Raw genomic sequence first — 57,671 nt, forward strand, 5'->3', positions numbered from 1 at the left:
ATGAATCCATATCCTGTTGTGAACCTACCTTTTTCTTCACCAGGCTGGCCGCCCGGTTATAGGCGATACGGCTGAGATTTACCCGTGCTTTACTTTCCTGTAGCTGAGCTTTGTATAGTGATGCGTCTAATACCACCAGTGTTTCACCCGATTTAACCGTGGAGCCTTCGGTGAACAATACTTTCTCAACGCTGCCGCTCTGTTCCGGGCGCAGAATGATCGATTCGTTAGCGCTCAGACCGCCAACTGCCTCGATCATCTGAGTGAGGGATTTGCTTTGTACATGTATCACTTCTGCAGGCAAACCTGCAGCCTGAGTCATGGATGAGCAGATTAGCGTCAGGCTGAGTAACGCAGGGGGCAAGAACTGATTAAATTTCATTATTATCTCCATCCTTAGTCTCAGGATTTTCCAATGGTGCAAATAGTATATATATAGTGTCGGCTACTTCACGCAGCGGGGTGGTTGACGCTTCAACTTTGGTACGTAACAGTGCGCCCTGCCAGCTATCCCAAAAAAGTTGGGCCAGAGCCCGGGCAGGAAGGTCAGCGCGAAAACTCCCCTGCAACTGTCCGCCTTTAAAACTTTCTTCAATACAATCGATTACCCGGTTGCAGGAGAGTCTGATGATCTCGCGAAAGGAGTCGCTGGCATTGCCGACCTCTCCCATCATATTCGTTAATAAGCAGCCAGTTGAATCGGGGTCATTCTCATAATCTTCAATGAATTGATTGATCGCAAGCAGAAATCGCTTCAGTAAATTACCTTCGTTATCACTGGTGCGTTTATCCCACTTTTCATCTTCAAGTTGATGACTGTATTCCAGTACTTCAACGGCAAACTGCTCTTTACTCTCGAAATAGTTATAAAAAGAGCCTTTAGGCACCTGGCAGGTGTCGAGGATCTCCTTCAGGCCGGTGCCGTGATAACCCTTGCGGTTAAAGAGATCCATGCCCGTTTGCAGGATCTTCTCCCGGTTGTGTTCGTTTCTTTTGGGGCGAGTCATATTAATTAGACCGGTCGTCTTAAAAAAGAAAATATTATAGTGAGACTTTGCTGAAATGCCAATGCTGTTTAGATTAAAGTTTTCTGAACAGTTAAGCCTGATCCGGCTTGCTCAAAAGAGGTGCGGATATGAGAGGGGGGTGGCAATGATGAGACAAAAAAGCCGGGCTTAGCCCGGCTTACAGAGTACTGAAAAATTACTTTTCCAGCGCAGCTTTAATGCGGCTGATCGCATCTTCGAGAATGTCCAGCGAGGTTGCGAAGGATAAACGCATGTTACCCGGGGCGCCAAAGGCAGAGCCCGGCACCAGTGCTACGCCTGCTTCCAGGAGCAGGAACTCAGCCAGGTCGAGATCATTCTCAAAGCGCTCATCTTTGTCGATGATCTGCTGAAAACTCGGGAACGCGTAGAAGGTGCCATCAGCGGGGATGCAGTCAACGCCTTCGATTTCGTTGAGTTTTTCGACCACAAAGTCATGGCGCTGTTTGAACGCCTTAACCATCTCTTTAACACACTCCTGATCACCATCCAGAGCAACCTGTGCGGCAACCTGAGAGATGGAGGTTGGGTTGGAGGTGCTTTGAGACTGGATCTTCTTCATCGCGCCAATCAGTTTCGCCGGGCCCGCAGCATAACCAATACGCCAGCCGGTCATTGAGTAAGCTTTAGACACGCCATTCAAGACGATGGTGCGGTCATACAGCTCAGGGCAGACGTTAAGAATATTGATGAATGGCGTATCGGTGAACAGGATATGCTCATACATGTCATCCGTTGCGATCAGTACATCAGGATACCTGGCCAGTACCTCACCCAGAGCTTTCAGTTCTGCTTCTGTGTAGGCAACGCCAGTCGGGTTAGACGGGCTGTTCAGTACTAACAGTCGGGTCTTGTCAGTGATCGCGTCTTCCAGTTGTGCCGGAGTGATTTTGAAGCGCGCTTCTTGGGTGGTGGTGACAATCACCGGTACACCTTCGCCCATCAGCACCATATCCGGATACGATACCCAGTAAGGCGCAGGAATAATCACTTCATCGCCCGCATTCAATAGCGCCAGTGACAGGTTAAAGAAGCTTTGCTTGCCGCCGCAAGACACCAGAATCTGATTGGCTTCGTAGTCAAAGCCGTTATCCCGTTTGAATTTGGCAATAATGGCTTTTTTCAGAGCGGGCGTACCGTCAACAGCTGTATATTTCGTGAAGCCGTTATTCAGCGCTTCAATAGCAGCGTTTTTAATGTGATCCGGGGTGTCGAAATCGGGTTCACCGGCACCCAGGCCAATAATATTTTTACCCGCTGCACGCAGTTCAGCAGCACGGTTAGTCACTGCCAGTGTCGGAGAAGGTTTAATGCTGTTAACGCGATCGGAGAGTTGCATTGTCCTAGCCATATCCTCTGAAAAAAAGTGGTCCTATACCACGGTGTGTTCAACCGACAAATAATACCGGAATCCGGGTTGCGGAAAAATCATTTTCATCGTTCATTCCGCTTAAAAGTCGTATTTATTTCAACAAAGTGACAACTATCTCTGAAATAGTGATTTACTTTTTAGCAGATGATCGTTCAGCAGAAAATTTTTCATACAGGTATAATAGTCGGCTTCCGTTTTTGTGCCGTATAGATCAGTTATGAAACAACTATTATGAAGCAACGTTTTCAGATTCAGTCAAAGTTTCAACCTGCCGGAGATCAGCCCGCTGCGATTAAGGGGCTGGTCGATGGCATTCATGCCGGTCTTGCGGCACAAACCCTGCTGGGGGTTACCGGATCGGGTAAAACCTTCACCATCGCGAATGTGATCGCAGAGCTACAGCGGCCAACGATTATCATGGCGCACAACAAAACCCTGGCGGCGCAGCTATATGGCGAGTTTCGTGAGTTTTTTCCGAATAACGCCGTTGAGTACTTCGTTTCCTATTACGACTATTATCAGCCAGAAGCCTATGTGCCTTCATCGGATACCTTTATTGAGAAGGACGCTTCGATCAACGAGCATATCGAGCAGATGCGTTTATCGGCCACTAAGGCGCTTCTGGAGCGGGATGATGCGATCATCGTTGCCACCGTTTCAGCGATTTACGGTCTGGGTGATCCCAAGTCTTATCTGGGGATGATGCTGCACCTTGATCGCGGGGATGCGGCGGATCAGCGAACCATTTTGCGCCGTCTGGCAGAGCTGCAGTACACCCGCAATGATGTGGAGCTGCACCGGGGAACCTACCGGGTGCGGGGTGACGTGATTGATGTTTTTCCGGCGGAATCAGAGAAAGAAGCGGTACGGATTGAGCTGTTTGACGATGAAGTAGAGAACATCAGTTATTTTGATCCGCTGACCGGCGAAGTGTTGCGCCGTGTTCCCAGAGCAACCATCTATCCTAAATCCCACTACGTTACGCCGCGGGAGAAACTGTTGGAAGCGGTCGATAACATTCTTGAAGAGCTGCATCCCCGGCTGGAGCAGTTGCGCAGTAACGATAAACTGGTTGAAGTGCAGCGGCTTGAACAGCGGGTAATGTATGACGTGGAGATGATCAAGGAGCTGGGTTATTGCTCTGGCATTGAAAACTACTCCCGTTATTTGTCAGGGCGGGCACCGGGCGAACCCCCACCAACACTGTTTGATTATCTGCCAGCGGATGCTTTGCTGGTGATGGATGAATCCCATGTCACCATCCCGCAGCTGGGGGCGATGTATAAAGGTGACCGTTCCCGTAAAGAAACCCTGGTGGAATATGGTTTCCGGCTACCCTCAGCGCTGGATAACCGGCCGATGAAGTTTGAAGAGTGGGAGCGCCAGGCACCACAGATGATTATGGTGTCGGCCACGCCGAGTAAGTATGAAGCTGCTAATGCTGGTCAGGTGGTTGAGCAGGTGGTACGGCCAACCGGGTTGCTTGATCCTCTGGTTGAGGTGCGTCCTGCCCGTACTCAGGTGGATGACTTGCTGGGTGAAATTAACCAGGTGGCTGCGAAAGGCGAACGGGTTGTGGTCACTGTTCTGACAAAGCGTATGGCCGAGGATCTGACTGAATATCTGGATGAGCATGGGGTGCGGGTGCGCTATCTGCACTCTGATATTGATACGGTTGAGCGGGTTGAAATAATTCGTGACCTGCGCATCGGTGAGTTTGATGTGCTGGTGGGTATCAACCTGCTACGGGAAGGGATTGATATGCCGGAAGTGTCACTGGTGGCCATTCTGGATGCCGATAAGGAGGGCTTCCTGCGCTCCGAAACCTCAATGATTCAGACTATCGGTCGTGCTGCACGGAATATCAATGGTCGGGCCATCCTCTATGCCGACCGGATTACTGGTTCAATGCAGCGGGCCATTGATGAAACCGAACGGCGGCGGAATAAGCAGATCTCCTATAATGAGCAGCATGGTATTACCCCGGTCGGTATTCAAAAATCGGTTGCTGATATTATGGAAGGTGCGTCTTCAATACCTGGGCGTAAAACCAAATCGGGACGTAAGGTGGCTGAGCCGGTGACAGAGTATCAGCTGGATGCGAAGAAGCTCAGTTCTGCTGAACTGGCTAAAACGATGAGCCGGTTGGAAGATCAGATGTATGAAGCAGCCAAAAATCTGGAATTTGAGAAAGCGGCGCATTACCGCGATCAGCTGGAGAAACTCAAACACAGCGGTCTGTAACTCATCGTTGCGTTCAGCCCTTAGTTGCAGTTATAACATCGCTGCTGTTTAGCAGAAAACATCTGTTCAGTTACTCAATCTGAGTGGCAATCATACTCTTTTGTCGCTGGGGTTCTCTATATTATATCTGACATCTTTTCGTGACAGAGGGGTTAGTCTCAGGACACCCTCTGTGTCGAGTTGTATCCCCTACGAATGGTGAAGCTGATATGCGATCCCGAAATATCCTGTTGATTCTCACGTTCACCTGCGGACTTACCGCCGTGCTGGGTGTCATAGTGAACTATCTGGTGTTAGGGGCATACACGCAACAGGATACCCGGCGTAATGTTGGGGATGTTGTTGCCCATATTAATCATGATCTGAAACTGTTTATCGATGGTTTTCGTGTGCAGGTGGCAATTCAATCGACGCTGCCTGAGATCAGAGAGTATCTGATAACGCAGAGGGAAGATGTAACGCCGGTGTTGAACAGTATTTGTTCCCTGAGTGATTCCTCTCTTTGTTACCTTCTGAATCTGCAGGGCGATATCATTGCTGTTAATGATGTGCCCGAAAAAGCGAAGTTGCTGACGGACAATTTTTCATATCGCCCCTATTTTAAAGAGGCCTTATCTCAAGGCTCGGCCGTTCAGTTGGCGGTAGGGGCGACAACACTGCGAAGAGGTATCTATTTTTCCCATAGTATCGAGGATGATGATGGTGAATTGCTGGGTGTTGTGGTGAATAAATTTCCGCCGGAGACATTAGAGCAAAAGTTTGATGAGCTGCCGGGTATTGCATTGTTGGTCGATAATGACGGTCTGATCTTTGCTTCGAGCCGTAAGGAGTGGTTGTTACAGCGCCTGCCGGTGTCGAATTTAATATCCGGGCCTGAGGATGGTCAGGCACTCGCTGATCTGGCTGTGACGTTTGAACGGATAAATAGGGATACCGTGCAGGGCCCGGCGGGCAATCAGTATAAGGTGTATACACAGCCCTCCTCATTATTACCCGGATGGAACCTGGTCTATCTCAATGCGCATAACTCTTCCTGGGGCGGAGAGTTTGGCCATAGAGTTTTATATCTGATGTTTGCTATTACGCTGTTAGTCTTTTCGCTGATCATTTTTCTCTATCGGGAGGGAAGAAGGCAGATTGATTATCGGGTTCAGGTTGAAGCTGAACTGCGAAGGAGTGAAGCCCGATTATTACAGCTATCAGGGGTTGCAACTGAAGCCGTCATCATGCATCGGGGAGACCTTATTCTTGATTTTAACCTGGCAGCGGAAAGACTGTTCAGGTGTCAGGGAGATCAGTTAAGACGTCTTTCACTGCTTGAGTTGTTTCATACCCCATCCCGTACGGAGATTAAAAAACTATATAGCCATAGTGAGTCCAGTTTTGAGTGTGATGGGGTACGTCCTGATGGCAGTCGTTTCAATGCCATTGTTAACTATCAACAGACTAAGATTGATGATGAAACCGTTGGAATAAGCTGTATTCGGGATATTTCTGAGCTCAAAGAGCATGAACAGAAAGTGCTTTACCAGGCTCAGTTTGATGCCCTTACCAATCTGCCTAACCGTTCCCTGATGCTTGAGAAACTGCTCAGTGCAATTGCTGCAGCAGAGGCAGGCGATAAGCTGCTTACATTGATGTTTATTGATCTTGATGATTTCAAGTGGGTGAATGACTCGATGGGGCATGAGGAGGGGGATGAGTTGCTGATTAAGGTCGCTAACAGGCTGCGAGCGATCCTTGGTGGGGAGCATACTTTGTCTCGCTATGGTGGTGATGAGTTTATCCTGGTGATTGAGGGCCAGAAAGACCTCTACCTGACGGAAGAGATAGCACTGAATATTTTATCTGCGTTAGCCCGTGAATTCCGGGTAAAAGACCGGAGTTACTATATCAGTGCAAGTATTGGTATCGCGGTGGCTCCTACCGATGGCACTGTGCCGGATGAAATCCTGCGCAAAGCCGATACGGCGATGTACCGGGTGAAAGCGTCGGGGCGTAATGGCTACAGTTTTTATACTCCGGATATGAATAAAGATGTTATCAGAAACCTGGAGATTGGCCGTCAGCTTCGCAATGCGCTGGAACGTCATGAGTTAAGCCTGCACTTTCAACCTGTCTTCAATATCAAGCAGCAACGGGTGTCTGCCACTGAAGCGTTATTACGCTGGAATAATCCAGTGTTGGGCCCGATCGGCCCCGATGAGTTTATTCCGGTCGCAGAGCAGACCGGATTGATCGTGCCCATTGGTGACTGGATTATCGAAGAGGCTTGTCGGTGCGGTCAATCCTGGCGGGAAACGTTGGGATCAGAGTTAAGGGTGGCTATCAATGTTTCACCGGTGCAGTTCAGGGATAGCCATATTCTTTCAGCCCTGCGAAGTGGTTTAAATAAAACCGGTTTTCCACCCTATCAGCTTGTGATCGAGATTACCGAAGGGCTTCTGATTCGTAATGATGAGGAAACCGCTCAGACTCTGGACCAGATAAAAGCGATGGGTATCAGAATTGCGATGGATGACTTTGGTACAGGTCACTCCTCTCTGGGGTATCTCAAGCAGTTTCCCTTTGATAGTGTCAAGGTGGACAGAAGCTTTATTCGGGATCTGGAAGAGGACCAGGGTGACCAGCAACTGGTAACCGCAGCAATTACCATGGCAAAAGGGTTGGGACTCAGAGTCGTTGCTGAGGGAGTAGAGAACGAGTTTCAGTATGAGTTTCTTGCCCAGGCTGACTGTGATGCGATACAGGGGTATTTTTTCGGTAAACCGGTTCCTGCGAATGAGTTTGTCGACTTAGTGAAAGCCTGTAATGAGCGCTATCAATACGACCTGATCGGTTCCTATCTGACACCCGATTAATTGTTCCTCTTTATCTGAGTCATTCTGTTGCCGATAACAGGGGCTGTTCTGGGGTAGGCTGAGCCGGTTGCTCACTTTCTGCTGGAACAGATTATGAGTACATTAGTTTAGTTGGGTATGGCACCAGCGCTAGCATATCTGTCCCGTGGTGCTTCGATATTATGACAAGCTTGTTTGCAGTTGACTGCTGCTCAATATGAGTAGAGTTGTTACAGGGAGATCGGGTAAATCGTTCATGGTACGTGTAGATTAAGCCTGATATTTAAAGGATGTTTGTTATGCTTAGTTTTATTATCAATTTGGGCTGCGGTTTGATGGCGTACATAGTTACCATTGTCAGGTATGGGCGATGAAAGCCAGAGCCGTTTTGTTTGCGATTACGCTGTTGTGCTGTCTAGTTGCCGCGACGGGTGTGATTGCTAATTATCTCAATTTGTTGAGTTTTTCAGAGCGTGATGCACAGCGCAGCGCGGTTAATATCATTGACTTGCTGCAGCGCGAGATGGATGCCCTGTTTGAGGGGCATTCCAGTCAGGTTGCTATTCAGGCAGTCTTACCGGATATCCGGCGTTACCTGTTAGGTGAAGTGCTGGATATCAGCCCGATGCTGAATAACGTCTGCACTTTGTCAGGGGCTTCGTTGTGCTTCATTCTTGATAAGAATGGCGTCTTTGTCGCGGCCAATGACTTTGAATTTAAAGATCAGGCGATCAATAAGGACTTCTCTTTTCGTCCCTACTTCCGTGAAGCGGCTGCTTCAGGTTCCTCTGTCTATCCGGCGTTAGGCGCTAGTACTCATGAACGGGGTATCTATTTTTCTCACCGGGTGGTGGATACTGAGGGGAAGTTTATCGGGATAGTGGTCAATAAATATCCTCTGGAACCGTTAGAAACGCGTTCATGGCATCACTCAGGTCATGTTGTGTTAGTGGACCGCAACGGCATCATTTTCGCCTCCAATATACAGGAGTGGATTTTCAGTAGTCTGATGCCGCTGGACCCAATGCAGCAGGCGGCTATTCGCCAGAGCGGCCAGTATGGCGGACAGGTAAAGAGTGCTGAGCAGTTTAAATGGTTAGAGGATAGCTTGGTTGAGGATGCTTCGGGACGACACTACCGGGTTTATTCGACCTCTATCGAATTCCTGCCTGGCTGGTCATTAACCTACCTTGACGATACTGTACACTCGCTGTTTGCCAGTCGACAGTCACTCTGGTTGTGGCTGATGGTTGGCTTTAGTCTTGTAGCGATGGCAATGGTCAGCTTTCTTTATCGCCATGGCAGCCGCCAGATTTTGCTGCGGCAAGAGGCTGAGTCCGATTTAAAACGTAGTCAGGCGCGCTTGCAGCAATTGTCTCAGGTGTCGACTGAAGCGATCATTATGCATCAGGGCGGTCGGATTCTTGATTGTAACCCTGTGGCTGAGGTGATGTTTGGCTATCGGCGACAGGAACTGCTAAACCTGCCAATGCTGCAACTGTTCGATACCGATCAGCAAGGCGATGTCGAACAGTATTACAATCATGATGAACCCGGCTTCGAAACGCGGGCGGTGCGGGCTGATGGCTTGGTATTTCCGGTTGAGGTCTCCTATCAGTTTACTCAGCTAGACGATGACTCAGTGGGGATGAGCTGCCTCAGGGATATATCCGAACGCAAAGAGTATGAACAAAGAGTGCAGTATCAGGCACAGTTTGATGCGCTGACCAATTTGCCGAATCGTAAGCTGATGCGGGCGCGTTTAAACCGTTCGATTATCAATGCCCAGTCAAAGGGCAATCTGGTTATCCTGATGTTTATCGATCTGGATGATTTTAAGAAAATCAATGACACCCTGGGGCACGAGGTTGGAGATGAGTTGCTGGTACTGGTTGCCCGGCGGCTGCAGGATGCTGTTCGTGAGGATGATACTCTGGCGCGTTATGGTGGTGACGAGTTTATTCTGCTGCTGGAGAATCAGGATAATCTTTATAATGCTGAAATCGTTGCACAAAAAATTCTCAAAATGCTGGGAATGGCGTTTCAGATACAGCAGCGTAGTTTTTATATCAGTGGCAGTATCGGTATTGCCGTCTCTCCTGGCGATGGAGTAGACCCGGATGAGTTGCTGAAAAAGGCCGATACTGCGATGTATCGGGTAAAAGAGCAGGGACGTAACGGCTTCAGCTTTTACTCTCCGGAGATGAATGACTATGTGTTGGGACGTCTGGAGGTTGAACAACAGCTCAGGGGAGCCCTTGAACACCAAGAGCTGAGCATGCACTATCAACCGATCTACTGTCTGCACCGGAAGAGGGTGATTGGCGCTGAAGCGCTGATTCGCTGGAATAACCCGACGTTGGGGCAGGTGTCGCCGGAACAGTTTATACCGGTGGCAGAGCAGACCGGGTTGATACTTTCAATCGGAGAGTGGATTATCCGGCAGGTCTGTGAGCAGGGTGTTCGCTGGCAGCGCAGTTTAGGCGAAAGCTACCGTATGGCTTTGAATGTCTCTCCGCGACAGTTTCGCGATGGACAGATTGTACCGGTATTGCTGCGGATACTTGAAGAAACCGGGCTTGATCCATCCTGCTTAGAGATTGAGATCACCGAAGGTCTGCTCGTGAGAAACGATGATTCAACCGCTCAAACACTGGCCCAACTGAAGTCGATGGGGATCTCCTTGTCGATGGATGATTTTGGGACAGGCTACTCATCGTTAAGTTATCTGAAGCAGTTTCCCTTTGACGTGATTAAGATTGATCGTACTTTTGTCCGCGATTTGGCGGAAGATCCCGGGGACCAGCAATTGGTCACGGCAACGTTGGCGATGGCGAAAGGTTTGGGGTTAAAAGTGATTGCCGAAGGGGTTGAAAACCAGTTTCAGATGGATTTTCTTGCTCGTGCCGGGTGTGATGCTTTGCAGGGCTACTATCTGGGACGGCCGGTAACAGCTGAAGCATTTGAGGAAAACATCATTTCTCCGAAAGAGTTTAGTAAAATGCTTGGGGTGTAAGAAAAGCGCTATCGACAGAATAGCGCTTTCGGCTGGCCCATGATAATGACTCAAGGGTATTATCGTTGCGCTAACTAATCGCCTGTTCGGGCCTTACATAGTCATACTCCAGCGCTGTCGCAACCGCCTCATAGGTGATGTTTCCCCGGTGCACATTCAAACCGTTGCGCAGATGTGGATCATCAAGCAGCGCCTGCTTATAACCTTTATTAGCGAGGGCCAGGGCAAACGGCAGGGTGGCATTGGTCAGAGCGAAGGTTGCGGTTCGTGCGACCCCTCCTGGCATATTGGCAACACAGTAATGAATAATACCCTCCACTTCATAGGTAGGGTGTTGATGGGTGGTGGCGTGAGAGGTCTCAAAACAGCCCCCCTGATCAATGGCGACGTCTACCAGAACAGCGCCATTTTTCATTTTCTTCAGCATTTCACGGTTGAGCAGTTTCGGCGCAGCCGCCCCGGGAATCAGCACCGCACCGATCACCAGATCAGATTGGATCACTTCATGCTCGATACTTTCAACACTGGAGTACAGGGTTTTCAATCGTGGGCCATATTGTTCATCCAGCATTTTCAGACGGGGGAGTGAGCGGTCCAGAATAGTTACATCGGCGCCCAGTCCCATCGCCATACGGGCGGCATTGATACCGACAACACCACCGCCGATTACTGTGACTTTGGCGGGCGCTACGCCGGGAACACCCCCTAACAGAACCCCCATGCCTCCCTGGGCCTTTTCCAGTGCATGAGCACCTGCCTGAACAGACATCCGTCCGGCAACCTCACTCATCGGTGCCAGTAGTGGCAAGCCTCCCTGTGCATCGGTGACCGTTTCATAGGCGATAGCGATACAGTTCGACTCAATCAGTAAGCGGGTCTGCTCCGGGTCTGGAGCGAGGTGCAGGTAGGTAAACAACAGCTGTCCAGAGCGCAGCATTTTGCATTCGTTAGGCTGAGGTTCTTTCACCTTAATAATCATCTCCGCAGTGGCAAAGATCTCCTGCGGAGTATCAATCAGAGTAGCTCCTGCCGCTTCATACTGATGGTTCAGCAGGCCGATTGCCGTACCAGCGTCACGCTGCACTATGACGCTGTGTCCATGACTCACCAGTTCACGAACCCCGGCCGGAGTGATACCGACGCGGTATTCGTTGTTTTTGATCTCTTTTGGGATACCAATCAACATACCTGGCCCTCCTTGTGAGCACTTCTTAGAATCGTGATCTGAATCCGATACAACGGTAATCAATAGATAGATTAAAGTTAGCCTAAGTTAGCTCGCCTGAGGCAGGTTATTCGTCTGAATATGGATAAAAATCAGATGATTTGGGAGAATAATATTTAAAATACAGAAAGAAAAAATAGTGCTTTTTGTGGGTTTAATGCTTGTATCAATGCCGGGCCGCTACGCGCCTGCCAGTGTCGCTCACTCAGGCAGATGCAAGAATGATAACTGATTAAATAATGTACTGAACCCATTATTGTCACTCTCGCGTAATTGTTTTCTTGCGGTTTATCCATTAGGCTCACATACCATCTGCTGTTATTCTCTGGAAGGAAAACGGAAAAAGGAAAACGTCTTTGAGTGCACCTGTTCCTGTTATTATCTGTGATGATTCCCGTTTGGCGCGTAAACAGATGGCCGCGGCTTTACATGGCTGGAATGTGGACATCACCTTTGCTGAGCTAGGCCAGCAAGCGCTGGACGCTGTGCGTGCACAAAAAGGTGATGTTCTGTTTCTGGATCTGAATATGCCGATCATGGATGGCTATCAGGTGCTGGAAGAGATCCGTAAACATGATCTGCCTACCCTGGTGATTGTTGTTTCGGGGGATATACAGGCTGAAGCCAGAAACCGGGTACTGGCGTTGGGGGCGCTGGAGTTTATAAAAAAGCCCTGTTCGCCGGAGGCGATTGCCGATGTCTTGCATCGATATGGCTTACTTTCCGAGCTTGAACATCCCGGGGATCAAACACGCAATCAAGAGGTCATAGAGCTTCCTGACTATTATCAGGAGATATCTAATGTGGCGATGGGGCAAGCAGGGGCTATGCTTGCCAGCCTGCTTGATACGTTTGTTGATCTGCCCATCCCTAATGTGAGGCTGGTATCTTCAGGCGAGGTGAATAGATTACTTCTGTCTGCTGTCAGCAGCGGCTTTAATCTTGTCAGTCAGGGGTTTGTTGGCCCTGATCTCGCGGGGGAAGCATTGTTGGTGATTAAACGCAGTAATCTGAATACCATTGCCAGTCTGATGGATATGCAAAGCCAGGAGGAGCAGCTTGAGGCAGAACTGGAAATGTTTCTTTCCAATGTCCTGATTGGCGCCTTCTCATCAAGCTTTTCAAAGCAACTGGACATCTCTCTAAGCAGGGCAACCCCTATCATCTTGCGTAACTTTTCTGGGATGACCGCGCAAAACTCCCAATGGCAGGAGACGTTGATGATCTCGATAGACTATCAGCTGAAAGCACAGAGTTTTCATTGTGAGCTTCTGATTATTTTCACTGCGGACTCACTGCCAAAATTACAGGAAATGGCGAGATACTTTGGATGACAGGAGATATGAATCAGGAAATAGAAGATCTGCACTGGAACCTGGGCTTATTACAGAATCTGGAAGTGGGATTGGTGGTGGTCGATCGTGACAGTTATATCTGCATGTGGAATGGATTTATGGAAAATCACTCTGGCATCTCAGCCAGCAAAGCGGTTAACCAAAATCTCTTTTCGCTCTATCCTGAACTTCCTGCGCGATGGTTGAAGAAAAAAATTGAGGCGGTTTTACTACTCAGCAATACTGCTTATATCTCCTGGGAGCAACGGCCTTACCTGTTTCCGTTTAAGAGCAATCGCCCGATTACGGGAAGTGCATCTTATATGTATCAGAACGTTACTCTCTCCCCTTTAAGCTCCCCTTCCGGGCAGATTGATCATATAGGCATTCTCATCTACGACGTTACGGATAATGCGATCAGCCAGCAGAAACTGGAGGAAGCCAATCAGCAGTTGCAATCCCTTAGCCGCACCGATGGCCTGACCGGACTATATAATCGTGCCTATTGGCAGGAGTGCCTGGAAAAAGAGTTTGATCGTTTTGCCCGGATGAAGGAGACCAGCTCTGTTATTATGTTTGATATCGACCACTTTAAAAAAGTGAACGATACCTACGGTCATCAGGCGGGAGATCTGGTTATTAAGACAATCGCGCAGACACTGCAACAATATGTGCGAAAAACAGATATCACGGGCCGTTATGGTGGTGAAGAGTATGGCGCTATTCTGGTTGGGACCTCCGGTGAAAATGCGCTGGTCTTTGCGGAGCGATTGCGCGCCGCTGTTGAGGCGAGTGTGATGCAGTATGGTGAATATAGCCTGAAGGTTACTATCAGTTTGGGAGTATCCGAGATTGCACTTAGTCAGATGAATGCGTTGGCATGGTTGGAACAGGCTGACCAGGCCCTGTATAAATCGAAACAGAATGGCCGTAACCGGGTGACTCTCTTCGACCCCCGGGCCTGATCAGACCAGGCTGGCGTCGTGGCACTTTTAGTCAGCGTCGGTGTGGCGTTAAAACAGTTTTAAGATGGGCCGAAAAGCCAAAGAGAGCACATTTTACCGGTCATATATGTAATAAAGGTTATAGCGCTGAAATTTTCTTAAATAAAGTATTGAATAGATCAGACGCAACCGTATAATACGCATCACTTCAGGACTATAGCTCAGTTGGTTAGAGCGCTACCTTGACATGGTAGAGGTCGGCGGTTCGAATCCGCCTAGTCCTACCAGATACAAAAAGAAACCGCCTTCTGGCGGTTTTTTTGTATCCGGACTAGCGGATGAGAATCGCAGGTTCGAGCCGAGCGAAGCGAGACAGCATCGGAGCGTGCGACGATGACCCGAAGGTTTTTATTCTGTGAGTAACTCTTTCTGAACTTCATCAAGGGCCAGACGAACCTCGTTTAAAATTAAACGGTCAGCCAGTCTTTCATCTATATCCGGTACATCCCACTCAAAAATAGTGCGATACTTTTCGATTAAATCTTTTACGTCTTTGATGATGTCGCTGCGATGTGCCGATAACTCTAACTCTTCAACGTGGGCCATACTCATTTATCTCCGTAATACATAGGAATCTACTGAAGCGGTTACTTGCCTCCACTCAGTGCGATATGGAACATAATAGATGCTTTCTTCCATTTTAATACAGCTATCAAACAGACAGGCTAAGATCATCATCCTCTCAAACCCCGGTAAACGGTGTTCAGGTTTAAATCAACCGGACGGTTTCATGGTGATTATCAGATGAACCGTTTCATTATCACAGAGGCAAACCAAACAGATAGTAAACCCACGCCCCGCTGAGTCCTGAGCACAGGATAAAGGCAAGGGGATTAACCGGACCTCTTGGTTTTGCGTTCCCTGCGTCTTGTTTCCGACCGGTGAACATGGAGGCAACTAATGACTCTTTTGATACAATGCTGTGAACGATGACTCCCAGAATATGCAGTCCCACGAAACACTGCAGGATCAACTGAACCCTGTGATGAACCTCGGCACCTAAACTGGAAAGCGCCTCACTCGCGCTGGCGTAAAATGGGCCTTCCCATAGCACTTCATCAGAGGTGACCAGGCCCGAGGCGATTTGCAAGATGAGCAACAGCATCAGCAGTATGACCATCATTGCCCCCGCAGGGTTATGGCCATAAAAGTGTTCAGGCTGGCCTTTAACCAGTGATGTCAGATAGCTGAGCGCTTTGCCTGGTGATACCACAAAAGAGCAGAACCGGGCATAGTGTGTACCGACAACGCCCCATAAAATACGAAATAAAATTAAGCCTGAAAGAAGATAACCGCTATAAAAGTGCCATTTCATCAGGCTGTCGTCCCAGCTGCCGCTGTAAATCAGAAATACAACGAGTGAAACCAGTAGCCAGTGAAACATTCGGGTGGGCAGGTCCCAGACCTTAACCATCAACTAGATACTCCTTATGCGATTGACGATTGGGATAAGGGTAGCCTTATCGGCTAACAAGGCTACCGGCAGAGCTATTATTTAGCGCGATACTCTTCGTGGCACCCTTTACATGACTTACCTAGCGGGCCAATGGCTTTACGTAATGCATCAAGCCCCTGACCGGCATTGGCAGCCATTGTTTCAGCGGCGGCGGCAAACTCCTTATTCTTTTGGCCGATCTCAGATCCTTCCTGCCAGATCGCGGCTTTCGCTTTTGTTTTGCCAGATAACCCTTCTGCGTCCATATCAGAGCCTTTTGGCCACATCAGCTGGTTGTTCATTAAAGACGCATTTTTGAGGTTATTGGCCAGCGTTTGAGCTATATCGGCATCGTAGTCACGCTGACCTTTGGCCATTGCACCCAGAACGCCGATATTGAACTTAAGCATCTGGAAATAACCCTGGCGACCTTCAATCTGCTCAGCAAACGGATACTCTTCTGCCATTACGGGTGCAGATACCGTCGCTAATACTGTTGCGCACAATGCTGCTTTAATAACCATTTTCATTATTCGACACTCCTGGTCTGATTTAATATTTTTTTATGGTATCACTCTCTGATATATAAGGAAGGGCTAATGTTGATTGATAATAAGTAAAGTTATGTAAAGTCAGCCGGTTTTTGAGGCCTGCAGAGCGCCATATGTTCGACGGGTGCAAGGCTGATCCGGTCTCTCAGCTGCGATTGGTCGATTCGAAGCTCTTGTCGGCATTACTGGCAATAAAACCATCAAACAGAGCGCCCCCAGCGTGTTTATAGCGCATGGCAAACGCATAAAAACAGGTAGAAACCGTGCGTGTCTGGCCGCAGCTAAAAGTCATCTATTCACTTTCCTCTGACAGGGTATCGTAGTCTGCTGCTGTGATCGGTTGCCACAGCAGTCCCCGGGCAAAAATCGCCGGGCCATTTCAATCAGCATAGAGCCAAACTTATTGGCTGCCTGATATAAGTACAATAGCGCTTTTTGATAGGGTTATACCGTCAACCTATAGACGAGGCTCTTTAAACCTTTTTCAGTGCTGTTTCCAGCAGGGTGACAAACACTTTACGTTTTGCTGAGGTCTCCAGCCGTGATGGGTAGATTGCGTGGATATCAGCTTGCTGACTATAGTCCGGGAGTATGCGGATAAGGTGGCCGCGGTTCAGTTCCTCGCGGATATTCCACACTGATCTGAGCATGATACCCCGGCCATCGAGACACCACTGTTTGGCCACGCTGCCGTTATTAGTGGTTAGCGGCGCGGTTAATTTGATACTTTTTTTGCCGGCTCTGCTCTCCAAACGCCAGTGTCCATAGCTCTGATCCCGTTCCCGGATGCCGATGCAGCGGTGACGGTTCAGCTCGGCCAGCTGTTGCGGTGTGCCATACTCTTCCAGATAGGCTGGCGCGGCGCAGAGAATTCGCTGGTTTTCACAGAGGCGTCTGGCGATCAGCTGTTGAGGCAGTTCACCGCCGACTCGCAGTTCAATATCAAACCCCTCTGAAATCAGATCGACGGGACGGTCGAGCAACTCCAGATCAATCTCCAGTTGCGGATACTGCTGGCTAAAGCGGGACACCACCGGTGCGATAAAGTGGCTGCCAAATCCGCTACTGGTGACAATTCTTAGTTTACCTTTGGGTATCAGCTGTTCGTTGACAATTTCAGCTTCCATCTGCTCCATCGTTTCCAACAGGCGCTCTGACCACTCCAGGGCTATTTTACCTTCGGGGCTCAGTATCACCTGCCGGGCGTTGCGAATAAACAGGCGCACGCCCAGATGCTTCTCCAGCAGGTTGATCCGTTTGCTGATATATGCCGGCGAGACATCCAGGCTGTCGGCCGCACTACTGAAGCCTTGCAATCGGGCAGCGACTACGAACACCTGTATATCGTTAAGGGGAGGAAGTTGATTCACGCTTCGTGATCCTTGTCTTTACGCTATGGCTTTTTAATCTACGTATCATATCGAATAAGATGGTTATTTCCGAATTCGAAAAGATCTCTTTTTCAAGTGAGTACGACGATGAACAAAGTAAAGATTGCGGTGATTCCCGGTGATGGTATCGGTAAAGAGGTTATCCCTATTGGGATGCAGATACTCGAAGCGGCAGGGCGTAAACATGGGGTGGAGTTTAACTGGACAGAGTTTGACTGGTCCTGTGAAACCTATCATCGCACCGGGCGGATGATGCCTGAAGATGGTCTGGAGCAGCTGAAAGGGTTTGATGCGATCTATCTGGGGGCGGTGGGCTTTCCTGGTGTGCCTGATCATATCTCCCTTTGGGGATTGCTGTTGCCGATTCGCCGGGCGTTTGATCAGTACGTTAACCTGCGTCCTGTCCGTTTGTTTGAGGGGGTGCCATGCCCGTTAGCAGGAAAGAAACCCGGCGATATCGATTTCTACGTGGTCAGGGAAAACGTTGAAGGGGAGTACTCCTCTGTGGGTGGCATTCAGTATGAGGGCACCGAACATGAGGTGGTTTCGCAGCAGAGTATTTTTACCCGTCGTGGGACCGATCGCATTCTCAAATATGCGTTTGAACTGGCGCAAAGCCGCCCGGCGAAGCATCTGAGTTCTGCAACAAAATCCAACGGCATCTATCACTCAATGCCTTACTGGGACAGCCGGGTCGAGGCGATGGCGAAAGACTATCCGCAGATAAATGTGGATCAGTACCATATCGATATTCTCACGGCTAACTTTGTACGCATGCCGGAACACTTTGATGTGGTGGTGGGGTCAAATCTGTTTGGCGATATTCTCTCAGATCTGGGACCTGCCTGTACCGGCACCATCGCCATCGCGCCATCGGCGAATATCAACCCGGAAAAAACCTTTCCGTCGATGTTCGAACCGGTGCATGGTTCGGCCCCGGATATTGCCGGGCAGGGGATCGCTAACCCACTTGGCACTATCTGGGCCGGTGCGATGATGATGCAGCATCTGGGCTTTGAGCAGATACACGACACCCTGATACAGGCGATGGCCAGCGTCTTAGCGGAGGGTAAAGCACTGACCCGGGATATGGGTGGCAACGCCAGTATGTTGGAGCTGGGTGCGGCGGTCATGGAGGTTATCGAGCGCTGAGCGGGTGACGTCATTGCTTAACTATTAGCAAGCTAAACAGGCGGATATTTCATATATTCGCCTTTTTTTTCGAAGCTGACCTGACATTTAGTCAACACTCGTAATATCCGCCAGTTAATCTGCCCTGATCAGTTGTGTCGTCCAACTGTCATCTTTCGTTCATCAAAATTCCTTACGCTCTCACCCGTTTATTCATTGAAGTGAGAGCGACTATGAAACGGTTATCTGAACAGCCCACCCTCGCGGCTGATGAATGTTGAGTTTGGACTCTTTAATGAAGCTGGCGAGCGTTGCAAGCCGTCTCTGGCTCACCCATATTAGCCATCGGTTGGATTGCTGGCTGGAGCATTCCGCCGCTACACTGCCTGAAGGGGTGTATATCGCCCGGGATGGAATGCTGTTTGAGATAGAAAGGGGTGTTGAGACAGATAATGACACTTGAGCCGGAAATTGCCGTCGCCCTGTCGGTTATGATGCATGTCACCTGGAACCTGATCGCCCGCTATCAGTCTTCCAACGCATTCCCTTTATGGTGGGTGTTGCTGGCGCATCTGGTGATATTTGCTCCCTGGGGGTTCTGGTCACTGGTGACGCAGGTTGACTGGACACTCTCGTTTGCTCTGTTGCTGTTAATCTCAGCGTCTGCCAATGTGGTTTATTTTATGGGGCTGCGACAGGCCTATCATCACGCTCCGGTGCCGCTGGTTTATCCGCTGGTGAGAAGTTCGCCGCTGTTGATCGCCATCTGGAGTGTGCTGTTACTGGGAGAATCACTGGGGCTGTGGGCATGGGTCGGTATTATTGTCAGTGTCGCCGGGTTGATAATTCTGGCGTTGAGTTCTGGCTCAACCGCTGATAGACGTGCTCTGCCCTGGGCGATGACCGCGATGCTGGCAACCAGCATCTATTCGCTGAGTGATAAATCGGCGGTTGCAAGCCTGCAGAGTTTTGGTGCCATTGTCGGGTTTATCTCTGTGGGGTATCTCGCTTCGTGGCTGGCGCTGACGTTGTTGCTCTATCGTCAAACCGCTGCCTGGCGACCAAAGCGCTGCATCTCTCCATTAGCGCTGTTGGCGGGAGGGTTTTGTATCGGTCTGGCCTACGCGCTGGTGGTGTTTGCGATGAAACAGATGCCTTCGGCGGTGGTGGTGGCGTATTCCAATGCCGGGATCATTCTGGCATCGCTGATCTCAATTATTGTCTTTCGTGAACGGATCGCCTGGCAGCAGCGGGTTCTTGCCGCTGTTACTATTCTGCTCGGTATTGTTATGATCTATCAGGGGTAGCGCGACCTTAGCGGTATTGTTGCGGTTAAAAGTATCTATGAATAAAGCTGATTCTCTGTGGCAGGTCTTTATCATCTTTTTGCGGCTGGGGCTGACCTCTTTCGGTGGGCCTGTCGCCCATCTCGGTTATTTTCGCGAGGAGTTTGTGGTCAGGCAGCGCTGGCTGTCCGAACAGGCTTACGCTGATCTGGTGGCCCTCTGCCAGTTTTTGCCGGGACCTGCGAGTAGTCAGGTTGGCCTGGCCATCGGTTTGTCCCGCGCCGGATACGCAGGCGCGATTCTGGCCTGGGTTGGTTTTACTCTGCCTTCAGCGATAGGCTTGGTGCTGGTGGCGTTTGGCTATCAGGTATTTGGCGATGCTATTCCTCCCGGTTTGCTAGCCGGGTTGAAGCTGGTTGCCCTGGCGGTGGTGGCACAGGCGGTATGGGGAATGGCGGTTGCTCTGTGTCAGGGTAGGGTGAAAATGACACTGATGATGTTATCCGCCTGTGTGGTGCTGATTAGCAGCTCAATCGCTAGTCAGATAGGGGTGATGCTGCTTGCCGCCGTGGCGGGGTTGCTGCTGATCCGTCCGCACAGTTCGGCGTCTGATAATAGTCTGAATATCGGCATCAGTCGCCGGGGCGCAACCCTGTGGTTGGGTGTGTTTATCCTGCTCCTTCTGGGGCTACCGCTCCTGCAGCAGCTATACCCGGCTCAGCTTTTAGCCCTGGTCGATAGTTTTTATCGCACCGGCTCGCTGGTGTTTGGTGGCGGTCATGTGGTGTTGCCGCTGTTGCAAGCGCAAACCGTTGCCTCCGGCTGGGTCAGCCCGGAGGCTTTTCTGGCCGGGTATGGGGTGGCTCAGGCAGTCCCCGGGCCACTGTTTACCTTCAGTGTCTTTTTGGGGGCATCGATGCAGCTGCAACCCTCCGGTATTGTGGGGGCCTTGGTCTGTCTGCTGGCGATATTCTTACCCTCCTTTCTGTTGGTGTTTGCCGCATTGCCTTTCTGGCAACGCCTACGGGATAATTGCCGGGTGCGTTCAGCGCTTGCTGGCGTCAATACCGCGGTGGTTGGTATTTTGCTGGCTGCACTCTATGACCCGGTCTGGAGCAGCAGTATCCACAGGCCCGCAGAGTTTGCCTTTGCACTACTGGCTTATATGGCTCTGGTTTTCTGGAAGTTGAAACCCTGGCTGGTAGTGATGCTTTCAGCAGGCCTGGGAACGATTTTTCTTTGAGATGTGTGTGCGGTTAGCCGTTAGAAGCACAGGCTTGCTTTGGGGGTTCTGTTGTTAGCTATGTCGCATGACGGTATTAAAAAGGTAAGAAAACGTGCCACAAGATATCTGCAATTAACGTGTTTTGTCGTATAGTCCCACTTTTATAAGTTTAAGAAGCATAGTGCACATGGGTAAACACAAACCTAACCCCTATTCTGATGACACCAATGAAAAGGCCGCTGAGAACCTCAGGCTTGCGCTCTCTGTTTTGAGGGAGCATCGCTTGCCGAGCACGCCAGTCAATTATCGTCTTGCGTATGATCTGATTGATGGCCGAAGCCGGTCTCTGAATACAGCGTTTAAAGCAATCCTGTCCTCTGACAGCGATAATCTGAATGAGGATCTGTGGGCTCTGTATCGCACATTCTATGTACAGGATGAGGAGGCTCTGGAACTGATTCGTTCAGAGCTTCAGGGGATTGTGTCTGCTGTGGTGAATGAGTGTGGCTCATCCGGCAATGATTTGTTGGGCTATGCTGACAGACTAAACTCGCTGGCCGACCTGATGAGTAGTGAAGCCGGGTCTGAACTGACACTGGTTGCTGTTATGGATGCGATTAAAGATACCCGGCAGGTTGCTGTATCGCAACAGCAGCTGGGTAGTCAGCTGGCCGAAGTCTTGAAAGAGGTTCGTGAGATACATAAAGCGATCGATGAAGTTCGGGAAGAGTCTCATGTTGACCCCCTGACCGGCGTTTCCAATCGCCGGGCTTTTGATCTTGCTTTAGACAGCATGATTGAGAAGTCGGTAGGACTGGGTGAGCCGCTCAGCCTGCTGTTATGTGATATCGATCATTTTAAACAGTTTAATGATGATTATGGCCATCTGGTCGGGGACAAGGTTCTGCAGTTTGTTGCTAAACAGCTAAAGAAGTCGATCAAAGGCCGGGACTTCGTGTGCCGCTTTGGTGGTGAGGAGTTTGCGATTATTTTGCCGCAAACGCCGCTTGAAAATGCCCTTATTGTTGCTGATCAGCTGAGGCGGGAGATATCAAAAAGCCGGTTAAAAAGAGCCAATTCAGAAGAGGTCTACGGCCATGTTTCCGTTTCATTTGGTGCGGCAGAGCTGCTTGCGGATGAAACCCGCAACCAGCTGATAGAGCGGGCAGACAGAGCGCTTTATCGGGCTAAAGACAATGGCCGTAACCGGGTCGAAGCCAGTGTTGCTGAAGTACAACCCAGGGGGTAATAACGTTTAATTTTTAAACACCAGGCGGTTATTCACGTCGCGGCTCTGCTTAATCCGCTCCCCATGATCTATCTGCAGGTTTTGCTTAGCCATCCGGTCATAGAGCACTACATTGACCGTGGCGGCCAGATTCATGCAGCCAACGGTGGGCACGTAGACAACCGCATCAGCCAGATCAACAAGCGACTGATCAATGGAGCCATCTTCCGGGCCGAAGATATACAGGGCATCCTGCGGATGAACAAAGTCGGGCAGGGGGACAGCGCCTTCGGCCAGTTCAACACAGATCAGCTGGTTATGTTTACCCACCAGTTCCGTAAACGACTCTACCGCGGTTAACGGAATCTGCTTATTGATGTCGCGGGTATCCAGATGATACTTAGCCGCGCGTTCAAAGCGCGTGCCGCTGTAGTAGATAGCTGAAGCACCATAACAACCGGCTGCGCGCATGACGGCACCCACATTGGAGGGGCTTTTCGGGTTACATAATGCGATGGCGGCAGAGCCTTGGTTTTCCACGTAAAATCCTTATCTATGCGTTAAATGGGTTAGCCAAAAATAGACCAGCCGGTGTGCTGTACCAGTTTTTCCAGCGCTTCGGTGCCCAGTTTGCTGTTTCCCACATCATCCAGACCGGGGGACCAGACGGCGATCGACGCTTTACCCGGTGCGATGGCCAGAATTCCGCCGCCGACACCACTCTTACCCGGCAGGCCGACCCTGAAGGCAAATTCGCCAGAACCGTCATAGTGGCCACACATCAGCATCAGCGAGTTAATCCTGCGGGCCCGCAGTGGCGAAACAACCCGGGTTCTGGTTACGGGGTTGCGCCCATCATCGACCAGAAAAAGGCCGGATTTAGCCAGCTGCTGGGTATTCATGGCGATAGAACAGTGGTGAAAATAGGTGCCTAAGACGCAATCAACCGGGTTTTTCATCCGTCCAAATGACGCCATAAAGTGGGCCAGAGAGGCGTTCCGGTCGCCAGTGATCAGTTCTGACTGCGCCACTTTCTCGTCGATGCTGATGCTGTCATCGTCGGCGATAAAACGGACAAAGTGTAAAATCTCAGCCAGTGTTTCTTTTGGCTGGTGCCCCATCAGAATGGCATCGGCGATGGCAATGGCACCGGCATTAATAAAGGGGTTTCTGGGTTTTCCCTGTTCATGCTCCAGCTGCACGATGGAGTTAAACGGGTCGCCTGAGGGTTCACGGCCAACCCGGGACCATACCGCATCACCCAGCTTGCCCAGGGCAATTGTCAGGGTGAATACTTTGGAGATACTCTGAATCGAAAACAGCCGGTCGCTGTGACCGGCACTGAAGACCCGTCCGTCCGCCAGCGCCACCGTAATGGCGAACTGCTCAGGGTCGACACAGGCCAGCTGTGGAATATAATTTGCCACCTTGCCGCGTTCTTCACTCGCGCCGATGGTAGCAACGATCTCATCTAAAATAGCTTGCACCCTTATACTCCTTATCGACGCCGTGAGCGCCCCGCAGGCTTGCCACGGCCACTCCGGTTCTGACCACCCCGGCTATTGCCTCTCTTTTTCGGCTGGGAGAAATCCTGATCAAGATTCGGTTCATATCCGGGTAACCACTGCTGCATCAGTGGGGTGTCGAGAATTTTATGAACTTCATCAAGCAGCCAGGTTTCATCGGCACTTAACAATGTGATTGCCAAACCGGTTTCACCCGCCCGGCCGGTGCGGCCAATACGGTGAATATAATCTTCAGCGTTATGTGGCAGCTCATAATTGATCACATATTTTAGTTGCTGAATATCCAGCCCCCGGGACGCGACATCGGTGGCGACCAGCACCCGGATGGAGCCATTTTTAAACCCTTCAAGCGCTCTTTCCCGGGCGCCCTGAGATTTGTCGCCATGTATCGCCTCGGTTTTCAGGCCGTCCTTACACATCTCTTTCGCCAGGTCATCGGCACCTTGTTTGGTGCGGGTAAACACCAGCACCTGTTGCCAGTTATTGGCGCCGATAAGGTAGGAGGTGATCTCACGTTTACGCGCTTTATCCACCTCGTAGGCGATCTGTTTAACCTGACTGGCGGCGGCATTGCGCTGGTCTACTTCGATCAGTAACGGGTTGTTTAATAGTTGCTGGCTGAGTTTGAAAATAGCGTCGTCAAAGGTTGCTGAAAATAGTAGTGTCTGACGGCTATCCGGTACTGAGCGCAGAATCCGTTTGATATCATCAATAAAGCCCATATCCAGCATCCGGTCGGCTTCATCCAGCACAAAGAACGCCAGTTGGCTGAGATCGATTGCCTCGCGGGAGAGCAGGTCAATCAACCGGCCGGGTGTGGCCACCAGTATATCAGCCCCCTGTTCGATAGCCTCCAGCTGGGGGTTGATGCTGACGCCGCCATAGGCGATCACGGTGTGCAGGGGCAGATGCTGGCCATAGAGTCTGAAGCTTTGCCCCACTTGCTGCGCCAGTTCCCGGGAGGGGGTCAGAATCAGTGCTTTAACCACCGGGGCAGGAGCGTTGATATCTCCTAACGCGTGCAGAATGGGCAGGGCAAACGCGGCGGTTTTCCCGGTGCCGGTCTGTGCTCCCGCCATCACATCCTGATGTTTCAAAACCGCAGGAATCGCTTCCAGTTGAATCGGAGTGGGCTGACTATAGCCTTTATCTTCGATGGCCTGTAGCAGAGCGGGGTGTAAACCAAATGATGCGAAACTCATGACCTGTGCCTTAATGTTTTAACAGGCGCGAGTTTAGCAGATCAGTTATCGATTTGCGGCTGAAAAATAGTTTGGAACAGAAACCGGGCCAGGATGGGGCTATCCTGGCCCGATAAACGATTATAAGTAACTGAGCAGAATACCTATCGTTTGATGTACTTTGTTCACCCAGACTTTGCTTCGTTGTCTCTCCATAATACCCAGATGTTCAACTTCGCTGTCTTTCAGGTTAGCTGCAGCCCAAAAGCTGAGCCCCAGTTTTTCAATTTTTTGCATCGTTGGGGTATGCAACGCGGGAATATAGAACTGATATAGCGGCATGCTTTCCCTATCGGTGTCCTGTAGCTGGGGTAGCGCTTCAATATTGGAGAAGTCGCTGCCGCGGCCCTGATTCTTCGCCACCAGGACGGTAAACTGATCATTGTATTTCGTGAGAAAGTTATCCAGCAGTTTGACCGAATCTGGCCCACTGTCCACGGCATACCAGTATGCCAGCTTGATGCCCATCTCTTCGCACATCTCAATGACCCCGTTTTCCTCAATCCAGCGGTCGAGAAAACGTTCACTTTGTGCCGGCAGGTCGATGAGAATATTGCAATCCTCCTCCAACGCCAGCTCCATGATCTGGTCGATGCTTTCGAAGTGGTCCAGGTTGATGGGGCGGGTGTAATCCAGATAATAACGACTCAGCGTCGGGTGCGACTGGTCTGCATCCAGACCAATATAAGGTATTCTGTTGTCCAGAAAGTATTGTGATAGCACGCGCGATAGTACTGATTTGCCTACACCACCTTTTTCTCCACCGACAAAGTGAATCATACTCATGAATTGTTTACCTGTAATAATCGTTTGTTGAGAACCTGCAGTATAAAATGCGCTAATGAAAAATGTATTTCAACCTATTGTATTGGAAGTTGTTTTTTTTCCATTAAAAACGTTGAAGTTGCACTAAATCAGGGCGTGCTGACCGCTTTTTCCGGTTTCTGGACAATAAAGTACGCATGCAATTCCGGGTGCTGGTCAAACTCCAGGTGGCGACAGATACAGCCTGAAGCGTCAATCACTTTCAGGAAGCCGGGGATGCCTAAGGTGGCGTAATAAACTTCAGGCCCCATAAAACTATCGCTGTTCTCATCAGGCGTATCGGTACCACCGCAGGAAAAGATACACACCCCGCCCGGGTTAAGGCTATTAAAAAGCTTTGTCATCAGCGCTTCCTGCTGTTCAAGGGGGACATGCCAGATGCTGTCCCAGGCGGTGATAAAGTCATAGCTTTGCGGCAATGCCCAGTCACAGATATCCTGATGGTGAAAGCGGATCTGCGGATGGCGTTGTCGGGCCAGCCGGATCATCTCATCTGAGATATCTACCCCTTCAATTGCAAAACCTTTTCCCTGCAACAGATCAATGAACCTGCCGGTACAACCGCAGCCGACATCTAAAGCGGTTTTCTGTTGTCGGGTAAAGGCAATCGCCCGCTCATGTTGGGCAATACCATTGGTGCGGTTGAATTTTTCGCTTTGCCACAGGTGAGTGATGCTGTTGTAAGCCTGGCCGATCTCGTTGGGGGTCATCTCTTCCTCCATGAAAAAACGTTAATGATCGCAGTCTGTCAGATGTTTTACCTGACTCGGACTAAAATGGCTGCTTTCCACCCGGTTCCGGCCATTCATCTTGGCCTGATAAAGCGCCTGGTCGGCGGTTTCGATCAGTGATAGTGGGGTTTCATTACGGCTTGCCAGGGTTGAGCTGACGCCGGCACTGATGGAGATCACATGGCAGGCTTCTGATGACTCATGAGCGATACTCAACTGGTATATTTTCTCCCGACAATCCTCTGCCATTTGCTGTGCTGCTGGCAGAGTTGTATTGGGTAGAAGCAGTACAAACTCTTCGCCACCAAAGCGGGCGCAAAAATCAGATTCTCGTTTTGCTATGCATGATAATGCTTTTGCTATCATTTTAAGACAGTCATCCCCCGCTAAGTGACCGTAGTGATCGTTGTATTGCTTAAAAAAATCAACATCGATCATAATCAGTGAGAGAGGGTGTTTCTCCCGCTGGCACCGGCTCCATTCATCCTCAAGTCGGCTATCGAAGGCGCGCCGGTTTGCAATCCCTGTCATCCCGTCCAGCACGGCTAACTTTTCCAGAGCCTCATTGAGGTGCTTCAGTTTGGTCTCGCTTTCCAGCAGTTGCGCTGTCCGTAGTGCCACTTCCTGCTCTGCGCTTTTCTGCGCACTGATATCGGTAATATAACCGCACCAGATGGTTGCTCCGTGCTTTTTCCGCAGGGTGGGTCTGGAGTTAATCAGAACCCATTTTAACTGACCGGAGGGTAAAATCACCCGCACCTGTGACACAAAAACGTCTTTGCCGCTCACTGATTTCAGGTCTTCAGCTCTGAGCTGATCAATATCGTCTGGATGCACGATGGTCCATAAGCGTTGGGTGTCTGCTATAAAATAGTCGGGAGGGTGGCCTAAGATATCCAGTGAGGTGGGGCTCATATACAGGAGTTCACTGTACTCTTTTGTAAACAGCACATATTCATAGAGTACCGCTGGCATCGTGTTAAGAAAGTCCTGCAGCGTCTCTTGGGTCAGGCTAACAGGCTTTTTTTTCAAGCTATGTCTCCGCTATACAACCCTCAGGGTAAATCCTGGAGAGGGTATTGAAGCACTAGAAAGTTTTTTCATACAGACCATTGTAGTTGCTTAACCCATTAATAGATAAACCAAATCTGTAGTATTGGGAAGATTTTATTGTGGTGCTTGTCTTTGTTGTGATCACCTGGAAATTGACACTGTCAGATGATCTTCAGTAACAAGAAGGTTGTATATCGAAATATTACGATATATATTTCGTTTTATCGCGATTAATAAATATAGTCGCTAATTATGTTAATCATAAAACAGTAACAAGGAATCAGATGAGCACTGCCGAACTTGATGAGATGATCAAGGCCCTGTCACACCCGGTGCGCAGGGATATTCTTAACTGGTTGAAACAGCCAGACATCTTTTTTGCTGACCAGCAGCACTCACTGAATCTGGGGGTGTGCGCCGGTATGATTGATCAGAAAACCGGTCTGTCGCAGTCCACCGTATCAGCTCACCTGGCGACACTGCAACGGGCCGGCTTTATCAGTAGTAAAAAGGTCGGGCAGTGGAGTTTTTTCACCCGCAATGAAGCGGTGATTCAGGATTTCCTGTCGCGTTTGAATGAACAACTTTAAGCCATAGGCTTTTTATCGCAGCCCCATCTTTATTGAACAGCTTTTGTAGGAGATAGATGACCGATGACAACCTTATTTGATCCACTGACTCTGGGTGATCTGACCCTGAAGAACCGTATTGTTATGTCCCCTTTAACCCGTTGCCGTGCCAGTGAAGGGCGGGTGCCAAACGCATTGATGGCTGAGTACTATCAGCAGCGCAGCAGTGCGGGCCTGATTCTCTCGGAAGCGACCTCGGTCACGCCGATGGGGGTTGGTTATCCTAATACGCCGGGAATCTGGTCTGATGAACAGGTGGAGGGCTGGAAGCTGATCACCGACGCAGTGCATCAGGCAGGCGGTCTTATTTTTATGCAGTTGTGGCATGTCGGGCGTATCTCTGACCCGGTTTACCTGGGTGGTGAACTGCCGGTTGCCCCAAGTGCGCTGCGTCCCGCGGGTCATGTGAGCCTGCTGCGTCCAAAGAAGGATTATGAACAGCCCCGAGCATTAGAGTTGAACGAGATTAAAGCGGTCGTTGAAGCTTATCGTCAGGGCGCTGTTAATGCCAGGGCGGCGGGCTTTGACGGTGTACATGTACACGGCGCTAATGGTTATCTGCTGGATCAGTTTCTGCAGGATAAAACTAACCTGCGGGACGATGAATATGGTGGCTCACTGGAAAATCGAGCCCGGCTGATGCTGGAAGTCACCGATGCCTGTATTGATGTCTGGGGTAAAGAGCGGGTTGCTGTGCACCTTTCACCGCGGATGGATGCCCACGATATGGGCGATTCAAATCCCCGGGAGACCTTTGGCTATGTCGCCACGGAGTTGGGTAAACGCGGTATCGCCTTTATTTCAACCCGCGAGCTGGAGGGGGAAGATAGTCTGACACCCTACTTAAAGCAGCTGTTTGGAGGTCCGGTGATCGCCAATGAAAAGTTCACCAAAGCGCAGGCTAATCAGTGGCTTGTGGATGGTAAGGCGGATGCCGTTGCATTCGGTATTGCATTTATTGCCAACCCGGATCTGCCAAAACGACTGCAGCTGAATGCTGAGCTGAATCCGCCGCGTTTTGAACTGTTCCACGCGTCGGGGGCGGAAGGGTATACTGATTATCCCGCGCTCGGCTAACAGGCCATCAGCAACGATAAACGCCTGCTGTGTGCAGGCGTTTTGCTGCCTGAATTATCAGCGAAGTGTCCTATTGAAGCGCATCCTGGGTTATAGTGTGCTTCGTTCGGCGTCGCTTCGCCCAAATATCAAACTGCCACATTCTGTCCTTCGAGAAATATGAAATACCGATATGGAAAATAACCTTCTGGCTACTATTGAGTGGCTGCAGCTGTTTGGCAGCACCCCTCTCGAAATTATTGCAACAATGAGTGCGATTTGTGGTGTTATCCTGATTGCCCGGCAAAACATCCTTGGCTGGCCGCTGGGTATCCTCTGGGCGTCTATCTCCGCCTGGCTGGCAATTACTGAGTGGCAGCTGGTCTCTGATGGTATTCTCTATCTTGCCTATATACCTATTCAGCTGTATTGCTGGATAGTGTGGATTAAACGGGGTTCCGCCGTGGAGCAGGGGCCGTTTGTACCTCAATGGTTGTCACCGAAACAGCAACTGTTCCTGGTTGCCGCCGCTGCACTCTGTATTCTTGGCTGGGGCCTGAGTATCTCGGTGCTGGCAGAAAAAATCAGCTGGATACCGCAGCCTTCGTTGTTATGGCTGGACTCAGTGACCACCGTATTAAGCTTTTTTGCGCAGTTTCTGCAGGCCCGTAAACGGATGGAGAACTGGGTGGGCTGGTGTATCGTCAACGTGCTCGGCATCTATATCTACTGGATTAAAGAAGCCCCTATCTACTCATTTCAGTATGCGATTTTTCTCGGGCTGGGGCTTTACGGCTGGATGCAGTGGCATCAAGCCCAGAGGATTGAATCATCGCGTCTGCAGTCAGTTACTGCAGGAAATCGCTAGTGCGGATTGTGATTACGGGGGCAGAATCGTCCGGCAAAAGTACACTGACTGAATATCTGGGCAGGACGCTGAAACTGCCCTATGCGCTGGAGTATGCCCGCTATTATCTGGAGCAATATGGCCCGGACTATGACCTTGCAGGGTTAACCCGGTTGAGTGTGCTGCATCAGCAATATCAGCAGACAGAAGTGAGTTGTGATGCTGCCCTGGGTATTTTTGATACTGATCTGATCAACTATAAAATCTGGGCTGAAGTGGTTTTTGGCTGCTGCCCTGAGGTAATCAGCGCCGGAATCGGGATGGAATCATCTCATGTGTATCTGTTATGTAAGCCTGATCTTCCCTGGGAGCCGGATCCGTTGCGGCAAAATCCGGATGACCGGGAACAGCTTTACCAGCGTCACTTGCAGGAGATTAAGCGCTTAGGTCGTCCTTTTGAAATAGTTGAGGGGGCAGGTGAGCGGCGTCTGGCAAATGCAAGCGCGGCGGTTAAACGATTGATAGCGAAGGCGACGTCTTTGCATCAGGCATAAAAAAACGCACCGGCCGGTGCGTTTTTAGTATTCAGTCTGCTATCAATCAGAAATCAAACTTAGAGGCAGTGTAAATCTGGAACGCTTTTTCCCAGATTTCACCGACTTCACCGTTACCGATTGGCTTGCCATCCAGTTTGGTCACCGGGGCGATCTCCTTGGAAGAGGAGGTGATCCACAGCTCATCTGCATTACGCACTTCATCCATAGTGACGGTACGCTCTTCAACTTTCAGAGAGCCGTCTGCCTTGATGCTGTCGATGATGATGCGGCGGGTAATACCCGGCAGGATCTGGTTGTCCTGAATAGGGGTGATAATCACGCCATCTTTGACGATGAATGCGTTACAAGAGCTACCTTCGGTCAGTTCGCCTTTGGCGTTGTACAGCAATGCTTCGTCGTTACCGGCAGAGTAGCCTTCCTGGAAGTGGATAACGTTGCCCAGCAGCGCAGTCGATTTGATGTGGCAACGCTTCCAGCGCAGATCTTCAGTGGAGATCATGCTGTACTGGTGTACCTGAGTGCGGTCAACCGGCTCAGGGTCTTTAATGCCAAACGCAAAACAGAAAATTGTAGGCTCTACACCTTCTGGGTAAGCGTGGTAGCGCTTCACGTCAGTACCACGGGAAACGTGCACATAGACACCCAGGTTTTCGCCCAGATCGCTGTTTTTGGCGATCAGGTCGTCCAGCAGGGTTTTCCACTCTTCAGCAGTGTGCTTGTTCTTGATCTCGATTGCAGCCAGGCCGTTGATCATACGGTTGATATGAGGCATCAGACCAACAGATTTACCGTTGTAGTATGGGATAACTTCGTAGATACCGTCACCGAACAGGAAACCCCGATCCAGTGGAGAGATGCGGGCTTCTTCTAGTGGCAGGTATTCGCCATTCAGGTAAGCAATGCTCATATTAACCTTCCTTAAAACGTGTTAGGGACTTTGCCCGACAGATGCCACAGAAAATATATCAACGGCAGTATAGTCGCAGTGCAAGGGTCCGGAATAATTTGACACTGAGTGGCTGCAAAAATTTGATCCTGAACGATCTGGGGCAGCTTCCGGGTCACGTGATTATACAGAGAACTGTGCTGTGCTTTTGGCTGATAGCAAGCGGTTCTCTGTGGTTGTCTGACTTTTTGGGTTGGTCTCAGTCTCTAAGAAAAGAGGAAAAGTTGCAATAGCTGTAGAAAGATAAGAAAAAAAATCTGTATAGTCTTTCGTGGCAGGGTTTATTGTTGTGTATTTATATTATTTAGGTGTAAACCCTGTTGTTGATCTGGTAAAGACGACGTTTTAGTGCTGCTTGCGACTTGTGCTGACAATAACTTCCCGGCCGCTTTTCGCCAGAAGCTGGGGAAGAATCCTGTCATCATCGAGCCTCCAGCAGGCGCAAAATGCCAGCTCAGGGGGCTTCGGGCCCGGGCTGAACTGGGTTAGCCGTCCCTGTTGCAGATGCGTGCGAATGACCGGCTCTGGCAGTAGTGCCATGCCTGCACCTTCCAGCGTCAGTGTCAGCAGGTTAGCCACCGAGCTGCAGGTATGAAATACCGGGGTTTCATCCAGGGGGCGGAACAGTTGCTGCAGATAGTCCCAGGGGCGGGTATCGCGGGGAAAGCTGAGAATGGGGGAGCGAATCAGTTCTTTGACACTGCTGACCGGGTTTCCGGCCAGACGTTCAGGGGTTGCAACCCAATATTGGGGATAGCTGCACAGGGGTTCTGTCACCAGCTCCGGCAGATCACTATGGCCTGCGACCATCAGTGCAAGATCAAGTTCATGCTCCTGCAGCTGCCGGGTGAGTGTCAGGGTAACATCACTGATTAGCTCAAATGACATCAGCGGGTGTTGCTGCTGCCAGTTCCGCAACAGAGGTGCCAGATACAGGTGTGCCAGAGTGTCGGTAATACCTATCCTGAGGGTGCCTTTCTGTGGGTTCTGATCGGTGATCTGCTGCTTCATCTCCTGACTGATCGCAAGTAGTTTCTCCGCGTAGGGCAGCAGCTGGACCCCACGGGAGGAGAGTCGGGTGCCACTTTTATCACGGATAAACAGTTGCGCGCCCAGCTCCTCTTCTAAGGCGTGAATGCGCGCTGAGATGGCCGGTTGGGTTGCATGCAGTTGCTGGGCAGCGGCATGAAAGCTTCCCAGCCGGGCAACTTTAACAAAAGTGTTCAGGTTTCTCAGGCGCATAAGTCAAAGCTCGGCAGATTATGGTGTCACTATATAGAAGCATCGCTCCACTTTGAAGCATAGACACGGCGCAACCCAGGGAATGACAGCGGCGCTTACTGCATCAGCAGTTTGTCAGTGGCAGTCGGGTCGAGAACTTTATCTCCTCCATGGCAAAACTGGAAGTGACATCGGTTAACCCCTCGACTTCACTGATCAGTTTTTTATAGAAGCGGTCAAAGGACTCAATATCTTTGGTGGCCACCCGCAGCAGATAGTCCCACTCACCGGCCATGCGGTAGCATTCCATCACCTCATCAAACGCGGCAATGGATTCGGCAAAGCGAGTCAGCCAGCGCTGTTCATGCTGCTGGGTTTTAATATGCACAAAGACAGAAACACCCGCGCCGACTTTGGCGGCATCCAGCAGGGCAACCCGGGATTTAATTACACCGCGCTCTTCCAGCCGCTTGATCCGCTTCCAGCAGGGGGTGGTTGACAGGTTAACCCGTTCAGCGATATCGGAAACGGGCAGGGTCACATCCTGCTGCAGAAGAGTAAGAATTGTCTTATCGGTAGAGTCCATAGAATAATAATCTTTATATGTGCTTATATAGGTAAAATTATTCTACAAAGTAACGGTTTTAGCCAGCATAAAGCAAAAAATATCTCTCTGTTCCTCTCTATACTGCGGTTGTTGATTCAATGATTTAAGGAGTGGCAGTTATGAGTGTGTGGAGCGAACAGGCGGTCGCCCGGATAAAGGCGGATGCACAGCGTTCAGCGGATACCCATCTGATTAAACTGGAGATTCCTGCACTGGCGGGAATTGACCTGTACCTGAAAGATGAGAGCAGCCATCCCACCGGCAGTCTGAAGCATCGTCTGGCCCGTTCGCTGTTTCTCTATGCGCTGTGTAATGGGCAGATTAATGAAGATACCACTGTGATTGAGGCTTCCTCTGGCAGTACTGCTGTATCGGAGGCCTATTTTGCCCGGATGATCGGCGTTCCCTTTGTCGCAGTGATGCCCCGTAAAACGGCGAAAGCAAAAATCCGGCAGGTTGAGTTTTACGGCGGTCGGTGTCACTTTGTTGATTGCCCGACACAGATGCATGATGCTGCGCAGGCGCTAGCTGGAGAGTGTAACGGTCATTTTATGGATCAGTTTCGATATGCAGAACGGGCGACCGACTGGCGGGGCAATAGCAACATTGCCGAGAGCATCTTCCGGCAGATGAAGCTGGAATCGCACCCGGTGCCTGCTGCCATTGTCATGAGTGCCGGTACCGGCGGTACCACGGCAACTCTGGGACGCTATATTCGCTATAAGGGGTTCAGTACGACACTGATGGCGGTCGACCCGGAAAATTCGGTTTTCTATGATGTCTGGCAGACCGGCGACCGTAATATTGAGCTTAAGCAGGGGAGTCGCATCGAAGGGATCGGTCGCCCCCGGGCGGAAGAGTCGTTTCAGCCGACGGTGATCGACCGGATGCTGAAGGTGCCGGATGTTGCGTCGGTGGCGGCGATGCGCTGGCTGGAACAGCAAACCGGCCGCAGAGCCGGGGCGTCAACCGGAACCAATCTCTGGGGCATGCTGACGCTGGCGGCCGAGATGCATCAGCGGGGAGAACAAGGCTCTCTGGTTACCCTGATCTGTGATGGCGGTGAGCGTTATCTGGACAGTTATTATGATGACGAGTGGGTTGCTGAAAATATTGGTGATATCTCTGAGTATCAGTTACAGCTGAAAAAACTATCGGGTGAATAGAGAATCTTGTCAGAGGGTTGCGTATGGCTGGCAGACGCCCCATCAGAAGCTGACCAGCAGTGAGATTGTCATCTTGCAAAAACCCTCTGGTGGGGTAGATATAAGCTTGGTATCATCAGCCTTTTGGTGAATTAATACTCAATGTGGGTGAACGTATGGACATGGATGTATATCAGGCGCCGAAGGCAAATCTGGTCGATGAGGGGCCGTCACAGGTCCGTTTTTATATTGTTAAACCCAGCAAATATCTGATTCTCAGTATTGCCACGATGGGTTTATACAGTCTTTATTGGTTTTACATGCACTGGCAGCAATACAGAACATCGACAGGTGAAAAGGTCTGGCCCGTTCCCCGTGCGTTGTTTGCGATATTTTTCACTCACTCCCTGTTTAAGAAATTTGATCTCAGTCTGAAGGAAAGGGGGGCTGATTTTCAATGGTCACCGGGGACGCTGGCAACGATCTACGTGATTACCGCGGTGGTCACTCAGGTATTTGATAGCCTGTCTTCCAAAGAGATTGGCTCGCCCTATACTGATCTGCTGTCGTTAGCGCTGTTACCTGTGACTATCTGGGCGCTTTATCGTGCTCAGTGTGCGGCTAATATCGCCAGTGGAGATCCCCAGGGCGAATCTAATGCGACTATCACCGTCTGGAACTTCATCTGGATTCTGTTGGGCATTGGGCTGTGGTCTCTGTTGTTGTTTGGCTTGTTTCTGGTGATCTGAATAAGCTGATTCTGACACAAAAAAAAACCGCCATCGGCGGTTTTTTTAATGATGCATGAAATCAGTTGGTGTAACCGATCAGCGCCCGTAGCCCGGCGATCACACTGTCGCCCTCGGACAGCGGCAGGCCATCTTCGGTGAGCTGGTTAATCCGGGTGACACCGTCAACACTACCCAGCTTAGACAGATATTCGATAATCGCTAATGGATCGATCTCACCCAGCAGGTCGCGGCCGCTCCACAGGCTGAAGAAGGTGATCAGACCGTAAGCACCCCAGTTGGATACGTCGGCGATCAGCAGTTCATCAACACGGGTTGCTGCCGGGGTGATATCCAGCCCTTTAATCGCTTCGGTGATATTACCCATACCGATCTCGTTGCCACCATCGCCGATGCCGATGGTTGGGCATTTAGCATTGTTAACGAAGGTGTCGAAACAGGCAGTGCGTGCGCTGATGCTTTCACCGCGCATATTGTAGTAACCACCATCTTCAGCTTGTCCCGGACGTTCAATCGACAACACTGCATCCGGGTTGTAGTTGTAGAGCGCCTTGAACGCTTCCAGGGTGCGTTCCTGGTGCTCACCCACACGGATCTCATGCACCCGGTATTTGTCCATCAGCGCCTGAGAAACCGGTGGGCCACAGACGATAACGGGGGTCGCTCCCAGTTTTTCCAGAGCGTCATAGAGGGCGATAGCACCCAAAGGGCCATCGGTTTCAAAGGTGTCTACCACCGGAAATCCGGTGCCGATCAGCACATGGCCTCTGCACTTATACAGGGTGCGTGCTGCCCGCAGATAGTAACCGGTAGACAGTGCTGGCTGGACCGTTTTCATGCCGCGCAGGTTGCGGGATACCAACAGGTCTTCTACCTGTTTGCTGAGTACGACTTCATTGATCTGATTCTGTGACATCGAGAGTTCTCTCATCTTTATTCTGTTCGTTAGCCGGAGTGCTACAGTGACCGGCGCTGTTATCTAGCTGTTTCAGAGCCGGGTTATTCAACCGGCTCCGGAAGCGTATTGTTAAACCGGATATGTGCCAGGCAGTGCAGGTTATGGGCATCATCAATGGTTATCTCATCAAAAGAGATGCGTGAGCCGGGCATCATCTGCGCCATACGGGCGGTATCCATCGCGATCATTGAGCCGATCTTAGGGTAGCCACCAATGGTCTGACGATCATTCAACAACACAATCGGCTGACCATCGGCCGGTATCTGAATCGCGCCGTGGCAGATACCTTCTGATAAGATTCCGTCAAATGAGGGCTTCACCTCTGGGCCTTCCAGACGGTAGCCCATGCGGTCTGCCCGGTCGCTGACTTTATATTCGCTGCTGAAAAACAGGCGTTTCTGGTAGTCACTGAACGCGTGCTGTTGATAACCGGTGATAACCCGCAGACTGATATTGTCACGATAGTCCGGCCGGTCTGACTCAGGCAAACGATAGCCCTTATGTTTTACCGGTGGGTTACATTGGAGAAAGTCGCCTTGTTGCAGTTTTTCGCCGCTAAAGCCGCCAATCCCTTCACGGGTGACGGTGGCGCTACTGGAAAAGCTGTGTTCGACCTGAAAGCCTCCGCTCACCGCGAGATAAGCGCGGGCCCCCTGGGCTGAAAAACCGACTTCGATCTTGTCGCCCGCTTTAACCTTATGCGCATGCCAGCGTTCCTGTTCAACGCCGTTAATCTTCAGGGGCATCTCTGCTCCGGCCAGCACGATCTGCGCGTCTGTCTCTGCTTCCAATACCAGACCCCCGAAACTGATTTCCAGCGCGGTGCTGTTCATCGGGTTATCCACTAAACGGTTAGCCCATTTAAACGCCAGCGAGTCCAGCGGACCACCAGTGGTCAGGCCGATACGATGATGGCCAAAGCGGCCAGCATCCTGAATCAGTGTCAGCAGGCCAGGTTGTATTACTTTAAAGCCGTTCATCTGATCTCTCCCAGTTCGCCGCCCTGGGCAAAGAACTCTTCCTGGCTGATCGGATTAAAGCGGATCCGGTCACCTACCTGCACCGGCATGGTCGGAGTCGCCTTAGGATCGAACATCGGTGTTGGACAGAGGCCGATCAGATTCCAGCCGCCGGGTGAGACCGCTGGGTAAACTGCGGTCTGGCGGTCGGCAATCGCGATGGCGCCACGGGGCACTTTAGTTCTTGGGGTGGACAGACGGGGCGCAGCAATGCGCTCATCCACTTCACCCAGATAGGCAAAACCGGGGGCAAAGCCGATGGCGTAAACCCGGTATTCCATCTCGCTGTGTATTTTGATTACCTCTTCAATACTCAGATCTGCCCGTTGCGCCAGTGCTTCAAGGTCTGGTCCTGATTCGGTGCTGTAATAGGCCGGCAGGATTACCAGGTTGCCTTCGCTACTGTCACACTCTCCCAACTGACCCAGCACTTTTCGAATGCAGCTGCGTACGGCCAGATGATCGGTGGCCAGCTGATCGTAGATCACCAGCAGTGACGCATAGGAGGGCACCATATCGATCAGTTTACCGCTTAGTTCGCTCTCGAGAATGGTAACGGCCTGCTGTACCTGGGCAGACACCCGGGGATCGGTTTTATCACCGAAATAGATAATCAGGGCGTTTTCGCCAGCGACTTCGATGCGGACATTATTACAGGCTGTATTCATGAACTGATCAACCCGCGAATTTCCTGGATGGCGTTAACGCCGTCCATATTATCGCCGTGGACGCACAGGGTATCAGCGCGAAGCGTCAGGATTTCGCCGCTAACGGTGGTAACGGTACCCTGTTCTTTCAATTGCTTAACCTGGGCGAGCATCTTCTCTTTGCTGTGCACTGCGCCGGGCTTCGTCCGGGCCAGCAGCTTGCCATCATCGTCATAGCAACGGTCGGCAAAGATTTCAAACCAGAGTTCAAGGCCGATGCTGTCTGCTTCCTGTTGGTGTTGCTCTGCCTGAGGGGTGCTTTGCAACATCAGCACCAGTGGGCGGTGATATTCCGCCACTGCCTGCATAATGGCGGCGCGAATAGTGGTATCGGCCATCATATCGTTGTACATCGCACCATGGGGTTTAACGTACGTCAGTGCCAGCCCCTGGGTTTGCGCCATGCCATCAATTGCGGCAATCTGATAATGCAGCATCGCTTTGAGTTCGGCAGCAGATGCTTTGATGCTGCGACGGCCAAAACCGACCAGGTCAGGGTAGCCGGGGTGCGCACCGATAGTAACGTTGTTAGCTTTTGCCAGCGTCAGTGTTTTTTGTAATACCAGAGGATCACCCGCGTGAAATCCGCAGGCGATATTGGCCTGGTCGATATGCGGCATCACCGCTTCATCGAGACCCATCTTCCAGGAACCAAAGCTTTCACCCAGATCACAGTTAAGTCGTAAAGACATATTCAGTCCTCCTGTTACAGCACAGCCAGGTGGCTGTTAGGCAGATCAGTAATCAGCATGTGGCCAGGGCTGTGGGTGATACAGAGTTCAGGCTTAGCCTGTTCAATGGCCACCTGAGGGGTTACCCCGCAGGCCCAGAATACCGGTAGTTCACCCTCTTTAATGGTAACGGCATCGCCGAAGTCGGGGGTGTTGATATCACGGATACCGATCTGAGACGGATCGCCCAGATGCAGGGGGGCGCCGTGTACTGAGGGGAAGCGGGTGCAGATCTGTACCGCGCGAATCGCATCAGCAGCTTTCATTGGACGCATGCTGACAACCGTGGTGCCACTGAAACGTCCTGCACTTTTGCACTCGATATTGGTGCGATACATCGGTACGTTGACGCCTTCAGTGATGTTGCGCACTTCCAGACCATCGGCAATCAGTGCTTCTTCAAAAGAGAATGAGCAACCCAGCACGAAGGTCACCAGGTCATCACGCCAGTAGGGTTTCAGGTCGGTAACTTCTTGCGTCAGAATGCCGTTCTCGTAAATACGGTATTTAGGAACATCGGTGCGGATATCTATGTCCTGACCGAGATCATCAAGCATGAACTCACCTGGCTGGCTGGACATGCCAACAATCGGACAGGGCTTAGGATTCTTCTGGCAAAACATAAGAAAGTCATTGGCCCACTCTTTCGGCATAATTGCCAGGTTTCCCTGTACGAAACCCTGTCCATAGCCGGAGGTATTGCTGGTAAATTCACCGCTGCGAATCTGCTGGCGGATCTGAAAAGGAGTCATCTCTTTTTTCATCGGTTAAGCCTTAGTCTGCGGGCCGCTCGGCGGCAATAATATAAAGTTTTCTGGCGCTCTGCTTTCAGAGAAAGCAGAGCCGGAAAGGGATAGCCTGACAATTTAACTGTGTACCGTGCTTGTCAGGTGACGTTAAGTTGTTCTGATAAGGTAATAGCTTAGACCCTACTGAGATAAGTGGGCGACAGCGCTCAGGAAAGTATTCAGAAAAGTGTCTGAATCGCAGGGGTAGGGGCGGCTGTCCAGGATCACTGGCCAGCCAGTTAACTGAAACTCTGCAGATGATCAGAACTCAGTTATGAAACCTGTTGTGTGACTACTGCGTAGCCATCCACTGTTCAACCTGCGCTTTGCTGCGACCGAAGAACACCACACGCGCCGTTGAACTCAGAGCCCCGTTATATCCGATAGTACGACGGTAAACCCACCAGCTGTTTGCGGCTTTCTCAATGATCGCGTCAACGTGACGTAGTTGCTGAAATTGGTCCAGCGGCATCATTGTGCTCATGGTATATGTCGTGCTCCTGATAGAATCTTAGCTATTATCGATGTTTAGCGTATTGTTACGTGACCGCTGCTGACTGTCTAATGAATAATCGCTTACCTATCTGATAAACAAACTTTATCAGATAGATTGGTCTTGCTGAGGTGCTATCTACAGTAACGAGTAGCCTGGTTTGTTGAAGAGAGATCATCAGGCGAAGAACGAAACGATTTCGGGTACGTTTAAGCTAATTTTCCCATCGACTCTCTAACCCAGACGATACTGTCCAGATAAGCCTGATTGAGAGTCTTTGCAGAATAGCTTTCTGGAAGTGCGTTCCACTCTCCCATTATATAGCTGTCCACAGTGGTCAGCAGTTCACCATATACACCTTCACCAAACTGAATTGCGGAGACCAGCTGGTCACTGAGAATAACATGTTGCAGGATTTCATCTTTAGGGGTGTCCAGTAGTGAATCAAGGCCTGCAAATATGCCCATCATGAAGGCGCTTGGCTCAGATATTCCAGCGAGAGAGGCGGCCATCAGTTCGCACATTCTGGCGCGGATAAGGGTGTGTCGGGTGAGTTCATCCGGCTTTCCCATCTCACCGGAAAACGCGATCAGCGCGCACCAGCGTTTGATCTCTGTGATGCCCAGTATGACTACGGCTTCTCCAAGACTTTCAATTTTTCTCACCAGGTTAAACAGCGGTGAGTTGACGATGCGAAGGAGTTTATAGGTCAGCTGCGGGTCGCGTTTAACGACCTCCTCAATCGCGGCTGTTGTCACGTTCGGGTCGGCTAACAGGGACAAAAGCTGAACCATTACGACTTCACTGGAACTGAGTTTTCGCCCCTCAATGATTTGAGGCCGGCACAGAAAATATCCCTGAAAGAGTTTAAACCCCAGCGCTTTGCAACGGTCAAACTCTTCGAGGGTTTCAATTTTTTCGGCCAGCAGGGTAACGTTAAAGGGCTTGAGAAGCTCGACATGTCGGACTAGCTCTGCGTCGCTTAACTGCAGTAGATCCAGCTTGACGATGTGAACCATTTGCAGAATCGGGTCGTACTGAGGGCTGTAGATAAAGTCATCCAGTGCCATACGATAACCCGCATCAATATAACGCTGTATGCTTGAGATAAGCATGTCATCAACGTCCATCCCCTCAAGAATTTCAAGCACGATATGTTTACGGGATATCTCTGGAATATGATTTGACTTCAGCATCTCTTCGGTGAGGTTGATGAACACCGGGAGCGTTGACAGTTTGCCAGCCCGACAGATACTGGTGTAATTGTTTAACAGCACCTGAGAGGTAGCACTGTTACCATCAATCATGGGGCAGTAGGACTGACAATCTCTGTCACGGTAGAGCAATTCATACGCAACAACGTTGAGAGTTGCATCAAAAATTGGCTGTCGGGCCATGAGTATATCCTTCGCCATCGGTAACTCCTTAAAAGTGTCCGGTCAACCGTATTTTTTCTCTGCACATTGATGTTCACCCTCAGGTGAATTATAGCTACTTTAAGAGTAATTAAGCTCTTCTCTATCACCAGATTGGGTTTTGCTCATTTTTGATCTTAGGCGATAGCCACAACCTCTGTCGATCATCTTTAATTAGTACCAGACCTGATGTGCCAGAACGTCACAAAAAGCGTGACGTGCCAGTCGTTAGCGCTTGAAAAGAGTCTTCTCAATAGGCTAAATGGAAAGCGTTTAAGTTGAGTACGCTGCAAGGCAGTTGTTTGTTTTTACCGTTTATTTTGTTCAGTCTAGCGGCTATGCTGGCTTTATCGTTAGATAAGGGTATGTTTTGCGGCTTAGGTAGCTCGCAAAATATCAGAAACAAAGGGATAAGTTGAAACGCTAGTGGGGTGCTACGCCAGGTTAAGAATGCAACTCTCGTTTTTGTCTTAAGGGAGATCGCGATGTTCAGTACTTCCTTTTTACTATCTGATAGTTATCGTGCCTTTTGTAAATATTGCCTGGCATGCATATACGCTTAACTGCCTTTGAAGTTTTAAACCTAAGGGGATATGAAAATCAATGACTCTGACCCTTTTGATTCTGACTCAAGACGGACTATTGTGTGTCGGATGGTTGTACTAAAAATAACTTTTATCTTTTTAAAAAGTTAATAGATGTACGTTATTTGATGCCAGAGAGTGGCATCCAAGAAATAACTTGTATGGTATCTAGTCATGTTTTTATACCACAATTAATATTGTTAGTTCGCAGACAGGAAATAAATATGACTCAAACTACAGTCCACAATCCTGATCGATATATGGCAGATTTACGCCAAATTCTTTCACAAGGCCGGAAACGGATAGGTTTGTTTATTGGGGCTGGAGCCCCTGTTGCCCTTAGGGTAAATGCCCAAGGGAAATTAGATTCTTCTGGTGACCCCATAATTCCTGATGTAGCTAGACTAACAACGTATGTTATAGAGTCATTGGAAACCCCTGATAAGTCGATTGTTAATACGCTGCTTCCTGAGCTTGGACCATCGCCGAATATTGAAACTATACTTACTCGTGTACGGAGACTTGCTCAAGCTATTGGGCTATCAGAGATTCATGGTTTAAATGCTGCCGGATACGAAGGGCTTGCAGAACGAATTTGTAATTTAATAGGAGCTAGGGTAAACCCTAGTTTACCAGTAGAATCTAATCCTTATACGGAGCTAGTATCCTGGATTGGTGGCACCCATCGTGAACACCCAGTAGAAATTTTCTCTCCTAACTATGATCTTCTGACTGAAGAAGCATTTGAGAGAGCAGAGTTGCCTTACTTTGATGGTTTCAGTGGTTCACATAAGCCATTCTTTGATCCAACTTCAATGTCAAATGATACGCTGCCAACAAGATGGTCCCGGTTATGGAAAATTCATGGATCTTTGGGCTGGGACGTTATCAATGGCAAAGTAATTAGGACCGGTAGTCGAGACGCCACCAAACTGATTTATCCTGATCATCTTAAGTACGATCAAATCACTCGGCAACCATATTCAGCCATGTTTGAAAGACTAAAAGAATTTCTCAGCACTCCAGATAGCATTTTACTTTGCACTGGCTTTTCATTTTTTGATTCACATATCACAGCTCTCCTTGATGAAGCACTTGAAGCTAACAAGCATACAGCGATATTTGCTTTTCAATTTAAGTCACTAGAAGAAGAAAAGAATGCGGTTGAACTTGCTAAAAGACGTCCAAATATGAGCGTCTATGCAAATGACGGGGCAGTTATTCATGGAGTTGGGGGGAAATGGTTGCCCGGCCAAAATCCAAATGATGATTGGCTAAACATACGTAAGACTTTCTGGGATCAATCGTCTATTCAAAAATTTATACTGGGGGATTTTGCTAAATTAGCTCGTTTTTTCGCACTATCTAAATCAACTGATTTTACACCAAGTATACAAAGTGACAATCAAGCATTAGTCGATTCTGCTGCTGGTCCTGAAGCTTCAATAGGAGAGATTAATGCTCAGCAATGACCCCACTTTTTTAGGTACTGTCGGCTCTGTATCTGGTTCATCAGTAAGTGTTCAGCTTGCACAATCAATAGCCTCAGGGCTCTCCATTATTGAAGGCAGGGCATATAGGGTCGGTCAAGTTGGAAGTTTTATTCGAATACCTCAGGGATATCAGGATTTATTCGGCGTTGTTTCCGAGGTTGGAGCTAAAGAAATTCTTAACTCCGAAGGAGAGCTTTCAGGCGAAACAGGTAGGTGGATGAAGATTCAATTGGTAGGTGAATCCATTGGCGGCTCTTTCGAAAGAGGAATCAGCCAATATCCTAATATAGGTGATAGTGTTCACACAACGACAGTTAGTAACCTTGCCAAAATCTATGGCTCTGATAGCTACGGGCAAGTATCTATCGGTAATCTTTCTAGTGCGGAAAGCATTTCCGCAAAAATTTCTGTTAATGAACTAGTGACTAGGCATTCAGCTATTCTCGGTTCTACTGGCTCGGGCAAGTCAACTACAGTTGCAAGCCTATTACGTTCTATTACTTGCCCTTCAGACGAGAGCAATAAATACCCAAGTGCCAGAATATTAATGCTGGATATTCATGGTGAGTACTCTGAAGCTTTAGCCGATGTTGCAAAAGTTTTTTCAGTCGATCCGAGGCCAGATGAAACCAAGCTGTACATCCCTTATTGGGCAATAAATACTTCTGATTTAGTAAAATTCCTTACTGGAGGAGTAGAAGGTGTTCGGGAAAGTGCTTTTTACGACAAAATATATGAATCTAAATTAGCTTCACACACAGTATCAAATTTTGATGGAATTGAGGAAAGTTCCATTACTGTTGATACGCCTGTGCCTTTCAGCCTGAAAAAAATGTGGTATGAATTGATAGATTTTGAACTCACGACATTCGAAGGGGCTGATCGGGATGAGCCTGCTCAAATAGAACCAGGTGACCCCGAAACATTAACACCACCGAAATACAAGCCACACGCTATGGGTGCAAGAGGCCCTTTTATCAACCAGCAAGCATTAGGTGTTCGCCGGCAGCTAAGTCTACTACGTTCAAGAATGATTGATCGTCGTTATGATTTTCTTTTGCATCCTGGATCTTGGGAACCTGCTTTAGATGGTCGTGTAAAAAAGGATCTAGACTCTTTGTTAGCTAGCTGGCTAGGTAATGACAAACCCATAACTATATTAGATTTATCTGGTGTGCCTAGCTCAATACTCGAGTTGTTAGTAGGGTCGATTCTAAATATTGTTTATGATTCGCTATTTTGGAGTAGGGAAAAATCTGAAGGGGGCATAGCTCGTCCACTTCTTGTTGTTATGGAAGAAGCTCACAGATATTTATCCGCAGGTCATGAAAGCCTAGCCTCAGAGACGGTACAGAAAATAGCCAAAGAAGGCAGGAAATACGGTGTAGGTGCAATGGTGGTTAGCCAACGACCATCTGAAGTAGATGAAACCATATTGTCTCAGTGTGGTACTTATTTTGCGCTGAGGCTTTCAAATCCCGCAGATAGAGCCAGAGTACAGGGAACATTGCCTGATGGGCTTGTCAGCTTACTTGATGTGCTCCCGGTTCTTAAAACGGGGGAAGCTATCATTATGGGAGAGGCAGCAAAACTTCCCATGCGTTGCAGAATTACTTTACCAGCCAAAGAGCATCGACCTAAAAGCAGCGATCCAGAAGTTGCTGTGCAATGGGGTCTCGATAGACGTCTAGAAGGATATAAGCGAGTGGTCGCTTCTTGGAGGGCTCAGAAGCCACGGGCAATTGTTGGTAATGTAAAAATTACCCGAGAACGTGTAAATGATGAGTCTTCAGAAAATAATGGAGAAAATAATGAATAGAGACTACGTAGTATCTTCAAATATTGCATCTGTTGGGTATGATGAAGCGACGGAGACCTTAGAGGTTGAGTTTATAAATAGCGCGATATATCAGTATTACAATGTCCCAATAAATATTTATGAAAGCCTAATGCGTGAAAGCTCCAAAGGTCAGTTCCTGCATGCTTATATTAAAAATATTTATCCATATTCGCGAGTGTGAAATAACGCAGGAAAGTGAAGTTACAATTATGTAAGTTTATTTCTGTATTTTCTAGTTAGTCCATTCTTGGCCGCCAGTAGGCCGCTTTGGTTAATCAGAGTGATGTATGATCTAAGATCAAGGGGTCAGAGTGTTGATTTTAGATCAAGGGCTCTGAGACTCCGTTAATAATTCGGTGTAACGACCTCCGTGTTCTCTGTGCCCTCTGTGGTAAAAACGCGCTTCCGCTTTTCCTAGCAAGCGAAGCGTCTAACAGCTAGCCACTAGCGGCTTCTTTCCCCCCGTCAGGTTATTATCCGCGACCCTTCCATTGCCTTGGCTTCATACATTTTTTTATCGGCGATACCAACCAGCTCATCCAGGCTCATGTATTGTCCTGGTCCGGTTTCTACAATACCCATACTCAGCGAAAAGTCTGGATAAATTTCGACAAAGCTCGCTACTATTCGTCCAGCAACTGTTTGGGCAGACTGGGCGTCTGCATCGGGTAACATGATGCAAAATTCATCGCCGCCATAGCGGCAAGGGACATCTGTTTCCCGTATATGCAGTGTGATGCACTCTGAAATGACTTTTAATACCTCATCGCCCTTCAGGTGACCGTACTGGTCATTAATCTGTTTAAAATTATCGATATCAAAGTAGATCAGCGAAAAGGAGGCTTTGCGACGCACAACCGATGCCAGCAGCACACTGGCAAGTTCGCGCATCGCCCGTTGATTGTTGATACCCGTCAGCGGATCTTTTTTGGCCAGTTCTTCCAGCTGAACAGTGCGTTCCGATACTTTAACTTCAAGGCTATTGGCATACATCTCGGTTTTTTTCTTAGCCAGTTCCAGCTCTGAAATCATGCTGGAGATATAGGTGTCAAAAACCAGCGTTGTATCGAAATAGAGTAATTTGTCTAAAGCCTCTTTGGTCTGCGAGAGGACTTCAGTGGTCTCTATAGACTTATTGAGCACTTCAAAGAGAATCAGTTTCAGTGAACTAATCGCGCTCAGATAGAGTTTTGGTTCAACCCCAATTCTCTTATGGACCATACCGATTCGTAAGCGGTTATTGACATAAGTACTGTCATACTGGCCTGAAAACAGATCAAGAATATACTGATGCTGTGCGCCTTTCAGCCGGTTCAGAGTGTCTACATCACCGATCAGTACAGCGATTTCATCAATGGCGAGCTGAGAGAGATAGAAGCGCTCAACAATTGAATCCACCTCTGAATTGATAAGCGGAAGTACGTCTTTAAGCAGCTCAAAGTGTCTGAGGGAGAGTGCAGCAAGTTCCAGCCTGCTTTGAATCTCTGCATCACTAATCTTCATTTGATCCAAAAGCGTCTGATGTGTCCGAAGCATTATTTTTTACCCCAGCTGCTGATTTCCATTCAACGAAGACTTTACCGTCTTGATCGGTATAATAGATTCACTGAATACCATAGTAGTTTAGTCAAGTAAAATGGTTTGTTACCAGTACCCATACTGGGTAGCTGATAGATTCTTCTTTACTATCCGGTAGTTAACATGCCTTATGTCTATAAAGCCATGCACTCGCGTCAGCCTGGTTTAAAATTTTATTTGTCGCTGTAAACAGGAATATTAAGTGCCAGTTATAAAGATTGAAGAGGCAACGATTGACGATTCAGCTTTGATTCTACGGTTTGTTAAAGAGCTTGCGCGTTATGAAAAAGCAGAGCATGAAGTCGTTGTGACTGAGTCTGATATAGAAAAATCATTGTTCGGTCAGGACTCAACCACTCATGCAGTGATCTGCAGTGTAAATAACGAGCCGGTTGGCTTCGCTGTGTATTTTTTCAATTACTCAACCTGGCTCGGCAAGAACGGCCTTTATCTTGAAGACCTATACGTTTCACCTGAGTACCGGAGTGTCGGGGCAGGTAAGGCACTCTTAAAACACCTGGCTAACATCGCAGTAGAAAAAGGCTGTGGGAGGTTCGAGTGGAGTGTTCTTGACTGGAATGAACCCGCTATAAAATTCTATAAGTCGCTTGGTGCTAAAGCAAAGCACGAGTGGGTGGGTTATCAGTTAACAGGCCATGAACTCACTGCACTTGCGGAGTCCTGAAGATAAGTAAGTCGGGATTAAGCTCGATGTTACAATCCATGGTTATAGTCTTTAAGGTTCTAACTACTGGAAATCGGTAGCAGAGGAACAAGGCCATGACGCAATACCTGTTCCTGCTTCGTGTGCTTTTTTATAATGATTTCGATTGAATATAATGTCGAGCAATTTCAATATGTCTGCTACGACCAAATATTTCATCGTGACCGGGGTAAACTGATTGAACTGGTAGTTTAAGTAGACGTTCCATTGTTACGAGATAGTCTTCAACGCATGCGCCCGAAATATTATCCAATAAGGGACCATCGTATATTGCGTCGCCAGAGAAAAACCAGCCCATTTTTTCTTCCCATAAAGCGATACTGCCGGGTGAATGGCCTGGTAAATGGAGTATTTCAAAGTTGAGATCTCCGAGGTCTATTCGATCTCCCTCGTCAACTAATCGTGTCGGTTCGATACCTTGTAAGGTGACATTGGCTGGATTAAAACCTTTTTCAGGATAGGCACTCAACAGTGAATGTTCTGGAAGAGGGCATCCTACATCGGCAAGTGCCTTTTTCATATCATCGGGATAATCAGCCGTAAGTAAGGACAGTTTGTGCGCTCCTGAGCACATACTCGGTGCCTCAAGCCGATGAACAACACGAACTGAAAATTCGTGAAGGCTGCCGACATGATCATGGTGTGTATGGGTTGCAACAGCTGTAATTGATCGTTCAAAAAGATCACTAGCCGCTTGTTTTAAACTGCAAATACCCATCCCTGAATCTACCAATAGATCTGCATCACGTCCGCGTATATGCCAGATATTACATCTAATTAAAGGGTTAACATGAGGTTCCCAAAGCAATGTTAAGCGATCATTAATCTTCTTGCGCTCAAACCATTTCTCAGCAATTTTAATCGCCATTATAAACTCTCAACTTGGCCATATTTACGTGAATTAGGTATGTTTTCTATAAGATTTTGATTTAAATATAATTTTCCATAGACTTAAGAATTAGTAAAAAGTAGGTGCTATTAAAAACATCTACTTTTATTACTTTGGATATTCAGTGGTTTGTTTTTATGTTTGTCCAAATTCGAGACAGCTTTCTATCAAATTTTGCTGTATGTGCTTTAAGAACAAACAGACTTGATTTTATGGATTGAGAAGGATAAATGGCTGTGTTGTTTTTAACGTCGTCTAAAAGGTATGGTTCGGCTGCTTTATTCGCTATAGCAAATAAAACGTAATTGGACGCCGATGCTGCTATTTCTGCATCAAGTATGTAGTTGATAAATTTATATGCTGAGTCCTTATGAGGTGCATCAGCAGGAATGGCCATGACATCTAACCATAACAAGCTGCCTTCTTTAGGCGTTATATAGGCAATATGATGATTGTTTTGTACTTCGATAGTACGCGCTTGTGCTAATAGCATATCGCCATTATAACCAACTGCTATACAGATATCTCCTGATGCGAGGTCATTAAGAATATTCGTACTGTCAAAATAACGAATGGATGAACGCACAGATTGTAATAAAGTATTGACTTGATCTAAGTCGGTTTGCTTTTCACTATTTGGATCTAAACCTAAATAATTTAAAGCGATAGAGGTTACTTCGGCAGGTGAATCTATAAAAGCGATACCACAGTCGGCCAGCTTAGCGGCATTCTCAGGTTTAAAAACTAGATCCCATGAGTGTTCTGGGGGGTGTCCGAGCCGTTTAGTGACCATATCGACGTTATAACCAATCCCTGTTGTGCCATACATATATGGAACACCATATTTGTTTCCTGGGTCACTGACCTGTGCACGCTCTTTTATTTCATCATCAAGGTTCCCATAATGGCTTAGCTGCTGCTTATCTATCTGATGAAAAACTTCCGCATTAATTTGGCGCTCAAAAAATCCACCTCCAGGAAATACGACATCGTAACCCGTATTGCCTGTTAAGAGTTTTGTTTCTAACACTTCATTTGAACTATAGACCGCATAATTGACTTTGATACCTGTTGTTTCTTCAAAGCTTTCAATAATGGTCGGGTTTATATAATCTGCCCAGTTATAGATATTGACGACTTTTTCTGAAGTATCAGCATGAGCTTGAAAGCCGATCAGCATGATGAACGCTAAAGTATAGGATGTGTTTTTCATTCTTGCTCCTCAAGATATTAATAATACTTAAATAGATATTTACTCTTGATATTATTTAAATTAAAAATTGTAGATAAAGTGAGTCAGTGGTGTTATGTCGATAATGAATCGGTCAAAAACGCTAAGTAAGGCTCAATGATCAACATTTTCGTCATCGGTATGGAGTCATCTTCATGATCTGAAAAGAGCTTCCCCCCGAACATCGATGACAATTAGGGTTGGCTTTCCTTCGATAAGGGCTCGTCTGATCTTGGCTATTTTAATACCTTCACGTTTGGCGTTATGAATGATTGATTGGTAGGATCTCACATTAAGAAAATCTTAAAAGGGCAAAAAAATTGCGCTCAGCGTAGCTTTAAGCTACAGTCAGGCGATGCCAAAATCGATTGCTTATCTTAATGCATTGCGTGCTTTCGAAGCCGCGTCTAAAACCCAAAGCTTTGCAAAAGCAGGGTTAGATTTAAACGTGAGTCACGGCGTTGTTAGTAAGCATATTAAAAATTTAGAGGCGTGGCTCGAAGTGAGCCTTTTTACTCGGCACGGCAACCGTGTCGAACTTACCGATGAGGGGCGCGTACTGGCACCGCGAATCTCAGAGGCATTTAAAATTATTCAAGACTCCTGCGATAGTATTAGAGCAACGCCGCGTAGCAAGGTTATCAATATTACCGCTGAGCCGGCTTTTGCCTATAGGTGGCTTAGAAAACAGTTAGCAGACTTTAAGACACAGTTTCCTAATATTGATATCAATCTAAAATCTGCGTGGAGTCCACCGGATATTAATGAAGGCTCGGTTGATATTTGTATTCATTTTGAGCAACTCCTCAAATCATCCGAAGTGACGCTGACAAGGCTATTTCCCTTCGAAGGCTTTCCCGCGTGTTCACCCTCGTTGTTCAAAAAAAATAGGTTAGAAGAGCAAGGAGTTACCGCTGATTTACCGTTGGTGCATGAGAGTGGCCGTGATATTTGGCGTAGTTGGTTTGAGGAGTATGAACCGAATAATGATGCTTGGAAAAGGGGGACTGTGTATTCCGACCTATCACTGGCGCTTGATGCTGCGGTTGATGGTGAAGGGGTCGTTTTAGCCGATGATGTTTTGTGTGCCCGAGAACTCGCGGAGGGTGCTCTGATCATTATGGATAATCGGCGTTTGTTTTGTGATTGGTATTCCACAGTGACCAGCCAAAAAGCCAGCTCGAAACCTGAAGTAGATAATTTTCTATCCTGGCTAACCGAAAAATTCAGTGACATTCAGCATGGAAAATAAGCCAGCTTCATTAGGTCATTAATCCGGCGGATCAATACGTCGTTTTGGTCTTGTATTCTTCATACTGCTATTTGAAGCATAAAAGAAGACTGCTTTATTTCCCCAATCGATGATCTAAACCTCCCATGAAATTTTCCCCCTCTAGCTCTTGCGAGCAACGGCTTTTCAGCCTTTTCTAGCAAGCGAAGCGTCTAACCCCTAGTCACTAACAACTTCTTCCCCCCCCTTATACGTCATTTGACGTATAAGGGTGCGTCAATCACCCCATACCTTCCTTGAGCGGTATTTCTAATAATGGTTTTGTGAATAACAGATTCCCGGGATGCTGATCCTGCCCGGAACACAAGAATCGCAACTTAACCTCAAGAAGGGAAATAGATATGAAGATCAAACATCTGGTTTCAGGTATTGCTCTGACTATGGGCGCCAGTGCGCTGAGCATCAGTGCTATGGCGGCTGACACGATTAAAGTAGGCGTACTGCACTCTCTGTCCGGTACGATGGCGATCAGTGAGACAACCCTGAAAGACACCGTTCTGATGATGGTTGAAGAGCAGAATAAAAAGGGTGGTTTGCTGGGTAAGAAGCTTGAAGCGGTTGTGGTTGACCCTGCGTCTAACTGGCCGCTGTTTGCTGAGAAGACCCGTGAGCTGCTGACTAAGGATCAGGTTGATGTCATCTTCGGTTGCTGGACCTCTGTGTCCCGTAAATCTGCACTGCCAGTGCTGGAAGAGCTGAATGGTCTGATGTTCTATCCGGTTCAGTATGAGGGTGAGGAATCTTCTAAAAACGTATTTTATACCGGTGCAGCGCCAAACCAGCAGGCAATTCCTGCGGTTGATTACCTGATGAATGATCTGGGTGTGAAGCGCTGGGTGCTGGCGGGGACTGATTATGTTTACCCACGTACCACTAACAAGATTCTTGAAGCCTATCTGAAAGCAAAAGGTGTGGCGGCTGAAGATATCATGATCAACTATACGCCTTTCGGTCACTCTGACTGGCAGTCAATTGTCGCGGATATCAAGAGCTTTGGTGCTGAAGGTAAGAAGACTGCGGTAGTCTCTACTATCAACGGTGATGCCAACGTGCCGTTCTATAAAGAGTTGGGAAATCAGGGGATCTCTGCTGAAGATATTCCTGTGGTTGCCTTCTCTGTCGGTGAGGAAGAGTTGTCGGGTCTCGACACTAAGCCTCTAGTCGGTCATCTGGCGGCATGGAACTACTTCCAGAGTGTTGAGAGCGATGCGAACACTGCATTCATCTCACAGTGGAAAACCTTTACCGGTAACCCTGACCGCGTAACTAACGACCCTATGGAAGCGACATACATCGGCTTCAAGATGTGGACTCAGGCGGTTGAGAAAGCCGGAACCACTGACGTTGATGCGGTTGAGCAGGCGATGATAGGCCAGGAAACTGAAAACCTGACCGGTGGCATGGCGTATATGAATAAGAACCACCATCTGAGCAAGCCGGTACTGATCGGTGAGATTCAGGATGACGGTCAGTTTGAAGTAGTTTGGGAAACTGAAGGTCTTGTGCCGGGTGATGCTTGGTCTGACTTCCTGCCAGGGTCTAAAGACCTGATCTCTGACTGGACTGCGCCAATCTCTTGCGGTAACTACAACACGGTTACCAAGACCTGCTCCGGTCAAAACTACTAACCCTTAGGGTGTTCAGTAGTGCATTTGCCTGAATCCTTCAGGTTGTGAAAAGCAGGCTTCCATCGGAAGCCTGTATTACAAATAGGCAGGGCGATCAATGGGTTGATTGCCGGGGCGGATTAAACAACACCTCAGCGGTATTGCTTTAAACCGTACAGCTGCCTGACCCGGACGGAGAATTCCTGTGAGATATATAAACGCGATCTGCGCCTGCCTGCTGGGTTTGCTGATCAGTACCAGTGTTATGGCGGAGGTGCCCTCAGAGGCTCAGAAGCCTTTATTGCTGGAACTGACCGAGGTGAAACTCAGCAAGGCGCTGCCTGTGTTGCAGCAGCTGGAAGCCAGTGAAGGGGCTGATATGATGGCTCTGTTCAAGACAATGCTGAACGGCGATCTCTATTACGAAAAAGAGACCAGACGTCTTATCGCAGCTCTCAAAGAGCAAAGTGTTACCCGCTATTCTGACCTGTTTACGGGTGAAGCTCTCAATGAGCTGAGCAAAAGCCAGGTTAAGAAAATAAAAGTCAATAATACCCTGCGGGGCTATCTGGGTGAGGCCATTGCCCGGATGCAACTGAACCACCCCGACTCCGCCGTGAGAAAGGATGCGGTTCGCTCACTGTTCTCCGATCTGGGACCCAATACCATTGAGCTGATTCGCACGGCCCGCCTGAATGAGCAGAGTCGCTCGGTTCAGGAGGTGATGGATGTCGCCCTGGCACTCTATCGTGCTGCACATTCTGCCGATGCCACTGAACGGCTGCAGGCGGTTAAAGACCTTGACGGCAGTCTGGAACCGGAAGTGCGTAACCAGCTGACGCTGCTGGCAGAAAATGATCCCTCCCGCAGTGTCCGCAAAGCGGCGCAGACCGGGCTGGATAAAATTGATCAACAGGCTGAGATGTATGGTTTTATTAATCAGCTGTTTTTTGGCCTGAGCCTGGGGTCGGTGTTGCTGCTGGCCGCTATCGGTCTGGCGATCACCTTTGGGGTGATGGGCGTTATTAATATGGCCCACGGCGAGATGATTATGCTGGGCGCCTATACCACCTATGTAGTGCAGCTGATGCTGCCGAATATGATTGAATATTCCCTCTGGATCGCGGTGCCGCTGGCCTTTATGGTGTCCGGCCTGGCGGGGATTCTGATTGAACGACTGGTGATCCGTCATCTGCATGGCAGGCCACTGGAAACCCTGCTGGCGACCTTTGGTATCAGTCTGATACTGCAGCAGATGGTGCGTACCGTGTTTTCACCCCTTAACCGTCAGGTGGCAACCCCTGACTGGATGAGTGGTTCTATCGAGATTAATCCATTACTGAGTCTGACCCTCAACCGACTCTACATTGTTGCCTTTGCGCTGTTGGTCTTCATGATTCTGTTAATTGTGCTGAAGAAAACCTCGCTGGGTCTGAATGTTCGCGCAGTGTCTCAGAACCGGGATATGGCTAAGGCGATGGGTATCCGTACCGACCGGGTGGATGCGATGACCTTCGGTTTGGGGTCCGGTATTGCCGGTATTGCCGGGGTGGCTCTGAGTCAGCTGACTAACGTCGGCCCGAACCTGGGACAGGCGTATATTATCGACTCCTTTATGGTGGTGGTGTTCGGTGGGGTAGGTAACCTCTGGGGTACGCTGGTGGCAGCCTTTACTCTGGGTGTTGCTAATAAGTTTATTGAACCGGTCACCGGTGCGGTGCTGGCGAGTATTCTGGTGCTGGTGTTTATCATTCTGTTTATTCAGAAGCGTCCTAAAGGGCTGTTTCCTCAGAAAGGGAGGGCGGCAGAATGAGTTCTTTTCTGAGTAACTTTATGAGCTTTTCAAGAATCAACGGTGACAGCAGGGTAGCCCCTTTTGTAGTGCTGCTGCTGGCGGTGACTGCGCTGGCATCCGCCAGCAATCTGCTGATGCCACAGGACTCGGTCTTCTATGTGTCCACCTATACCATCACTCTGTTAGGCAAGTATCTCTGCTATGCGATGCTGGCGCTGGCGGTGGATGTGATCTGGGGGTATTGCGGTATTCTCAGCCTGGGGCACGGTGCGTTCTTTGCCCTGGGTGGCTACGCCATGGGGATGTATCTGATGCGTCAGATCGGTGACCGGGGCGTTTACGGCAACCCGGAACTGCCCGACTTTATGGTGTTCCTCAACTGGAGTGAACTGCCCTGGTTCTGGCATGGCATGGATCAGTTCTGGATTGCGATGCTGATGGTGCTGTTGGTGCCGGGTATTCTGGCGTATGTGTTTGGCTGGCTGGCGTTTCGCTCCCGGGTAACCGGGGTGTATCTGTCAATTATGACTCAGGCGCTGACCTACGCACTGTTGTTGTCGTTCTTCCGTAATGAGATGGGCTTTGGCGGCAACAATGGCCTGACAGACTTTAAAGATATTATCGGCTTTGATCTGCAGTCTGATAATACCCGGGTATCGCTCTTTATCATCACTGCGCTGCTGTTGTGCGGGCTGCTGGTGCTGAGTAAGAAAATTATGCAGACCCGTTTTGGCAAGGTGATCGTGGCGATCCGCGATGGTGAAAGCCGGGCCCGCTTTATCGGTTACCGCACGGAAAACTATAAGGTCTGGTTGTTTGTGTATTCAGCTATGATCGCCGGTATTGCCGGAGCGCTTTATGTGCCTCAGGTCGGCATTATCAACCCTGGCGAATTTTCACCGATCAACTCTATCGAGATCGTTATCTGGGTGGCGGTGGGGGGGCGTGGAACCCTTGTCGGTGCGATTATCGGCGCGATTCTGGTGAACTACGCCAAGACTAAATTTACTGCCATTATGCCGGACGGCTGGCTGTTTGCACTGGGTGCGATGTTTGTACTGGTGACTCTCTATCTGCCGAAAGGTCTGATGGGGCTTGTTGCCCAGTTTAAAGATCAGCAACTTCAGGCGAAACAGCGGAGTGTGAATAACAGTCCGAATGACAAAGCAGAGGAGGGCCACGCATGAGCATACTTGATACGACCCGTGAAGTGATGCGCCGTGATCAGGTCTGGCCGTTTCTGCAAGACCATGATCAGAAGGTGGATATCTCCCATCAGGTGCTGCTCTATGTTGAGGGACTGAATCTGAGTTTCGATGGTTTTAAAGCCCTTAATGATCTCAACCTGTATATCAATGATGGTGAGCTGCGCTGTCTGATCGGCGCCAACGGTGCTGGTAAAACCACGCTGATGGATGTCATCACCGGTAAAACGAAATGTGACAGCGGTACTGTTTATTTCGGTCAGTCGCTGAATCTGTTGGAGAAAGATGAGGCAGAGATCGCACAGCTGGGTATTGGGCGTAAGTTTCAGAAACCGACCGTGTTTGAAGCGCATACAGTGATGGATAATCTGGAGCTGTCACTGAAGTCGAATAAATCGGTGATGCCGACACTGCTGGCTACCCTTAACAGTGCCGAGTATGACCAGATCGACCATGTACTGGAGACTATCGGTCTGAAAGGTGAACGGATGATGTTGGCGGGTTCGCTGTCTCATGGTCAGAAGCAGTGGCTGGAGATCGGGATGTTGCTGATGGCTAATCCACGTCTGCTGCTGGTGGATGAGCCGGTAGCCGGTATGACCGTTCAGGAGGGGGAGCGTACCGCCGAACTGCTGACCTCGCTGGCCGGTGAACGCACCGTGGTGGTGGTGGAGCATGATATGGAGTTTGTCCGCAGTATCGCCCGTACCGTGACCGTACTGCATCAGGGCTCGGTTTTGGCCGAGGGGACGATGGATGAGATCCAGAATAATCAGGATGTGATTGAAGTGTATCTGGGGGAAGCGCCATGATCAGTATTAAAAATGTGAATCAGTTTTATGGTGGCACGCAGATTCTCTGGGATCTTAACCTGGATATTAAACCGGGTTCCTGCACCTGTATTATGGGCCGCAACGGGGTGGGTAAAACCACACTGCTGAAGTGCATTATGGGACTGTTGCCGGTTAGCAGTGGCGAGATTCTGCTGGAGGGGGAAGCGCTGCAGAATAAAAAAGCCGAGTTACGCGCCCCTGCGGGCATCGGTTATGTCCCCCAGGGCCGGGACATCTTTCCGCTGCTGACGGTAGAGGAAAACCTGAAAGTAGGTCTGCCGATCCGTAAGGATGGTGCGAAAGAGGTTCCGGAAAAGATTTTCGAGCTGTTTCCCGTGTTAAAAGAGATGCTGCAACGGCGCGGTGGTGACCTCTCCGGTGGTCAGCAACAGCAGCTGGCCATCGGCAGGGCACTGGTGCTGGAGCCCAAGGTGCTGATTCTGGATGAACCCAACGAAGGGATACAGCCAAACATTGTCAAACAGATCGGAGATGTTATTCTAAAGCTCAATAAGGAAGAGGGACTGACAGTGATTCTGATTGAGCAGAAATTGGGCTTTGCACGCCGGGTTGGCGAAGAGTTCCGGTTGATGGAACGTGGCCGTGTAGTTGCCAGTGACCGCATGGATAATCTGAGTGAGGAGCTGATCCGCCAGTACCTGGCGGTGTAGACTATGACCAGCTTGTCACAACCGACACCGTCTCTGCTGCACGAAGGCTCCCCCGAAACGCCACAACAGACGCAAGCCTCCGCCTGGAATGCTGAGCTTTTTCTGCAGTTTGGCCGCACAGCCCGGGGCACTGTGTTGCAACGGGCTGAACATCAGGGGCCGCTCTATGTGCAGAAAGCGTTTTACCCTGAAGGGCCGGATCTCGCCCAGGTTTATCTGCTTCACCCTCCCGGTGGTCTGGTGTCAGGGGATCGCCTGCAAATCACTGTGGACTGTCGCAGTAGCAGCCATGCGTTGCTGACCACGCCGGGCGCTGGCAGGGTGTACCGGGCGCGTCCCGACCGAACCCTGCAACATC

Annotated in this window: 54 protein-coding genes, 1 tRNA gene and 1 other RNA gene (1 of these 56 running past the window's edge); 29 read left to right on the top strand and 27 right to left on the bottom strand. The window is 49.3% G+C overall.

Features of this window, described 5'->3' with window-relative positions:
• From ACQY8X_RS01565 to ACQY8X_RS01575, 3 genes are all read right to left on the bottom strand, one after another.
• Nucleotides 1–382 (bottom strand): efflux RND transporter periplasmic adaptor subunit (locus ACQY8X_RS01565; RefSeq protein ID WP_428033382.1); only part of this gene is annotated, 382 nt, incomplete at its 3' end.
• Nucleotides 372–1,007 (bottom strand): TetR/AcrR family transcriptional regulator, encoded by a 636-nt coding sequence (locus ACQY8X_RS01570; RefSeq protein ID WP_428033383.1) that lies wholly within the window; start codon nt 1,005–1,007, stop codon nt 372–374. The genes ACQY8X_RS01570 and ACQY8X_RS01565, both read right to left, overlap by 11 nt.
• 196 nt (nt 1,008–1,203) lie before the next feature.
• Nucleotides 1,204–2,385: a pyridoxal phosphate-dependent aminotransferase gene (locus ACQY8X_RS01575; protein WP_428033384.1), complete on the bottom strand. Its 1,182-nt coding sequence runs from the start codon at nt 2,383–2,385 to the stop codon at nt 1,204–1,206.
• 264 nt (nt 2,386–2,649) lie between these two features.
• Between ACQY8X_RS01575 and uvrB the strand changes: the two genes are divergently transcribed.
• The 3 genes from uvrB to ACQY8X_RS01590 all read left to right on the top strand — a co-directional run bounded on the left by uvrB (nt 2,650) and on the right by ACQY8X_RS01590 (nt 10,518).
• The gene (gene uvrB / locus ACQY8X_RS01580; protein WP_428033385.1) at nt 2,650–4,662 is read left to right on the top strand and encodes an excinuclease ABC subunit UvrB; all 2,013 of its coding nucleotides are present in this window, start codon (nt 2,650–2,652) and stop codon (nt 4,660–4,662) included.
• Nucleotides 4,663–4,871: 209 nt separating this feature from the next.
• On the top strand, nt 4,872–7,523 hold the full coding sequence (locus ACQY8X_RS01585) for a bifunctional diguanylate cyclase/phosphodiesterase (RefSeq protein WP_428033386.1): 2,652 nt from the start codon (nt 4,872–4,874) through the stop codon (nt 7,521–7,523).
• A 349-nt stretch (nt 7,524–7,872) separates the two neighbouring features.
• Complete coding sequence (locus ACQY8X_RS01590; protein WP_428033387.1) at nt 7,873–10,518, top strand: bifunctional diguanylate cyclase/phosphodiesterase; 2,646 nt, start codon at nt 7,873–7,875, stop codon at nt 10,516–10,518.
• Nucleotides 10,519–10,588: 70 nt separating this feature from the next.
• Here ACQY8X_RS01590 and ald read toward each other — a convergent pair whose 3' ends face one another.
• Nucleotides 10,589–11,704 carry an alanine dehydrogenase gene (gene ald, locus ACQY8X_RS01595; RefSeq protein WP_428033388.1) on the bottom strand — a complete coding sequence of 372 codons (1,116 nt, stop codon included), beginning with the start codon at nt 11,702–11,704 and terminating at the stop codon, nt 10,589–10,591.
• Between the two features lie 395 nt (nt 11,705–12,099).
• Between ald and ACQY8X_RS01600 the strand changes: the two genes are divergently transcribed.
• From ACQY8X_RS01600 to ACQY8X_RS01615, 4 genes are all read left to right on the top strand, one after another.
• Nucleotides 12,100–13,077, top strand: a complete 978-nt coding sequence (locus tag ACQY8X_RS01600; RefSeq protein ID WP_428033389.1) for a response regulator — start codon at nt 12,100–12,102, stop codon at nt 13,075–13,077.
• 8 nt (nt 13,078–13,085) lie between these two features.
• Nucleotides 13,086–14,042 (top strand): diguanylate cyclase, encoded by a 957-nt coding sequence (locus ACQY8X_RS01605; RefSeq protein WP_428033390.1) that lies wholly within the window; start codon nt 13,086–13,088, stop codon nt 14,040–14,042.
• A gap of 189 nt (nt 14,043–14,231) precedes the next feature.
• Nucleotides 14,232–14,308, top strand: a tRNA-Val gene (locus ACQY8X_RS01610).
• 32 nt (nt 14,309–14,340) lie between these two features.
• Nucleotides 14,341–14,461, top strand: a non-coding RNA gene (locus ACQY8X_RS01615) — RtT sRNA.
• A 380-nt stretch (nt 14,462–14,841) separates the two neighbouring features.
• Here the strand turns inward: ACQY8X_RS01615 and ACQY8X_RS01620 are convergent.
• The 4 genes from ACQY8X_RS01620 to ACQY8X_RS01635 form a co-directional block, all read right to left on the bottom strand.
• Nucleotides 14,842–15,495 (bottom strand): cytochrome b/b6 domain-containing protein, encoded by a 654-nt coding sequence (locus ACQY8X_RS01620; protein ID WP_428033391.1) that lies wholly within the window; start codon nt 15,493–15,495, stop codon nt 14,842–14,844.
• Between the two features lie 77 nt (nt 15,496–15,572).
• Complete coding sequence (locus ACQY8X_RS01625) at nt 15,573–16,046, bottom strand: c-type cytochrome (RefSeq protein ID WP_428033392.1); 474 nt, start codon at nt 16,044–16,046, stop codon at nt 15,573–15,575.
• A gap of 166 nt (nt 16,047–16,212) precedes the next feature.
• The gene (locus ACQY8X_RS01630; protein ID WP_428033393.1) at nt 16,213–16,359 is read right to left on the bottom strand and encodes a hypothetical protein; all 147 of its coding nucleotides are present in this window, start codon (nt 16,357–16,359) and stop codon (nt 16,213–16,215) included.
• A 181-nt stretch (nt 16,360–16,540) separates the two neighbouring features.
• Nucleotides 16,541–17,437 carry a LysR substrate-binding domain-containing protein gene (locus ACQY8X_RS01635; protein ID WP_428033394.1) on the bottom strand — a complete coding sequence of 299 codons (897 nt, stop codon included), beginning with the start codon at nt 17,435–17,437 and terminating at the stop codon, nt 16,541–16,543.
• Nucleotides 17,438–17,545: 108 nt separating this feature from the next.
• On the opposite strand from ACQY8X_RS01635, the gene ACQY8X_RS01640 reads away from it, so the two are divergent.
• From ACQY8X_RS01640 to ACQY8X_RS01660, 5 genes are all read left to right on the top strand, one after another.
• The gene (locus ACQY8X_RS01640; RefSeq protein ID WP_428033395.1) at nt 17,546–18,610 is read left to right on the top strand and encodes a tartrate dehydrogenase; all 1,065 of its coding nucleotides are present in this window, start codon (nt 17,546–17,548) and stop codon (nt 18,608–18,610) included.
• A 274-nt stretch (nt 18,611–18,884) separates the two neighbouring features.
• Nucleotides 18,885–19,052, top strand: a complete 168-nt coding sequence (locus ACQY8X_RS01645) for a hypothetical protein (protein WP_428033396.1) — start codon at nt 18,885–18,887, stop codon at nt 19,050–19,052.
• Nucleotides 19,042–19,896: an EamA family transporter gene (locus ACQY8X_RS01650; protein WP_428033397.1), complete on the top strand. Its 855-nt coding sequence runs from the start codon at nt 19,042–19,044 to the stop codon at nt 19,894–19,896. Before ACQY8X_RS01645 ends, ACQY8X_RS01650 begins: the two co-directional genes overlap by 11 nt.
• 37 nt (nt 19,897–19,933) lie before the next feature.
• On the top strand, nt 19,934–21,118 hold the full coding sequence (chrA, locus tag ACQY8X_RS01655) for a chromate efflux transporter (protein WP_428033398.1): 1,185 nt from the start codon (nt 19,934–19,936) through the stop codon (nt 21,116–21,118).
• Nucleotides 21,119–21,287: 169 nt separating this feature from the next.
• Nucleotides 21,288–22,349, top strand: coding sequence for a GGDEF domain-containing protein (locus ACQY8X_RS01660; protein ID WP_428033399.1), 1,062 nt, complete (start codon nt 21,288–21,290; stop codon nt 22,347–22,349).
• Between the two features lie 6 nt (nt 22,350–22,355).
• Here ACQY8X_RS01660 and ACQY8X_RS01665 read toward each other — a convergent pair whose 3' ends face one another.
• From ACQY8X_RS01665 to ACQY8X_RS01690, 6 genes are all read right to left on the bottom strand, one after another.
• Nucleotides 22,356–22,868, bottom strand: a complete 513-nt coding sequence (locus ACQY8X_RS01665; RefSeq protein WP_428033400.1) for an RNA methyltransferase — start codon at nt 22,866–22,868, stop codon at nt 22,356–22,358.
• A 29-nt stretch (nt 22,869–22,897) separates the two neighbouring features.
• Complete coding sequence (locus ACQY8X_RS01670; protein WP_428033401.1) at nt 22,898–23,815, bottom strand: glutaminase; 918 nt, start codon at nt 23,813–23,815, stop codon at nt 22,898–22,900.
• A gap of 11 nt (nt 23,816–23,826) precedes the next feature.
• Nucleotides 23,827–25,056, bottom strand: coding sequence for a DEAD/DEAH box helicase (locus ACQY8X_RS01675; RefSeq protein WP_428033402.1), 1,230 nt, complete (start codon nt 25,054–25,056; stop codon nt 23,827–23,829).
• A gap of 120 nt (nt 25,057–25,176) precedes the next feature.
• A complete protein-coding gene (locus ACQY8X_RS01680) occupies nt 25,177–25,881 on the bottom strand; it encodes a mobilization protein MobD (protein ID WP_428033403.1) in 705 nt (234 codons plus the stop codon).
• A gap of 128 nt (nt 25,882–26,009) precedes the next feature.
• Nucleotides 26,010–26,630 carry a class I SAM-dependent methyltransferase gene (locus ACQY8X_RS01685; RefSeq protein WP_428033404.1) on the bottom strand — a complete coding sequence of 207 codons (621 nt, stop codon included), beginning with the start codon at nt 26,628–26,630 and terminating at the stop codon, nt 26,010–26,012.
• A 21-nt stretch (nt 26,631–26,651) separates the two neighbouring features.
• Nucleotides 26,652–27,683: a diguanylate cyclase domain-containing protein gene (locus ACQY8X_RS01690; protein ID WP_428033405.1), complete on the bottom strand. Its 1,032-nt coding sequence runs from the start codon at nt 27,681–27,683 to the stop codon at nt 26,652–26,654.
• Between the two features lie 305 nt (nt 27,684–27,988).
• Here ACQY8X_RS01690 and ACQY8X_RS01695 point away from each other — a divergent pair, with 305 nt between their 5' ends.
• From ACQY8X_RS01695 to ACQY8X_RS01710, 4 genes are all read left to right on the top strand, one after another.
• The gene (locus ACQY8X_RS01695; RefSeq protein ID WP_428033406.1) at nt 27,989–28,294 is read left to right on the top strand and encodes an ArsR/SmtB family transcription factor; all 306 of its coding nucleotides are present in this window, start codon (nt 27,989–27,991) and stop codon (nt 28,292–28,294) included.
• A gap of 63 nt (nt 28,295–28,357) precedes the next feature.
• Entirely contained in the window at nt 28,358–29,410 is a 1,053-nt protein-coding gene (locus ACQY8X_RS01700) for an alkene reductase (protein ID WP_428033407.1), read from the top strand.
• A gap of 172 nt (nt 29,411–29,582) precedes the next feature.
• Nucleotides 29,583–30,257, top strand: a complete 675-nt coding sequence (pnuC, locus tag ACQY8X_RS01705) for a nicotinamide riboside transporter PnuC (RefSeq protein WP_428033408.1) — start codon at nt 29,583–29,585, stop codon at nt 30,255–30,257.
• Nucleotides 30,257–30,790, top strand: coding sequence for an AAA family ATPase (locus ACQY8X_RS01710; protein ID WP_428033409.1), 534 nt, complete (start codon nt 30,257–30,259; stop codon nt 30,788–30,790). The genes pnuC and ACQY8X_RS01710 overlap by 1 nt, the downstream gene beginning before the upstream one ends.
• Before the next feature lie 46 nt (nt 30,791–30,836).
• Here the strand turns inward: ACQY8X_RS01710 and ACQY8X_RS01715 are convergent, their stop codons facing one another.
• The 3 genes from ACQY8X_RS01715 to ACQY8X_RS01725 form a co-directional block, all read right to left on the bottom strand.
• Entirely contained in the window at nt 30,837–31,700 is an 864-nt protein-coding gene (locus ACQY8X_RS01715; RefSeq protein WP_428033410.1) for an aminotransferase class IV, read from the bottom strand.
• Between the two features lie 384 nt (nt 31,701–32,084).
• Nucleotides 32,085–32,981, bottom strand: a complete 897-nt coding sequence (locus ACQY8X_RS01720) for a LysR family transcriptional regulator (RefSeq protein WP_428033411.1) — start codon at nt 32,979–32,981, stop codon at nt 32,085–32,087.
• Between the two features lie 103 nt (nt 32,982–33,084).
• On the bottom strand, nt 33,085–33,546 hold the full coding sequence (locus tag ACQY8X_RS01725) for an Lrp/AsnC family transcriptional regulator (RefSeq protein WP_428033412.1): 462 nt from the start codon (nt 33,544–33,546) through the stop codon (nt 33,085–33,087).
• 140 nt (nt 33,547–33,686) lie between these two features.
• Between ACQY8X_RS01725 and ACQY8X_RS01730 the strand changes: the two genes are divergently transcribed.
• Entirely contained in the window at nt 33,687–34,733 is a 1,047-nt protein-coding gene (locus tag ACQY8X_RS01730) for a PLP-dependent cysteine synthase family protein (RefSeq protein ID WP_428033413.1), read from the top strand.
• 155 nt (nt 34,734–34,888) lie between these two features.
• Entirely contained in the window at nt 34,889–35,461 is a 573-nt protein-coding gene (locus tag ACQY8X_RS01735) for a hypothetical protein (RefSeq protein WP_428033414.1), read from the top strand.
• Between the two features lie 61 nt (nt 35,462–35,522).
• On the opposite strand, the gene ACQY8X_RS01740 is transcribed toward ACQY8X_RS01735, so the two are convergent.
• From ACQY8X_RS01740 to ACQY8X_RS01770, 7 genes are all read right to left on the bottom strand, one after another.
• Entirely contained in the window at nt 35,523–36,377 is an 855-nt protein-coding gene (locus ACQY8X_RS01740) for a DUF4392 domain-containing protein (RefSeq protein WP_428033415.1), read from the bottom strand.
• 83 nt (nt 36,378–36,460) lie between these two features.
• Nucleotides 36,461–37,399, bottom strand: coding sequence for a biotin-dependent carboxyltransferase family protein (locus ACQY8X_RS01745; RefSeq protein ID WP_428033416.1), 939 nt, complete (start codon nt 37,397–37,399; stop codon nt 36,461–36,463).
• The gene (gene pxpB / locus ACQY8X_RS01750; RefSeq protein ID WP_428033417.1) at nt 37,396–38,106 is read right to left on the bottom strand and encodes a 5-oxoprolinase subunit PxpB; all 711 of its coding nucleotides are present in this window, start codon (nt 38,104–38,106) and stop codon (nt 37,396–37,398) included. Before pxpB ends, ACQY8X_RS01745 begins: the two co-directional genes overlap by 4 nt.
• A complete protein-coding gene (locus tag ACQY8X_RS01755; protein WP_428033418.1) occupies nt 38,103–38,837 on the bottom strand; it encodes a 5-oxoprolinase subunit PxpA in 735 nt (244 codons plus the stop codon). The genes pxpB and ACQY8X_RS01755 overlap by 4 nt, the downstream gene beginning before the upstream one ends.
• Before the next feature lie 14 nt (nt 38,838–38,851).
• Nucleotides 38,852–39,640: a putative hydro-lyase gene (locus tag ACQY8X_RS01760; RefSeq protein ID WP_428033419.1), complete on the bottom strand. Its 789-nt coding sequence runs from the start codon at nt 39,638–39,640 to the stop codon at nt 38,852–38,854.
• Nucleotides 39,641–39,956: 316 nt separating this feature from the next.
• A complete protein-coding gene (locus ACQY8X_RS01765; protein ID WP_428033420.1) occupies nt 39,957–40,148 on the bottom strand; it encodes a hypothetical protein in 192 nt (63 codons plus the stop codon).
• A 218-nt stretch (nt 40,149–40,366) separates the two neighbouring features.
• A complete protein-coding gene (locus ACQY8X_RS01770; protein ID WP_428033421.1) occupies nt 40,367–41,572 on the bottom strand; it encodes an EAL and HDOD domain-containing protein in 1,206 nt (401 codons plus the stop codon).
• 808 nt (nt 41,573–42,380) lie between these two features.
• Between ACQY8X_RS01770 and ACQY8X_RS01775 the strand changes: the two genes are divergently transcribed.
• The 3 genes from ACQY8X_RS01775 to ACQY8X_RS01785 are packed head-to-tail and all read left to right on the top strand — an operon-like array spanning nt 42,381 to nt 45,670.
• The gene (locus ACQY8X_RS01775; RefSeq protein ID WP_428033422.1) at nt 42,381–43,628 is read left to right on the top strand and encodes an SIR2 family protein; all 1,248 of its coding nucleotides are present in this window, start codon (nt 42,381–42,383) and stop codon (nt 43,626–43,628) included.
• A complete protein-coding gene (locus tag ACQY8X_RS01780) occupies nt 43,615–45,468 on the top strand; it encodes an ATP-binding protein (RefSeq protein WP_428033423.1) in 1,854 nt (617 codons plus the stop codon). The genes ACQY8X_RS01775 and ACQY8X_RS01780 overlap by 14 nt, the downstream gene beginning before the upstream one ends.
• Nucleotides 45,461–45,670, top strand: a complete 210-nt coding sequence (locus tag ACQY8X_RS01785) for a KTSC domain-containing protein (RefSeq protein WP_428033424.1) — start codon at nt 45,461–45,463, stop codon at nt 45,668–45,670. The genes ACQY8X_RS01780 and ACQY8X_RS01785 overlap by 8 nt, the downstream gene beginning before the upstream one ends.
• Nucleotides 45,671–45,954: 284 nt before the next feature.
• Here ACQY8X_RS01785 and ACQY8X_RS01790 read toward each other — a convergent pair whose 3' ends face one another.
• Nucleotides 45,955–46,992 (bottom strand): GGDEF domain-containing protein, encoded by a 1,038-nt coding sequence (locus ACQY8X_RS01790; protein WP_428033425.1) that lies wholly within the window; start codon nt 46,990–46,992, stop codon nt 45,955–45,957.
• Nucleotides 46,993–47,269: 277 nt separating this feature from the next.
• Here ACQY8X_RS01790 and ACQY8X_RS01795 point away from each other — a divergent pair, with 277 nt between their 5' ends.
• Nucleotides 47,270–47,752, top strand: coding sequence for an N-acetyltransferase family protein (locus ACQY8X_RS01795; RefSeq protein ID WP_428033426.1), 483 nt, complete (start codon nt 47,270–47,272; stop codon nt 47,750–47,752).
• A gap of 130 nt (nt 47,753–47,882) precedes the next feature.
• On the opposite strand, the gene ACQY8X_RS01800 is transcribed toward ACQY8X_RS01795, so the two are convergent.
• A complete protein-coding gene (locus ACQY8X_RS01800) occupies nt 47,883–48,659 on the bottom strand; it encodes an MBL fold metallo-hydrolase (protein ID WP_428033427.1) in 777 nt (258 codons plus the stop codon).
• A 142-nt stretch (nt 48,660–48,801) separates the two neighbouring features.
• The gene (locus ACQY8X_RS01805) at nt 48,802–49,893 is read right to left on the bottom strand and encodes a polyamine ABC transporter substrate-binding protein (RefSeq protein WP_428033428.1); all 1,092 of its coding nucleotides are present in this window, start codon (nt 49,891–49,893) and stop codon (nt 48,802–48,804) included.
• A 373-nt stretch (nt 49,894–50,266) separates the two neighbouring features.
• On the opposite strand from ACQY8X_RS01805, the gene ACQY8X_RS01810 reads away from it, so the two are divergent.
• The 7 genes from ACQY8X_RS01810 to ACQY8X_RS01840 form a co-directional block, all read left to right on the top strand.
• On the top strand, nt 50,267–51,163 hold the full coding sequence (locus ACQY8X_RS01810) for a LysR substrate-binding domain-containing protein (RefSeq protein ID WP_428033429.1): 897 nt from the start codon (nt 50,267–50,269) through the stop codon (nt 51,161–51,163).
• A 380-nt stretch (nt 51,164–51,543) separates the two neighbouring features.
• Entirely contained in the window at nt 51,544–52,830 is a 1,287-nt protein-coding gene (gene urtA, locus ACQY8X_RS01815; RefSeq protein WP_428033430.1) for an urea ABC transporter substrate-binding protein, read from the top strand.
• Nucleotides 52,831–53,014: 184 nt separating this feature from the next.
• Complete coding sequence (urtB, locus tag ACQY8X_RS01820; RefSeq protein WP_428033431.1) at nt 53,015–54,622, top strand: urea ABC transporter permease subunit UrtB; 1,608 nt, start codon at nt 53,015–53,017, stop codon at nt 54,620–54,622.
• Nucleotides 54,619–55,791, top strand: a complete 1,173-nt coding sequence (gene urtC / locus ACQY8X_RS01825) for an urea ABC transporter permease subunit UrtC (RefSeq protein ID WP_428033432.1) — start codon at nt 54,619–54,621, stop codon at nt 55,789–55,791. The genes urtB and urtC overlap by 4 nt, the downstream gene beginning before the upstream one ends.
• The gene (gene urtD / locus ACQY8X_RS01830; RefSeq protein WP_428033433.1) at nt 55,788–56,621 is read left to right on the top strand and encodes an urea ABC transporter ATP-binding protein UrtD; all 834 of its coding nucleotides are present in this window, start codon (nt 55,788–55,790) and stop codon (nt 56,619–56,621) included. Before urtC ends, urtD begins: the two co-directional genes overlap by 4 nt.
• Entirely contained in the window at nt 56,618–57,313 is a 696-nt protein-coding gene (gene urtE, locus ACQY8X_RS01835; protein ID WP_428033434.1) for an urea ABC transporter ATP-binding subunit UrtE, read from the top strand. The genes urtD and urtE overlap by 4 nt, the downstream gene beginning before the upstream one ends.
• Before the next feature lie 3 nt (nt 57,314–57,316).
• On the top strand, nt 57,317–57,671 hold the beginning of the coding sequence (locus ACQY8X_RS01840; RefSeq protein WP_428033435.1) for an urease accessory protein UreD. It continues 575 nt past the right edge of the window; only the first 355 of its 930 coding nucleotides appear in the window; it begins with the start codon at nt 57,317–57,319; the stop codon falls past the right edge of the window.

The sequence above is a fragment of the Amphritea sp. genome, from assembly GCF_050300915.1.
Classification (GTDB): Bacteria; Pseudomonadota; Gammaproteobacteria; order Pseudomonadales; family Balneatricaceae; genus Amphritea.

Coding starts and splice junctions, on each gene's coding strand:
- ACQY8X_RS01570 (WP_428033383.1), bottom strand. CDS start 1,007: ATGACTCGCCCCAAAAGAAACGAACACAACCGGGAGAAGATCCTGCAA.
- ACQY8X_RS01575 (WP_428033384.1), bottom strand. CDS start 2,385: ATGCAACTCTCCGATCGCGTTAACAGCATTAAACCTTCTCCGACACTG.
- uvrB (WP_428033385.1), top strand. CDS start 2,650: ATGAAGCAACGTTTTCAGATTCAGTCAAAGTTTCAACCTGCCGGAGAT.
- ACQY8X_RS01585 (WP_428033386.1), top strand. CDS start 4,872: ATGCGATCCCGAAATATCCTGTTGATTCTCACGTTCACCTGCGGACTT.
- ACQY8X_RS01590 (WP_428033387.1), top strand. CDS start 7,873: ATGAAAGCCAGAGCCGTTTTGTTTGCGATTACGCTGTTGTGCTGTCTA.
- ald (WP_428033388.1), bottom strand. CDS start 11,704: ATGTTGATTGGTATCCCAAAAGAGATCAAAAACAACGAATACCGCGTC.
- ACQY8X_RS01605 (WP_428033390.1), top strand. CDS start 13,086: ATGAATCAGGAAATAGAAGATCTGCACTGGAACCTGGGCTTATTACAG.
- ACQY8X_RS01620 (WP_428033391.1), bottom strand. CDS start 15,495: ATGGTTAAGGTCTGGGACCTGCCCACCCGAATGTTTCACTGGCTACTG.
- ACQY8X_RS01625 (WP_428033392.1), bottom strand. CDS start 16,046: ATGAAAATGGTTATTAAAGCAGCATTGTGCGCAACAGTATTAGCGACG.
- ACQY8X_RS01630 (WP_428033393.1), bottom strand. CDS start 16,359: ATGACTTTTAGCTGCGGCCAGACACGCACGGTTTCTACCTGTTTTTAT.
- ACQY8X_RS01640 (WP_428033395.1), top strand. CDS start 17,546: ATGAACAAAGTAAAGATTGCGGTGATTCCCGGTGATGGTATCGGTAAA.
- ACQY8X_RS01645 (WP_428033396.1), top strand. CDS start 18,885: ATGAAGCTGGCGAGCGTTGCAAGCCGTCTCTGGCTCACCCATATTAGC.
- ACQY8X_RS01650 (WP_428033397.1), top strand. CDS start 19,042: ATGACACTTGAGCCGGAAATTGCCGTCGCCCTGTCGGTTATGATGCAT.
- chrA (WP_428033398.1), top strand. CDS start 19,934: ATGAATAAAGCTGATTCTCTGTGGCAGGTCTTTATCATCTTTTTGCGG.
- ACQY8X_RS01660 (WP_428033399.1), top strand. CDS start 21,288: ATGGGTAAACACAAACCTAACCCCTATTCTGATGACACCAATGAAAAG.
- ACQY8X_RS01675 (WP_428033402.1), bottom strand. CDS start 25,056: ATGAGTTTCGCATCATTTGGTTTACACCCCGCTCTGCTACAGGCCATC.
- ACQY8X_RS01680 (WP_428033403.1), bottom strand. CDS start 25,881: ATGAGTATGATTCACTTTGTCGGTGGAGAAAAAGGTGGTGTAGGCAAA.
- ACQY8X_RS01685 (WP_428033404.1), bottom strand. CDS start 26,630: ATGACCCCCAACGAGATCGGCCAGGCTTACAACAGCATCACTCACCTG.
- ACQY8X_RS01695 (WP_428033406.1), top strand. CDS start 27,989: ATGAGCACTGCCGAACTTGATGAGATGATCAAGGCCCTGTCACACCCG.
- ACQY8X_RS01700 (WP_428033407.1), top strand. CDS start 28,358: ATGACAACCTTATTTGATCCACTGACTCTGGGTGATCTGACCCTGAAG.
- pnuC (WP_428033408.1), top strand. CDS start 29,583: ATGGAAAATAACCTTCTGGCTACTATTGAGTGGCTGCAGCTGTTTGGC.
- ACQY8X_RS01715 (WP_428033410.1), bottom strand. CDS start 31,700: ATGAGCATTGCTTACCTGAATGGCGAATACCTGCCACTAGAAGAAGCC.
- ACQY8X_RS01720 (WP_428033411.1), bottom strand. CDS start 32,981: ATGCGCCTGAGAAACCTGAACACTTTTGTTAAAGTTGCCCGGCTGGGA.
- ACQY8X_RS01725 (WP_428033412.1), bottom strand. CDS start 33,546: ATGGACTCTACCGATAAGACAATTCTTACTCTTCTGCAGCAGGATGTG.
- ACQY8X_RS01730 (WP_428033413.1), top strand. CDS start 33,687: ATGAGTGTGTGGAGCGAACAGGCGGTCGCCCGGATAAAGGCGGATGCA.
- ACQY8X_RS01735 (WP_428033414.1), top strand. CDS start 34,889: ATGGACATGGATGTATATCAGGCGCCGAAGGCAAATCTGGTCGATGAG.
- ACQY8X_RS01740 (WP_428033415.1), bottom strand. CDS start 36,377: ATGTCACAGAATCAGATCAATGAAGTCGTACTCAGCAAACAGGTAGAA.
- ACQY8X_RS01745 (WP_428033416.1), bottom strand. CDS start 37,399: ATGAACGGCTTTAAAGTAATACAACCTGGCCTGCTGACACTGATTCAG.
- pxpB (WP_428033417.1), bottom strand. CDS start 38,106: ATGAATACAGCCTGTAATAATGTCCGCATCGAAGTCGCTGGCGAAAAC.
- ACQY8X_RS01755 (WP_428033418.1), bottom strand. CDS start 38,837: ATGTCTTTACGACTTAACTGTGATCTGGGTGAAAGCTTTGGTTCCTGG.
- ACQY8X_RS01760 (WP_428033419.1), bottom strand. CDS start 39,640: ATGAAAAAAGAGATGACTCCTTTTCAGATCCGCCAGCAGATTCGCAGC.
- ACQY8X_RS01765 (WP_428033420.1), bottom strand. CDS start 40,148: ATGAGCACAATGATGCCGCTGGACCAATTTCAGCAACTACGTCACGTT.
- ACQY8X_RS01770 (WP_428033421.1), bottom strand. CDS start 41,572: ATGGCGAAGGATATACTCATGGCCCGACAGCCAATTTTTGATGCAACT.
- ACQY8X_RS01775 (WP_428033422.1), top strand. CDS start 42,381: ATGACTCAAACTACAGTCCACAATCCTGATCGATATATGGCAGATTTA.
- ACQY8X_RS01780 (WP_428033423.1), top strand. CDS start 43,615: ATGCTCAGCAATGACCCCACTTTTTTAGGTACTGTCGGCTCTGTATCT.
- ACQY8X_RS01785 (WP_428033424.1), top strand. CDS start 45,461: ATGAATAGAGACTACGTAGTATCTTCAAATATTGCATCTGTTGGGTAT.
- ACQY8X_RS01790 (WP_428033425.1), bottom strand. CDS start 46,992: ATGAAGATTAGTGATGCAGAGATTCAAAGCAGGCTGGAACTTGCTGCA.
- ACQY8X_RS01800 (WP_428033427.1), bottom strand. CDS start 48,659: ATGGCGATTAAAATTGCTGAGAAATGGTTTGAGCGCAAGAAGATTAAT.
- ACQY8X_RS01805 (WP_428033428.1), bottom strand. CDS start 49,893: ATGAAAAACACATCCTATACTTTAGCGTTCATCATGCTGATCGGCTTT.
- ACQY8X_RS01810 (WP_428033429.1), top strand. CDS start 50,267: ATGCCAAAATCGATTGCTTATCTTAATGCATTGCGTGCTTTCGAAGCC.
- urtA (WP_428033430.1), top strand. CDS start 51,544: ATGAAGATCAAACATCTGGTTTCAGGTATTGCTCTGACTATGGGCGCC.
- urtC (WP_428033432.1), top strand. CDS start 54,619: ATGAGTTCTTTTCTGAGTAACTTTATGAGCTTTTCAAGAATCAACGGT.
- urtD (WP_428033433.1), top strand. CDS start 55,788: ATGAGCATACTTGATACGACCCGTGAAGTGATGCGCCGTGATCAGGTC.
- urtE (WP_428033434.1), top strand. CDS start 56,618: ATGATCAGTATTAAAAATGTGAATCAGTTTTATGGTGGCACGCAGATT.